Origin of the sequence: Micromonospora sp. DT231, assembly GCF_049847025.1 — a bacterium.
GTDB lineage: Bacteria > Actinomycetota > Actinomycetes > Mycobacteriales > Micromonosporaceae > Micromonospora.
The window spans coordinates 467558-515469 of the sequence record NZ_JBNCNO010000003.1; the positions used below are offsets into that span (position 1 = coordinate 467558).

General features: G+C 73.4%; 51 protein-coding genes and 1 pseudogene (1 of these 52 cut by a window edge). 27 read left to right on the forward strand and 25 right to left on the reverse strand.

Going from position 1 to position 47912, the window contains the following annotated elements; all coding sequences use genetic code 11:
* Positions 1–914 carry the 3' portion of an NAD(P)/FAD-dependent oxidoreductase gene (locus ACPXBU_RS10305; RefSeq protein ID WP_425758009.1) on the forward strand. Its footprint begins 25 nt before the window's first position, so 914 of the gene's 939 nt are visible here — the last part of the coding sequence; its start codon lies off the left edge, out of view; the stop codon is at positions 912–914.
* Between the two features lie 85 nt (positions 915–999).
* On the opposite strand, the gene ACPXBU_RS10310 is transcribed toward ACPXBU_RS10305, so the two are convergent.
* The 3 genes from ACPXBU_RS10310 to ACPXBU_RS10320 form a co-directional block, all read right to left on the reverse strand.
* Complete coding sequence (locus tag ACPXBU_RS10310) at positions 1000–2295, reverse strand: cation:proton antiporter (protein WP_425757871.1); 1296 nt, start codon at positions 2293–2295, stop codon at positions 1000–1002.
* A gap of 106 nt (positions 2296–2401) precedes the next feature.
* Complete coding sequence (locus tag ACPXBU_RS10315) at positions 2402–3079, reverse strand: HAD family hydrolase (protein WP_393367611.1); 678 nt, start codon at positions 3077–3079, stop codon at positions 2402–2404.
* A 26-nt stretch (positions 3080–3105) separates the two neighbouring features.
* Positions 3106–5244 (reverse strand): SpoIIE family protein phosphatase, encoded by a 2139-nt coding sequence (locus tag ACPXBU_RS10320; RefSeq protein ID WP_425757872.1) that lies wholly within the window; start codon positions 5242–5244, stop codon positions 3106–3108.
* Positions 5245–5442: 198 nt separating this feature from the next.
* Between ACPXBU_RS10320 and ACPXBU_RS10325 the strand changes: the two genes are divergently transcribed.
* Positions 5443–6252: a mechanosensitive ion channel family protein gene (locus ACPXBU_RS10325; protein ID WP_393367975.1), complete on the forward strand. Its 810-nt coding sequence runs from the start codon at positions 5443–5445 to the stop codon at positions 6250–6252.
* Positions 6253–6317: 65 nt separating this feature from the next.
* Here the strand turns inward: ACPXBU_RS10325 and ACPXBU_RS10330 are convergent, their stop codons facing one another.
* Complete coding sequence (locus tag ACPXBU_RS10330) at positions 6318–6671, reverse strand: DUF6401 family natural product biosynthesis protein (RefSeq protein ID WP_425757873.1); 354 nt, start codon at positions 6669–6671, stop codon at positions 6318–6320.
* 156 nt (positions 6672–6827) lie between these two features.
* Here ACPXBU_RS10330 and ACPXBU_RS10335 point away from each other — a divergent pair, with 156 nt between their 5' ends.
* On the forward strand, positions 6828–7277 hold the full coding sequence (locus tag ACPXBU_RS10335; RefSeq protein WP_393367617.1) for a hypothetical protein: 450 nt from the start codon (positions 6828–6830) through the stop codon (positions 7275–7277).
* On the opposite strand, the gene ACPXBU_RS10340 is transcribed toward ACPXBU_RS10335, so the two are convergent.
* Positions 7274–7483, reverse strand: a complete 210-nt coding sequence (locus ACPXBU_RS10340) for a hypothetical protein (RefSeq protein ID WP_393367619.1) — start codon at positions 7481–7483, stop codon at positions 7274–7276. The genes ACPXBU_RS10335 and ACPXBU_RS10340 overlap by 4 nt on opposite strands.
* 158 nt (positions 7484–7641) lie before the next feature.
* On the opposite strand from ACPXBU_RS10340, the gene ACPXBU_RS10345 reads away from it, so the two are divergent.
* Positions 7642–8910, forward strand: coding sequence for an MFS transporter (locus ACPXBU_RS10345; protein WP_425757874.1), 1269 nt, complete (start codon positions 7642–7644; stop codon positions 8908–8910).
* Here the strand turns inward: ACPXBU_RS10345 and ACPXBU_RS10350 are convergent.
* From ACPXBU_RS10350 to ACPXBU_RS10365, 4 genes are all read right to left on the reverse strand, one after another.
* Positions 8868–9128, reverse strand: a complete 261-nt coding sequence (locus tag ACPXBU_RS10350) for a hypothetical protein (RefSeq protein WP_425757875.1) — start codon at positions 9126–9128, stop codon at positions 8868–8870. The genes ACPXBU_RS10345 and ACPXBU_RS10350 overlap by 43 nt on opposite strands.
* A 130-nt stretch (positions 9129–9258) precedes the next feature.
* A complete protein-coding gene (locus ACPXBU_RS10355; protein WP_357411772.1) occupies positions 9259–9720 on the reverse strand; it encodes an SRPBCC family protein in 462 nt (153 codons plus the stop codon).
* A gap of 51 nt (positions 9721–9771) precedes the next feature.
* Positions 9772–10188, reverse strand: coding sequence for a DUF2795 domain-containing protein (locus ACPXBU_RS10360; RefSeq protein WP_393367624.1), 417 nt, complete (start codon positions 10186–10188; stop codon positions 9772–9774).
* A 118-nt stretch (positions 10189–10306) separates the two neighbouring features.
* Positions 10307–11314 (reverse strand): YihY/virulence factor BrkB family protein, encoded by a 1008-nt coding sequence (locus ACPXBU_RS10365; RefSeq protein ID WP_393367626.1) that lies wholly within the window; start codon positions 11312–11314, stop codon positions 10307–10309.
* Positions 11315–11490: 176 nt separating this feature from the next.
* Here ACPXBU_RS10365 and ACPXBU_RS10370 point away from each other — a divergent pair, with 176 nt between their 5' ends.
* Positions 11491–11892: a ChaB family protein gene (locus ACPXBU_RS10370; protein ID WP_393367627.1), complete on the forward strand. Its 402-nt coding sequence runs from the start codon at positions 11491–11493 to the stop codon at positions 11890–11892.
* Between the two features lie 93 nt (positions 11893–11985).
* On the opposite strand, the gene ACPXBU_RS10375 is transcribed toward ACPXBU_RS10370, so the two are convergent.
* The gene (locus ACPXBU_RS10375) at positions 11986–13419 is read right to left on the reverse strand and encodes an aldehyde dehydrogenase family protein (protein WP_425757876.1); all 1434 of its coding nucleotides are present in this window, start codon (positions 13417–13419) and stop codon (positions 11986–11988) included.
* A 72-nt stretch (positions 13420–13491) separates the two neighbouring features.
* Here ACPXBU_RS10375 and ACPXBU_RS10380 point away from each other — a divergent pair, with 72 nt between their 5' ends.
* On the forward strand, positions 13492–15099 hold the full coding sequence (locus tag ACPXBU_RS10380) for a phytoene desaturase family protein (RefSeq protein WP_425757877.1): 1608 nt from the start codon (positions 13492–13494) through the stop codon (positions 15097–15099).
* A 186-nt stretch (positions 15100–15285) separates the two neighbouring features.
* Here ACPXBU_RS10380 and ACPXBU_RS10385 read toward each other — a convergent pair whose 3' ends face one another.
* The 3 genes from ACPXBU_RS10385 to ACPXBU_RS10395 form a co-directional block, all read right to left on the reverse strand.
* Complete coding sequence (locus ACPXBU_RS10385; protein ID WP_425757878.1) at positions 15286–16053, reverse strand: polyprenol monophosphomannose synthase; 768 nt, start codon at positions 16051–16053, stop codon at positions 15286–15288.
* A gap of 295 nt (positions 16054–16348) precedes the next feature.
* Entirely contained in the window at positions 16349–17350 is a 1002-nt protein-coding gene (locus ACPXBU_RS10390; protein ID WP_425757879.1) for an SDR family oxidoreductase, read from the reverse strand.
* Positions 17347–17793 carry an SRPBCC family protein gene (locus tag ACPXBU_RS10395; RefSeq protein WP_393367636.1) on the reverse strand — a complete coding sequence of 149 codons (447 nt, stop codon included), beginning with the start codon at positions 17791–17793 and terminating at the stop codon, positions 17347–17349. The genes ACPXBU_RS10390 and ACPXBU_RS10395 overlap by 4 nt, the downstream gene beginning before the upstream one ends.
* A gap of 155 nt (positions 17794–17948) precedes the next feature.
* Here ACPXBU_RS10395 and ACPXBU_RS10400 point away from each other — a divergent pair, with 155 nt between their 5' ends.
* From ACPXBU_RS10400 to ACPXBU_RS10435, 8 genes are read left to right on the forward strand one after another with little or no spacing between them, the layout of a single operon-like run.
* Positions 17949–19640 carry an HAD-IIIA family hydrolase gene (locus ACPXBU_RS10400; RefSeq protein WP_425757880.1) on the forward strand — a complete coding sequence of 564 codons (1692 nt, stop codon included), beginning with the start codon at positions 17949–17951 and terminating at the stop codon, positions 19638–19640.
* The gene (locus tag ACPXBU_RS10405; RefSeq protein WP_425757881.1) at positions 19637–20611 is read left to right on the forward strand and encodes a glycosyltransferase; all 975 of its coding nucleotides are present in this window, start codon (positions 19637–19639) and stop codon (positions 20609–20611) included. Before ACPXBU_RS10400 ends, ACPXBU_RS10405 begins: the two co-directional genes overlap by 4 nt.
* Positions 20596–21813, forward strand: coding sequence for a glycosyltransferase (locus ACPXBU_RS10410; RefSeq protein ID WP_393367641.1), 1218 nt, complete (start codon positions 20596–20598; stop codon positions 21811–21813). The genes ACPXBU_RS10405 and ACPXBU_RS10410 overlap by 16 nt, the downstream gene beginning before the upstream one ends.
* Positions 21810–22490 carry a D-sedoheptulose-7-phosphate isomerase gene (locus ACPXBU_RS10415; protein WP_425758010.1) on the forward strand — a complete coding sequence of 227 codons (681 nt, stop codon included), beginning with the start codon at positions 21810–21812 and terminating at the stop codon, positions 22488–22490. The genes ACPXBU_RS10410 and ACPXBU_RS10415 overlap by 4 nt, the downstream gene beginning before the upstream one ends.
* Positions 22491–22507: 17 nt before the next feature.
* On the forward strand, positions 22508–23932 hold the full coding sequence (locus tag ACPXBU_RS10420; protein WP_425757882.1) for a PfkB family carbohydrate kinase: 1425 nt from the start codon (positions 22508–22510) through the stop codon (positions 23930–23932).
* Positions 23929–24630 carry an SDR family oxidoreductase gene (locus ACPXBU_RS10425; protein WP_393367645.1) on the forward strand — a complete coding sequence of 234 codons (702 nt, stop codon included), beginning with the start codon at positions 23929–23931 and terminating at the stop codon, positions 24628–24630. Before ACPXBU_RS10420 ends, ACPXBU_RS10425 begins: the two co-directional genes overlap by 4 nt.
* Positions 24627–25580 (forward strand): glycosyltransferase family 9 protein, encoded by a 954-nt coding sequence (locus ACPXBU_RS10430; protein WP_425757883.1) that lies wholly within the window; start codon positions 24627–24629, stop codon positions 25578–25580. The genes ACPXBU_RS10425 and ACPXBU_RS10430 overlap by 4 nt, the downstream gene beginning before the upstream one ends.
* Positions 25564–26547, forward strand: a complete 984-nt coding sequence (locus ACPXBU_RS10435) for a DNA topoisomerase IB (protein WP_425757884.1) — start codon at positions 25564–25566, stop codon at positions 26545–26547. The genes ACPXBU_RS10430 and ACPXBU_RS10435 overlap by 17 nt, the downstream gene beginning before the upstream one ends.
* A gap of 155 nt (positions 26548–26702) precedes the next feature.
* Here the strand turns inward: ACPXBU_RS10435 and ACPXBU_RS10440 are convergent, their stop codons facing one another.
* Both ACPXBU_RS10440 and ACPXBU_RS10445 read right to left on the reverse strand, forming a co-directional pair.
* Entirely contained in the window at positions 26703–27110 is a 408-nt protein-coding gene (locus tag ACPXBU_RS10440; RefSeq protein WP_425757885.1) for a helix-turn-helix transcriptional regulator, read from the reverse strand.
* Between the two features lie 358 nt (positions 27111–27468).
* On the reverse strand, positions 27469–28230 hold the full coding sequence (locus ACPXBU_RS10445; protein ID WP_425757886.1) for a TetR/AcrR family transcriptional regulator: 762 nt from the start codon (positions 28228–28230) through the stop codon (positions 27469–27471).
* Between the two features lie 82 nt (positions 28231–28312).
* Between ACPXBU_RS10445 and ACPXBU_RS10450 the strand changes: the two genes are divergently transcribed.
* Positions 28313–29905 (forward strand): MFS transporter, encoded by a 1593-nt coding sequence (locus tag ACPXBU_RS10450; RefSeq protein WP_425757887.1) that lies wholly within the window; start codon positions 28313–28315, stop codon positions 29903–29905.
* Here the strand turns inward: ACPXBU_RS10450 and ACPXBU_RS10455 are convergent.
* The 4 genes from ACPXBU_RS10455 to ACPXBU_RS10470 all read right to left on the reverse strand — a co-directional run bounded on the left by ACPXBU_RS10455 (position 29895) and on the right by ACPXBU_RS10470 (position 33398).
* Positions 29895–30398, reverse strand: coding sequence for a hypothetical protein (locus tag ACPXBU_RS10455; RefSeq protein ID WP_387175506.1), 504 nt, complete (start codon positions 30396–30398; stop codon positions 29895–29897). The two genes, ACPXBU_RS10450 and ACPXBU_RS10455, sit on opposite strands and share 11 nt — an antisense overlap.
* Positions 30399–30485: 87 nt before the next feature.
* The gene (locus ACPXBU_RS10460) at positions 30486–32117 is read right to left on the reverse strand and encodes a RecQ family ATP-dependent DNA helicase (protein WP_425757888.1); all 1632 of its coding nucleotides are present in this window, start codon (positions 32115–32117) and stop codon (positions 30486–30488) included.
* 105 nt (positions 32118–32222) lie between these two features.
* The gene (locus ACPXBU_RS10465) at positions 32223–33173 is read right to left on the reverse strand and encodes a TIGR03557 family F420-dependent LLM class oxidoreductase (protein ID WP_425757889.1); all 951 of its coding nucleotides are present in this window, start codon (positions 33171–33173) and stop codon (positions 32223–32225) included.
* 99 nt (positions 33174–33272) lie between these two features.
* Entirely contained in the window at positions 33273–33398 is a 126-nt protein-coding gene (locus ACPXBU_RS10470; protein ID WP_334628212.1) for a hypothetical protein, read from the reverse strand.
* A 79-nt stretch (positions 33399–33477) separates the two neighbouring features.
* Here ACPXBU_RS10470 and ACPXBU_RS10475 point away from each other — a divergent pair, with 79 nt between their 5' ends.
* Together ACPXBU_RS10475 and ACPXBU_RS10480 are read left to right on the forward strand one after the other, a co-directional pair.
* A complete protein-coding gene (locus ACPXBU_RS10475; RefSeq protein ID WP_393367660.1) occupies positions 33478–33618 on the forward strand; it encodes a hypothetical protein in 141 nt (46 codons plus the stop codon).
* Positions 33615–35105 (forward strand): glycoside hydrolase family 3 protein, encoded by a 1491-nt coding sequence (locus ACPXBU_RS10480; RefSeq protein WP_425757890.1) that lies wholly within the window; start codon positions 33615–33617, stop codon positions 35103–35105. The genes ACPXBU_RS10475 and ACPXBU_RS10480 overlap by 4 nt, the downstream gene beginning before the upstream one ends.
* Before the next feature lie 9 nt (positions 35106–35114).
* Here ACPXBU_RS10480 and ACPXBU_RS10485 read toward each other — a convergent pair whose 3' ends face one another.
* Together ACPXBU_RS10485 and ACPXBU_RS10490 are read right to left on the reverse strand one after the other, a co-directional pair.
* The gene (locus tag ACPXBU_RS10485; protein ID WP_425757891.1) at positions 35115–35402 is read right to left on the reverse strand and encodes a GNAT family N-acetyltransferase; all 288 of its coding nucleotides are present in this window, start codon (positions 35400–35402) and stop codon (positions 35115–35117) included.
* Complete coding sequence (locus ACPXBU_RS10490; protein WP_425757892.1) at positions 35399–36625, reverse strand: cysteine desulfurase-like protein; 1227 nt, start codon at positions 36623–36625, stop codon at positions 35399–35401. Before ACPXBU_RS10490 ends, ACPXBU_RS10485 begins: the two co-directional genes overlap by 4 nt.
* A 97-nt stretch (positions 36626–36722) precedes the next feature.
* Here ACPXBU_RS10490 and ACPXBU_RS10495 point away from each other — a divergent pair, with 97 nt between their 5' ends.
* The 7 genes from ACPXBU_RS10495 to ACPXBU_RS10525 all read left to right on the forward strand — a co-directional run bounded on the left by ACPXBU_RS10495 (position 36723) and on the right by ACPXBU_RS10525 (position 41120).
* On the forward strand, positions 36723–37088 hold the full coding sequence (locus ACPXBU_RS10495; protein WP_425757893.1) for a hypothetical protein: 366 nt from the start codon (positions 36723–36725) through the stop codon (positions 37086–37088).
* A gap of 59 nt (positions 37089–37147) precedes the next feature.
* Positions 37148–37969, forward strand: coding sequence for a DUF1206 domain-containing protein (locus ACPXBU_RS10500; RefSeq protein WP_425757894.1), 822 nt, complete (start codon positions 37148–37150; stop codon positions 37967–37969).
* 83 nt (positions 37970–38052) lie between these two features.
* Positions 38053–39240, forward strand: coding sequence for a mechanosensitive ion channel family protein (locus ACPXBU_RS10505; RefSeq protein ID WP_425757895.1), 1188 nt, complete (start codon positions 38053–38055; stop codon positions 39238–39240).
* A 314-nt stretch (positions 39241–39554) separates the two neighbouring features.
* Entirely contained in the window at positions 39555–39989 is a 435-nt protein-coding gene (locus tag ACPXBU_RS10510; RefSeq protein ID WP_393367672.1) for a phage holin family protein, read from the forward strand.
* A complete protein-coding gene (locus ACPXBU_RS10515; protein ID WP_393367674.1) occupies positions 39986–40360 on the forward strand; it encodes a DUF3618 domain-containing protein in 375 nt (124 codons plus the stop codon). The genes ACPXBU_RS10510 and ACPXBU_RS10515 overlap by 4 nt, the downstream gene beginning before the upstream one ends.
* Complete coding sequence (locus ACPXBU_RS10520; protein WP_357202603.1) at positions 40357–40629, forward strand: DUF4235 domain-containing protein; 273 nt, start codon at positions 40357–40359, stop codon at positions 40627–40629. Before ACPXBU_RS10515 ends, ACPXBU_RS10520 begins: the two co-directional genes overlap by 4 nt.
* 287 nt (positions 40630–40916) lie before the next feature.
* Entirely contained in the window at positions 40917–41120 is a 204-nt protein-coding gene (locus ACPXBU_RS10525; protein ID WP_030338233.1) for a cold-shock protein, read from the forward strand.
* Positions 41121–41244: 124 nt separating this feature from the next.
* Here the strand turns inward: ACPXBU_RS10525 and ACPXBU_RS10530 are convergent, their stop codons facing one another.
* Together ACPXBU_RS10530 and ACPXBU_RS10535 are read right to left on the reverse strand one after the other, a co-directional pair.
* Positions 41245–41439 carry a hypothetical protein gene (locus ACPXBU_RS10530; RefSeq protein WP_387194818.1) on the reverse strand — a complete coding sequence of 65 codons (195 nt, stop codon included), beginning with the start codon at positions 41437–41439 and terminating at the stop codon, positions 41245–41247.
* 150 nt (positions 41440–41589) lie between these two features.
* Positions 41590–42573 carry an aldo/keto reductase gene (locus ACPXBU_RS10535; protein ID WP_425757896.1) on the reverse strand — a complete coding sequence of 328 codons (984 nt, stop codon included), beginning with the start codon at positions 42571–42573 and terminating at the stop codon, positions 41590–41592.
* Between the two features lie 82 nt (positions 42574–42655).
* Here ACPXBU_RS10535 and ACPXBU_RS10540 point away from each other — a divergent pair, with 82 nt between their 5' ends.
* Positions 42656–43450 (forward strand): trans-aconitate 2-methyltransferase, encoded by a 795-nt coding sequence (locus ACPXBU_RS10540; RefSeq protein WP_425757897.1) that lies wholly within the window; start codon positions 42656–42658, stop codon positions 43448–43450.
* On the forward strand, positions 43447–44469 hold the full coding sequence (locus tag ACPXBU_RS10545; protein ID WP_425757898.1) for an adenosine deaminase: 1023 nt from the start codon (positions 43447–43449) through the stop codon (positions 44467–44469). The genes ACPXBU_RS10540 and ACPXBU_RS10545 overlap by 4 nt, the downstream gene beginning before the upstream one ends.
* 223 nt (positions 44470–44692) lie before the next feature.
* Here ACPXBU_RS10545 and ACPXBU_RS10550 read toward each other — a convergent pair whose 3' ends face one another.
* Together ACPXBU_RS10550 and ACPXBU_RS10555 are read right to left on the reverse strand one after the other, a co-directional pair.
* A complete protein-coding gene (locus tag ACPXBU_RS10550; RefSeq protein ID WP_393367681.1) occupies positions 44693–46096 on the reverse strand; it encodes a HAMP domain-containing sensor histidine kinase in 1404 nt (467 codons plus the stop codon).
* A gap of 29 nt (positions 46097–46125) precedes the next feature.
* The gene (locus tag ACPXBU_RS10555) at positions 46126–46815 is read right to left on the reverse strand and encodes a response regulator transcription factor (protein WP_355028791.1); all 690 of its coding nucleotides are present in this window, start codon (positions 46813–46815) and stop codon (positions 46126–46128) included.
* 73 nt (positions 46816–46888) lie between these two features.
* Between ACPXBU_RS10555 and ACPXBU_RS10560 the strand changes: the two are divergent.
* Positions 46889–47810, forward strand: a pseudogene (locus ACPXBU_RS10560) (ADP-ribosylglycohydrolase family protein).
* Positions 47811–47912 lie beyond the last annotated feature (102 nt).

A 47912-nucleotide genomic window follows, 5' to 3' on the forward strand; every position in this document is an offset into this window, starting at 1 on the left:
CCGGGGTGGCCTGTGCGGTGGAGTTGACCCGGGCCGGGGTGCCGGTGCAGGTCCGCGAGCGGGGGCACGTCCGCGGTGGCCGGATGGCCAGCAAACGGTTCGAGGGTCGGCCCGCGGACATCGGCGCCGCGTACTTCACCGCCACCGACCCGGACTTCGTCGCCGTCGTCGACACGTGGCGCGCCGCCGGCCTGGTCCGGGAATGGACCGACACCTTCCAGGCGTACGACCGGAGCGGGAGCCACGAGGTGCCCGGGCCGATGCGCTTCGCCGCCCCCCGTGGACTGCGCTCGGTGGTCGAGCACCTGGCCGGTGAGGTGCCGGTGACCGTCGACCGGCTGGTGCTCACCGTGGAGCCGGGCCCGGTCGTGGACGGGGAGTCGTGCGCGGCGGTCGCCCTGGCCATGCCCGGCCCGCAGGCCGCCCTGCTGCTCGACCCGGCCCTGGCCGACGCCACCCGGGTCGTGCAGGCGCAACGCTGGTCGCCGTCGCTGGCCGTGGTGCTGCGCTTCCCGACCCGGCGCTGGCCCGACTTCCGGGGCGCGTTCGTCAACGAGCATGCGGTCCTCAACCTCGTTTGCGACGACGGCGACCGGCGCGGTGACGGCGCGCCGGTGCTTGTCGCGCACACCGTGCCGGAGTTCGCGGCCGGGCACCTGGCCCAACCCACCGGGGCCGGCCCGGCGGTCGAGCAGGCCGTCCGGGATCTGCTCGGGCTGCCCGAGCAGGCCGTCGACGTGCACGTGCACCGCTGGACGTACGCGAAGCCGACGAGCGACGCCGGCGGCGTCACCCACCACCTCGACGCCGACGGGATCGGCCTGGCCGGCGACGCGTTCGGCAAGCCCCGGGTGCAGAGCGCCTGGCGCTCCGGCCGGGACCTGGGCCGTGCGCTGGTCGCCCGCCTGGCCTGAGCTGCCTGCTCAGGGGTGGCCTGCTCGCTGCTCGGGCGTGGCCGGCCGCCTGCTCGGGCGTTGCCGGCTGGGCTGCGGCACGCGCTCAGGGGTGCCCGGCCGCGGCTACCGGCCGGGCGTCGGCGTCCCGCTCGGCCGGGTCGGAGGTCCGCTCGCCCTCCCGGTCGAGTAGCTGCATGACCGGGGTCGCCGTGATGCCGTGCACCACGACGGAGACGAGCACCACCAGCCCGACGGTCGCCCAGAGCAGCTCGGCCTGCGGGAAGTCCGCCTTCGTGGTGGCGTACGCGAGGTAGTAGAACGAGCCGACCCCGCGGATGCCGAACAACGAGATCACCCAGTGCTCGGCCGTTCGCCCCGGCGCGCCGCGCAGCGACAACCAGCCGACCACCGGCCGGACCAGGAACACCAACGCCAACCCGACGGCCGCCGCCGGCCAGGTCAGCGGCGTCAGCAGACCACCCACGATCGCGCCGCCGAGCAGCAGCAACAGCACCAGGGTGAGCAGCCGTTCCACCTGCTCGGCGAAGTCGTGCAACACCGAGTGGAACTCGTGGGTCCGCTCGGCGGCCCGGATGGCCCGCGCGGCGACGAACACCGCCAGGAAGCCGTACCCGCCGACCACCTCCACCAGCCCGTACGCCAGGAACGTGGCGGCCAGCGCCAGGAAGCCCTCGGCGTGCCGGGCCAGTCGCAGCTCACTTGGCGCGCGGAAGAACAGCTTGCCGAGCAACCAGCCGATCAGCAGCCCACCGCCGACCCCGATGCCCACCTTCCAGAGCACGTCCACGGCGAACCATTCGGCCATCCAGTCGCGCGGGGCGAGACTTGTCGAGGCGATGGCGATGGCGGCGTAGACGAACGGGAACGCCAGCCCGTCGTTGAGGCCGGCCTCCGAGGTCAACGCGAAGCGGACCTCGTCCTCGGAGTCCTCCACGTCCGTCGGCTCGCCGACCTGCACGTCGGCGGCGAGCACCGGATCGGTCGGGGCCAGCGCGGCGCCCAACAACAGGGCGGCGGCCGGCACCAGGCCCGCCCACCACCAGCCGAGCAGGGCCACCGCGGCGATGCACAGGGGCATGGCGATCGCCAGCAGCCGCCAGGTGGACGACCACCGCTGCCAACTCAACGGCCTGTCGATCTTGAGCCCGGCGCCCATCAGCGCGACGATCACACCGATCTCGGTGAGGTGGGTGGTCAGCTCCGGGTGGGCCAGCGGGTCGGGTGTCGGCAGCCCGACCGGCAGCAGGAACACCAGCATGCCGAGGGCGAGGAAGGCGATCGGCATGGACAGCGGACGCTGCTCCAGCACCCGGGGGAGGATGCCCGCGAGCAGAGCGCCCAGGCCCACAAGCGCGAACGCCACGTCTACCGGCTCCACGGCACCACCCTTCGACCGCACCCGCGGGGCGCGGGCAGGTGGTGACAGACCTTGCCCCACGAGGGGGCCGGCTATGCGCGTACGAGTGGGTGAACCCGAGTGAGCCTCACCTCGGTCGGGTCAGCGGAGAGTCCGCCAGTGCGTCGAGCAGCGCGGCGGGGTCGTCGTACACCGCCACCGCGCCGGCGCCGGCGAGCTCGCCGCGACTGGTGCCGCCGCAGGTCAACCCGACGCACGGAATGCTCAGCTTGCCGGCCGCGATGACATCCCACACCGAGTCGCCGACGAAGACCACCCGCTCGGCGGCCAACCCGGACCGCTCCAGCGCGACCACCAGGATGTCCGGGGCCGGCTTGCTCTGCTCGGCGTCCGCCGAGGAGGTGACCGTGTCGATCACGTCGTCGGCGGCCAGCGCCCGGCGCAGCGCCGCCACCTCGGGTTCCGAGGCGGAGGTGGCGAGCACCACCCGCAGGCCGCGCTCGGCGCAGGCGCGCAGCAGGTCGGCGGCCCGGGGCAGCGGGGTGAGGCGTTCCCAGTACTCGGCGTACAGGGTGTCGTGCGCGTCGCGCAGCTTCTCGTCGGCGTCCCGGTCCCGCTCGGGGCCGAGCAGGTGGTCGAGGAGCTTGTCCGAACCCATTCCGATCGAGCGGTGCACCACGGCCATCGGCACCGGCTGGTCGGTCTGGCGCAACGCCTCCCACCAACTCACCGTGTGTAGGTAGGTGGTGTCCACCAGGGTCCCGTCGACGTCGAAGAGGACTCCACTGGGCCGGTCGGTAGCCATGGACGTCCTCCTACCCGTCGGGCGTCTCAGGGATGCGTGGTCGGCGGCGTCAGAATCTCGAACCAGACCGTGGAGCCGCGGACCGACGGGTCGGTGCCCCAGGCGTCGCTGAGCTCCTCGATCAGGCCGAGGCCACGCCCACGACTGCTCAACGTGTCAGTGCGGGTCCGGGTCACGGTGCCCCGGGTGCCGGAGTCGGCGACCGAGACCAGGAGACGCTCGGGGCTGAGGTCGATCTCCACCCGGGCGGCGGTGCCGGCGTGCAGCAACGCGTTCGTGGTCAGCTCGCTCGTGCACAGGACCGCCGCCCCGATCACCGACTCGGCCACCTGCCACTCGGTGAGCTGGCCGGTCATCCAGTGTCGGACCCGGCTGGGCGCGGTCGGCTCCGCCGGCACCTCCATGCTCGCCGAACGGCTCGGCTTGAGCGCGTGCTCGACCGCCAGCACGGCCACGTCGTCCTCGGTGCCGCCGGGCACCGCCGCGGTGGCCACCGCGCACAGGGCGCGGGGGTCGCCGCTGCCGGCCTTGGCGACGGCGTCGCCGAGGGTGGCCAGCCCGGCGGTGAGGCTCTGCCGACGACGCTCCACCACCCCGTCGCTGAACAGCAACAGGGTGTCACCGGGACGGAACGCGACGGTGGTGGTGCCCGGCCGGCTGCCCAGACCCAGCGGGGGACCGGCCGGCACGTCGACGTACTCCGCGTGGCAGCGGCCCTCCGGGTCGCTGCGGCGGATCAGCGGTGCGGGGTGACCAGCGCTGGCCACGGTCAGCTCCCGCCGCTCCGCGTCGATGACCCCGAACGCCACGGTGACGAAGAGCTCGTGGGTGCTGGCCTCCGCGCCCAGGCTGGTGACCAGCCGGTCCAACCCGGCCAGCACCGCGTCCGGCGCCGGGTCGGCCAGGGCCAGCGCGCGCAGCGCGGCCCGGACCTGTCCCATCCGCGCGGCGGCCTGCACGTCGTGACCAGCGACGTCGCCAAGCACCACGCCGAGCGCGCCACCGGGCAGGAGGAACGCGTCGTAGAAGTCACCGCCGGCGGCGTTGCCGTCCACCCCCGGGTCGTAGCGGGCCGCCACCCGCAACCGGGGCAGGTCCGGCAGGTGCTCCGGCAGCATGCTGCGTTGCAGCAACTGGGCCGTGCCGTGCTGGGTCTCGAACCGGCGGGCCCGCTCCGCGGCCTGGCCGATCAGCTCGACCGAGGCGGCCAGCAGCGCCCGCTCGGCGGGTGACCAGGTGTGCGGCACCTGGTAGCCGACCGCCAGCCCGCCGCGCACCACAGAGGTCCCCAGGGGCAGGGCCGCCATCGAGCGGATCTTCTGGTCGTGGCGGTCCGCCGCGATCTCCCGCAGCGGTTGCCCGTCGCGGACGAAGAACGGGCCGGCGGAGCGGGCCGCCTCCACCACCGGGGCCGACCAGCCCGCCGGAGCGCGCCGCCAGAGCGGAGGAAGTCGCTCGTCGGCCTCGTCCAGCAGTTCGCCGCGCACCCGGCGCACCATGCGCCAACCGCCGCCGCCCTCGTCGACCGCGAACGAGGCCTGGTCGGGGTCGAACGTGGTGATCGCGTACCGCAGCGCCACCCGGGCCACGTCGTCGAGGGTGAGCGTGCCCGCGAGCGCGGCGGCCACCTCGCTGAGGCTCTGCAACTGCTCGGTGACGTGGGTCGTCTCGGCCGCGACGGTCAACGTGCCGACGATCGTGCCGGTGCTGTCCCGCACCGGGGAGTAGCCCCGGGTGAAGACTGCCTGCTCGACGGTCGCGGAGTGCCCCCGTACCAGCGGCAGGGTGGACTCCTTCTCCAGGAACGGCACGCCCTGCCGGTAGGTGCGCTCGAACACCTGGCCGACGCCGGGCAGCGCCCAGATCTCGGCGAACACCTCGGCGGCCGGGCGGCCGAGGGCGCTCGGGTGTTTGGTGCCCAGCAGTTCGGCGTAGCCGGCGTTGTAGAGCAGGACGTGGTCGTCGCCGTACGCCAGGGCCATCGGCATCGGCGAGGCGAGGATCAGCTCGACCACGGCCCGGACCGCCACGTCCCAGCTCTCGGGTGGGCCCAGCGGGGTGCCGGCCCAGTCGTGGGCGAGCACGGCAGCGGCCGCACCGGTGCCGGTGGACGCATCCGGGACCGGAGTTGCTGGCGTGGGGACTCGCCCGACCGTTCCTGGCATGTTCGCAGCCTAGTCGGCTTGTCGGAAAAGGCATCCGATCATGGCGGCGGGGCGTCGCCGCCAGCGTCGCAGTGCCCGTTTGGGCAGTTCAGGGCCCCTGATCATCGGCCGGCGGGGAAAAACGCGGCGCGTTGTGCGGACTGCTGGACCGGTAGCCGGGTATGCGCCCGGCGCAGTCCATGCGACAGGAGGGACATCATGCTGAAAACCCTCGCGGTCCGGCAGGCCGACATCGGCGATGCCATCGCCGACACCTGGAGGTCGGTGCTGCTCTTCATCCCGAAGGCAGTGGCCTTCATCGTCATCCTGGTGGTCGGCTGGCTCATCGCCAGAGCCGTCCTCAAGATCGTGGATACGGTGCTGGAACGGGTGCACTTCGACCAGGCGGTCGAACGTGGCGGTATCAAACGGGCCCTGGAGAGAACGAAGTACGACGCCTCCGACATTCTGGCCAGACTGGCCTACTACGCCGTACTGCTGTTCACGCTGCAGTTCGCGTTCGGAGTCTGGGGGCCGAACGCGATCAGTGACCTGATCAGCGGCGTGGTGTCCTGGCTGCCGCGGGCGTTCGTCGCGATCGTCATCGTGGTGGTGGCGGCTGCGATCGCCAACGCCGCCCGGGATCTGGTCACCGGCGCGCTGGGCGGGCTGTCGTACGGCAAGGTCCTGGCCGACCTCACGGCGATCTTCATCATCGCGCTCGGTGTGATCGCCGCACTGAACCAGGTGGGTATCGCCACCACGGTGACGACCCCGGTGCTGATCGCGGTGCTCGCCACGGTGGCCGGCATCCTGATCGTCGGTGTCGGTGGTGGTCTCGTGAAGCCGATGCAGAACCGCTGGGACGGCTGGCTGGATCGGGCCGCCCGGGAGGCTCGGGCGGTGCAGCAGCAGCGTCAGGCCAACGCGGCCGGACGCAGCGACGTGGAGCGGCAGATGGCCGACCGCGGGGGTGATCGCACCCAGGCGATGCCGCGGGTGGACGAGGCTCCGCAGTACCGCTCGTAGCGAGGCGGTACGGCACGGTGGGGAGGGTGTTCCGCGTACGGCGCGGGGTGCCCTCCCCCTGTCCGTCAGACCCCGTCGAGCGAGCGGGCCAGCGCGCAGACCGCGAGCAGCCGGGTGAGCAGCCACTCGGGGTGGCTCCAGTCCACCGGCCCGTCCGGCGGCGCCAACCCGTGCTCCAGCGCGGCGGCGCGTACCCCCTCGACGTAGCCGGCGAGGGCCGCGGCGGTCAGCGGCTGGCGGTCACCGTCGAGGCTGTCCCGCACGGCGGCCGCGTGCTGGTCGACGAGGGCCAGCAGCCCCGGTCGCGCGGCGGCGGCCGCGAGCCCGACGGTGCCGAGGGAGACGGTGAGGGCGGCCAGGGTGGACCGCGCCGAGTCGACGGCGGTACGGGTGGCGACCCGGTTGAACGGCACACGCATGGTGACCGAGGCTAACCGACAGGTGACGGCGTTGCCGTCGGCCACTCGGCGGATGTCGGCCGCGCCACGTGCCGTTCGGTGCTGACCGCGGGGGTTGATCCGGCGCAGACGGGGCAGCAGGAGAGGCACAGGCGTTTCACGGCACGGAGGCAGGCAATGGGACAGCAGCCGGACGGACCGGACGAGCGACACCGGCGACCACCCGGGGTGAGCGACGCGACGGTCGCCGCGCTCGGCAGGCTCAGCGAGGCGCTGGAGTGCGTGGAGCGGGCCCGGGGGCACCTGTACTCGTTGCACCAGTTGATCGGGCACGCCGATCTCATCCTCGGCGACGCGGTGGAGCAGTTTCGCGACGCCGGTCACCAGCAGCTCGCCGACCGGATCGACACGGAGTTGCTGGGCCGCAACGTCATCGCCGGGCGGTGGACGTTCCAGATCGTCGAGGACTTCGACGACGGCTACCACGCGCTGTTTCGGGAGTTGGACCGGCAGGCCCGGGACGAGTTGGTGGGCGGACGACGCCACCTCTACGAGGCGGAGATGAAGGAACGCCGTCGCAGCCACGGCCGACCGGGCCACGAGGCCCGGCCGGGCAGCGGACCCTAGTCGGTTGTCGCGTCGGCCGGGCGTCGGCGTGCCGCGTCATCGGCGATGATCACGGTCGCCACCATCAGCGCGACGCAGAGGCTGAACAGCCACGAGTCGTCGGCGACCAGTCGGGCGGACACGGGCGCCTGCAGGGCGGCGAGCAGGAAGCCGAGCCAGGCCAGCCGGCGCTGACGCGTCGAGAGGATTCCGGAGCCTTGATGCATCCCGAAATTCTTACGCGAGTCAGCCCGTTTGCCGTCCCCCGATCGGCCGATTCTGGATGAGCTGTCCGTTTTCTCGACCGTCCGGACACGACTTCTTTGCGCGGCGCGCAAACGGGCGCCGACGGCACTAGGGTGCCCCTGCGGCAGGATGGTGCCCCGTGTCGACCACGCCCGTACGCCCCCGCGCCTCCCTGCTCCTGCTGGCCTACCTCGCGTTCGTCAGCCTCGGTCTGCCCGACTCCCTGCTCGGTGTCGGCTGGCCCTCGATCCGGGGCGACTTCGACGTGCCGACCGACGCGGTCGGTCTGGTGCTCACCGCGGGCACCGTCGGCTATCTGACCTCAAGCGTGCTGGCCGGTTTCACGCTGGCCCGCATCGGCGTGGGCGCGCTGCTCGCCGGCAGCACCCTGCTGGCCAGCCTGGCACTGACCGGCTATGCCCTGAGCCCGGTGCTGGCCGTGCTGGTGGGCTGCGCGCTGCTGGTCGGGCTCGGGTCCGGCGCGGTCGACTCCGGGCTCAACGCGTACGCCGCCGGGGCCTTCGGGCCGCGCCACATGAACTGGTTGCACGCCTTCTTCGGCCTGGGCGTGGCGATCGGTCCGCTGATCATGACCGGGGTGCTGAGCGCCGGACTGTCCTGGCGTTGGGGGTACGGCATCGTGGCCGCCGCCCAACTCGCCCTCGCCACCGCGTTCGCGCTCACCGTGCGGGCCTGGCAACGGGGCCCGGACGCCACCGAGGCCGCAACCGCAGGGGCCGCGAGCGCTTCGGCCGTCCGGATTCCGATCGGGGCGACCCTGCGGCTGCCGGCGGTGTGGTCCGGGACGCTCGCCTTCGCGCTGTACGTCGCCATCGAGGTGTCCGCCGGCCTGTGGGCGTTCCTGCTGCTGACCGAGGGTCGCGGCCTGAGCGCGGCGGTGGGCGGCGTCTGCGTCTCGGCGTACTGGGGGAGCCTCTTCGTCGGCCGGGTCGTGCAGGGCGTGGTGGCCGAGCGGCTGGGCGCCCGGCTCGTGCTGCGGGTCAGCCTCGTCGGAATGGCCGTGGGCGCGGTGCTGATCGCCGTACCCGGGCCGGCCGCGCTGGCGGTGCTCGGCCTGGTCGTGGTGGGGTTCGCCGCCGCGCCGGTGTTCCCGCTGCTCACCCTCACCACCGCCGACCGTGTCGGCGCCGCCCACGCGGACCGGGCCATCGGGTTGCAGGTGGGCGCCTCCGGCATCGGCGCGGCGCTCGTCCCGGCCGGGCTCGGTGTGTTGATCAGCAACACGTCGGTGCAGGTGCTGGGCTCGACCCTGGTGGTGCTCGCGCTGGCGTTGATCGCGCTCTACGAGTGGGGCGCCCGGCGCTCGACCGGGCGGCCGGTGTCCGCCGCAGCCGGCGGGGAGGGTCAGACGTCCGGCCCGGTCCGGCCGGTGGTGGAGGGACGGTAGGGGCGTTCCGGGTCGGTCGCCTCGCGACTGTTGCCCCGGGCCTGCCCGTCGCGGTCCGAGGCGGCCGGCCCGTGCCCGAACGCGGCTTCCTCGCCGGCGTCGTTGCCGGTCACGTCGTCGGCCTGCCCGTCGAGGCTGGAGCCCGACACGGCCTTCTCCAACTCCTCGAGCGGAAGCCGCTCCTCGTCTCGCCACACCCTGATGTTGTCGTCGGTCATGTCTTGAGCGGTACCCGGGCGCGATGATCGCAAACGGCGCCACGCGACCGGGCTCGTGGCCGGCCGGGGGCGTCGACACGGCGATGGCCGCCGGGACTCCGGCGGCCATCGGGTGTCGTGCGGGCGGGGATCAGGGCTGCGGGCGGTCCACCGCGCCGCGCCACGCGCCGGTCTCCTGACCGCGCCGCTCGATGTAGGTCTTGAACCGCTCCAGGTCGCCCTTGGCGCGCCTGTCGACGATGCCGAGCTTGTCGCCGGCCTGCTCGACCACACCGTGCGGCTCGAACTCGAGCTGGAGGGTGACCCGCGTCTTGTCCGCGTCGAGCCGGTGGAAGGTCACCACGCCGGCCTGCTGGGTGCCGTCGGTGGAGCGCCAGGCCACCCGCTCGTCGGGAAGCTGTTCGGTGATCTCGGCGTCGAACTCACGCTTCACCCCGGCGATGTCCACGGTCCAGTGGGTCATCGTGTCGGAGAGCTGCCGGACCTCCGACACGCCCTCCATGAACTCGGGGAACTGCTCGAACTGCGTCCACTGGTCGTACGCGGTGCGTACGGGCACGGAAACGTCCACATGTTCGGTAACGCCACTCATCTGAAGAACCTCCTTCGGCCGCTGGTGGTCATCGAGTCGGGGGACGACCCGTCACCAGCGAGTTGTCTCGTTCTTGTTGCCGAGAGCGGCCCACACCTCGGAGACCGTCTGGTAGAGGGTGCCCTCGGGCAGTCGCTCCAGCGCCGCCACGATGTCGTCCGGCGCCGCGTTCTCGCGGGCGCTGGCGATGAGCACCAGGCGGTCGCCCGGCAGCGCGCTCATCGAGATGAACCGGCCCAGCCGGCTGCGCTGCTCGACGTCCGTGGAACTCATCCCCTGCGGGGTGCCGGTACGCAGGTCGCCCGCCGGCGCGGTGGTCGTCTCCGGCTGGTCCTCGCCAGCCGGCTCCGGCACCCGCGACTCGTCGACCCGAGAGCCACCGGTCCCCGGCCCCTGCACGAGGCCGCTGACCTCCTGACTCATCTGTTCGTCGATCCTCGGTCCGTGCTTGCTGTTGCCACGCTCCATGCCTTCTGCGCTACCCGGCACCCTGCCCGGTAAACCGGCACCGGGCCACGAATGGGCCCATGGCCCGACCCGGAACCGGACGACCGGCGCGAGAGACGACCGGCGCGAGACCGGTGGCTCAGTCGTCGCCGCGCTTGCGGGGCGGCAGCACCGGGTCCTCCGGGTCGGGGTCGCCGGCCTGCAACTGCCGCCCGCGCTGCACCTCGGCGTTGATCTGCACCCCCAGCATCAGCGCCGAGTTGGACAGGTAGAGCCAGACCAGGAACGCGATGGCCGCGCCCAGGCTGCCGTAGGTCGTCCGGTACGAGGCGAAGGTGGCCACGTAGAAGCCGAAGCCGAAGGAGACCGCCGCCCAGGAGACCAGTGCCACCGCGCCGCCGGGGGTGAGCCAGCGGAAGCGGGGCTGGCGCACGTTCGGTGCGATCCAGAACAGCAGCGACAACAGCACCATCATGACCATGGCGAGGACCGGCCACTTCGCCACGCTCCACACCGTCCGGGCCAGGCCACCGGCGTTGATCAGATCGCCGACCGCGTCGGTGACCGGGCCGCTGACGATGAGCGCGAGGGCGACCACCGCGAGCAGCACGAGCGTCACCGCGGCCAGGCCGATCTGGATCGGCCGCAACTTCCAGACCGGCCGGCCCTCGGTCACCCCGTAGATGGCGTTGGAGGCCCGGGTGAACGCGCCGATGAACCCCGACGCGGACCACAACGCACCGAGCAGGCCGAAGCTCAGCAGCACCTTGGCGTTGTGCTCCTGGACCACCACGGACCGGAGCACTCCGACAACCCCGCCGTCGTCGCCGGTCACCACCGACCCGGCGCCCACCTGTTTGGCCAGGTCGACCACCGTGTCCAGGGTCCGCTCGCCGTCGGAGACCAGACCGACCAGGGCGACCACCACGATGGCGGACGGGAAGAGCGCCAGGACCCCGTAGTAGGTGAGCGCGGCGGCCCAGTCGGAGCAGTTGTCGTTGACGAAGTTCTGCACGCTGCGGACCAGCACCCCACGCCAGGTCCGCCAGCTCAGCTGCCGCATCCGGCGGGGGACACGCGTGTCAGGCGCGCCGTCGCGCGTGCCGGGTGCGCCGTCGCGCGTCGTACCGGGCTCCGTGGTCGTCATGCCCGCTCCCTGCGCCCCGGCCGCCGGATGACCGGTCGTCCGGTCGGGCCTGGCCACCGATACCCGGATCGGGAAATCGAGAAACGTGGCCGGCGTCGTGCGCGCCGCGCGTATGGTTTGCCGCCGCGTCAGCGGGGAACGGTCACGGTGACCCTGTCGGCACGGAGGAGGACGAGATGCCCGGGCGCGAAGACCTGCCCAGCACGCTGCGACGCTCCCCGGAGAAGGCGCAGCGCACCTGGGAGAAGACGCACGACTCGGCCGTGGAGACCTACGGCGAGGGGGAGCGGTCGCACCGCACCGCCTTCGCCGCGGTGAAGCACCAGTTCGAGAAGGTGGGCGACCACTGGGAGCCGAAGGGCCACAAGGGCCCGAGCGACGAGCAGGCCGCCGGCGGTGGGCCGGAACGGCGGGCGCCCACCGCCGGTGGAGTGGACGCCAACGCCACCAAGGACCACCTCATGTCGGTGGCCCGCAGGCTCGACGTTCCCGGTCGGTCCAGCATGACCAAACCGGAACTGGTCACGGCGATCGAGAAGGCCAACGACCGGGCCACCCGCAAGGCCCGCGGCGACTGACCACCACCGCGGGTGGAAAACACCGACACGGTACGGGCGGACGCGCCACCCCTGCGTCCGCCCGTACCGTTCACTGGTGCCCGCGGCCTGGCTTCACCACTGCCCGCCGCCCGGCGCCTCGATGTGCACCGCCTTCGTGGCGGTGAACTCGTCCAGCAGCTCCGGGCCGTAACCGAAGCCGTGCCCACTGCCCCGCCGTGGGTGCGCGGCCCCGCCCGGCGCGCCCCCGAACACCGCGTTGACCTTCACGGTGCCCACCGGCAGCTCCCGCCAGGCGCGCTGCGCGTGACTCATCGACCTGGTCAGCACGGTGGCGGCCAGCCCGTACGGGGAGTCCGCGGCGCAGCGCAGCGCCTCGTCGAACGAGTCGACGACCACGACCGGGGCGACCGGCCCGAACGTCTCCTCCCGTACCAACGGCATGTCGTGCCGGCAGTCGGTGACCACGGTGGCCGGGTAGAACGCCCCCGGCCCGTCCGGCGCCTCGCCGCCGGTCCGCACCCGGGCGCCGGCCGCCACCGCCGCCGCAACCTGCCCGTGGACGTGATCCCGGTGCCGCCTGTCGACGAGCGGGCCCAGCTCGGTGTCCGGGTCCCGGCCCGGCCCGACCCGCAGTGCTCCGGCGCGACGGACCAGCGCGGCCACGAAGTCCTCGGCCACCTCCCGGTGCACATAGATCCGCTCCACCGCCACGCAGAGCTGCCCGGCGTTGGCGAACGCGCCCAGGGCGGCCTGCTCCGCCGCCCACTCCGGGTCCACGCCCGCGTCCACGATCAACGGATCACTGCCGCCGTTCTCCAGCAGCACCTTCGCGCCGGTGCGAGCCGCCGCGGCGGCGATCGCCCGCCCGGTCGCCGAGGATCCCACGTGCGCCACCACGTCGACCTCCTGGGCGGCCAGCGCCGCACCGACCTCGGGGCCGCCGGTGAGCAGCGACAACACGCCGGCCGGCAACGCCCGGTCAAGTGCCCGGGCCAGCAGCCAGCCCGTCGCGGGCGTCCGTTCGCTGGGCTTGTAGAGCACCACGTTGCCGGTCACCAGGGCGGCGCCGAGCAGCCCGCAGGAGACCGCCACCGGGTCGTTCCAGGGCGTGAGCACAGCCACCACACCGCGGGGCTGCGGGGTCATGAAGTCCAGCGCGTCCGGTACGCCGTTGAGCGTCCGCCCGCCGCGCAGCGGAGCCAGTTCCGCGTACTGTCGCAGGGTGCCGATGCCCGCCTCGACGCCGCCGCGGGCGTCCGCCAACGGCTTGCCCATTTCGGCGGTGACCGCCGCGGACAGCTCCTCGACGACCTCCGCCACCGCGTCCGCGGCCCGGTGCAGCGCCGCGGCCCGCTCGGCCGGCGCGGTCGCCGCCCACTGCGCGGCCGCGTTGCGGGCCGCCTGCGTCGCCTTGCCGACCTCGTCGGCGGTGGCCACCGGCACCGTGCTCACCGGCGAGTCGTCCGCCGGGTCGCGCACCACCAGTTCACCGCCGTCGCCGCCGGCCCCCCACACCCCACCCACCAACTGCGCAACCGTGTACATGCGGCGCTGCATGCCCCGGCCCCGGCAGGGCAAACGCGTTTCGCCCGGTTGCGTGCCGGGTAGGCGGATCGGATGACAACCACCGCCGCGCAGAGCGTGGACGCCGTCGTCGTCGGGGCCGGCCACAACGGCCTGGTGGCGGCCAACCTGCTGGCGGACGCCGGCTGGGAGGTGGTGGTGCTGGAGGCCACGGCGGTGCCCGGCGGCGCGATCCGCTCCGCCGAGGTGACCGCGCCCGGCTACCTGAGCGACCTCTACAGCTCCTTCTACCCTCTGGGGTACGCCTCGCCGGTGCTGCGCGGCCTCGACCTGGGTCGGCACGGCCTGTCCTGGCGGCACGCGCCGGACGTGCTGGCGCACCTGCTGCCGGACGGTCGGGCCGCGGTGATCAACCGGGACCCGGACGTCACGGCCGCCTCGCTTGAGCAGTTCGCCCCCGGCGACGGCAAGCGCTGGCTCAACGCCTACACCGACTGGGTCGAGGTGGCCGAGCCCATGCTGACGGCGATCACCACGCCGTTCCCACCCGTACGCGGAGGGCTGGGCCTGCTGCGTCGACTGCGCGTCGCCGGCGCGCTGCGACTGGCACGACGCCTGGTCCTGCCGGTCCGGAAGCTCGGCGACGAACTCTTCGATGGCGACGGCGGGCCGGCCCTGCTGGCCGGCTGCGCCCTGCACACCGACCTGTCCCCGGAGGAGGCCGGCTCCGGGGTGTACGGCTGGCTGCTGGCCATGCTCGGCCAACAGATCGGCTGGCCGGTGCCCGAGGGCGGCGCCCAGCAGATCACCAACGCGCTCGTGGCCCGGCTACAGGAGCGTGGGGGGACGATCCTCTACGGCGCCCGCGTCGACCGGGTGCTCACCGCCCGGGGCCGGGCGATGGGGGTGCGTACCGAGGGCGGCACGTTGTGGCGGGCCCGCCGGGCCGTGCTCGCCGACGTGCCCGCGCCGGCGTTGTTCCTCGACCTGGTCGGCGCGGCAGCCCTGCCGTCGCGGCTGGTCGAGGACCTGGCGCACTTCCGGTGGGACGGGTCGACGCTGAAGGTGGACTGGGCCCTCTCCGCGCCGGTGCCCTGGACCAACCGGGAGCTGGCCGGCGCCGGCACCGTGCACCTGGGCGCGGACCTCGACGGGTTGACCCACTACGCGGGCGAGTTGGCCCGAGGTGAACTACCCCGCGACCCGTTCCTGCTGGTCGGGCAGATGTCGGTGGCCGAGCCCAGCCACTCCCCGCCGGGCACCGAGTCGCTCTGGGCGTACACCCACCTGCCGTTCCGCCGGGACTGGCGGGCCGAGGACATCGCTGCGCATGTGCAGCGGATGGAGGACGTGCTGGAGGCGGCGGCCCCCGGTTTCCGGCAGCTCGTCGTCGGCCGACACGTCGCCGGGCCCGCCGAGCTGGAGCGGGACAACCCGAGCCTGGTCGGAGGCGCGCTGGGCGGCGGCACCGCTGCCGCGTACCAGCAGCTGTTCCTGCGCCCGATCCCCGGCCTGGGCCGAGCGGACACCCCGGTGGACCGGCTCTTCCTGGCCAGCGCGTCGGCGCACCCCGGCGGCGGTGTCCACGGCGCACCGGGTGCGAACGCGGCCCGCGCGGCGTTGGCCCGCGACCGCGCCCTCACCGGCCGCGCCTACGCCGCAGCCATCACCAAAGCCCACCAAGCCATCTACCCCACCTAACCCAAACCCGCACCCCGCCGCCCCCCACCCCCGCACCCCTCCCGCGCACCGCCCACCCCCGCCGCCGCCCGTTGATCATGAGGTTATAGCCACTCGCGTCGGCGTGTCGCCGCTATAACCTCATGATCAACCGGCGGGGCCGGGTGGGGTGGGGCCGGCCGGGGCCGGGGCCGGGGGTGGGGTGGGTTAGCGGGTTATGTTGCGGTGTTTGCTGCGGAGGCGGAACGGCATCAGAGCGCTCTCCACCTTTGTCGCGGTGGTCATCTTGGAGATGCCGTCGCGCCGCTCCTCGAAGCGGATCGGCACCTCCAGGATGGTGTGGCCCAACTTGGTGGCCAGGTAGTGCATCTCCACCTGGAAGCTGTAGCCGTTGGACTGCACCCGGTGCAGACCGATGTCGCGCAACGCGTCCGCCCGCCAGATCTTGAAACCGGCGGTCAGGTCCCGGATGCGCACCCGCAACAGGGTGTGCACGTAGAGGTTCGCCCAGCCGCTGAGGGCCCGGCGGTACAGCGGCCAGTTCTCGTCCAGCTCCCCACCGGGCACGTAGCGGGAACCGATCACCACGCTCGCCTGGGTGGACAGCAGCGCGCCCAGCATCCCCGGCAGCGCCTCCGGCGGGTGCGACAGGTCCGCGTCCATCTGCGCCACGTACTCGGCGCCGCCATCGAGCGCCCGAGTCATCCCGTCGACGTACGCCCGGCCGAGGCCCTCCTTGCCGGCCCGGTGCACGACCTCGATCCGGTCCGGATGCTCGATGGCCAGTTTGTCGGCCACGTCGCCGGTGCCGTCGGGGGAGTTGTCGTCGGCGACGAGGATGCGCAGACCGGGCAGTGGCAGGGCGAGCAGGCGCTCCACCAGCGTGGGCAGGTTGCCCGCCTCGTTGTAGGTGGGCACGACGACGGTCAGGCGTGCGTCCCGCCACGGCGACGGTAGCGGCACAGGCTCGATCATGCGGACATCCTCGGTTTGCGGACAGGGGCTCCCGGAAAGGGTATCCAGTTGTCACATTCGGGTTGAAGAGGCACCCCTTCCGGGCGTTGCGGACGCCGCTGCCACGCCGGGCGCGCGTATCGATCCCGCTGGTCGCGAACGGTGCGTGCCAGGTGGCCGCGACGACCGCTCAACGCCGGCGACTCGCTGCCGCCGACCGCTCAACGCCGGCGACTCGCCGCCGCCGAGCCGGCGGTGACCCGCGGCCGCCGACCGACCGGTCAACCTCGGTGACTCGCTGGCGCCGGCAGAGCCGTCAGCGTCGTCGACGGGCCGCCGCGGTCAGGGCGAGCGCCGCGACGGCGAGCGCGGCACCTGACAACGCCGGCTTGTGGGTGCCGACCCAGAGCGCCGCCGACCGGTTGCGGGCCTGTTCGCGGAACACGCCCGCCGTGCCCCGGTCCGTCTCGGCGTCGCCGGGGTGGTCGAGATTGTCCCGCCAGGCGCGCGGATCGATCTCGTCGCCGGTCTGCTGGCTGTCGTAGCCGTCGCGGGCCAGCTTCCGGTCGAGCAGGCCGGGGAACAGGATGTCGGCCAACCGGGCCTGCCACGTCGGGCCGCCCACGTTCAGCTCCCGGGTGCCCCGGTCGGCGGCCCACACGATCGCCCGCGCGGCCAGCTCCGGTGTGAAGATCGGCGGCACCGGCTGCGGATGCCGGGGCAGCCGGGTGCGAACCCAGGAGAACTGTGGCGTGTTGACCGCGGGCAACTGCACCATCGACAGCTTCACCGCCGGGCAGTCGTGCAGCAGCTCGGCGCGCAGCGAGTCGTTGAATCCCTGGATGGCGTGCTTGCTCGCGCAGTACGCCGACTGCAACGGGATGCCCCGGTAGGCCAACGCGGAACCCACCTGCACGATCGTGCCCCGCGCGTGTGCCCGCATGTGCCGCAGCGCCGCCAGGGTGCCGTGCACCGTGCCCAGGTAGGTGACCTCGGTGACCCGGCGGAACTCCCGCGCCGGGATCTCCCAGGCCGGCGCGAACACCGACACCATGGCGTTGTTGATCCACACGTCGATGCCGCCCCAGCGGTGCACCACGTCGTCGGCGGCCTGCTGCACCGCGCCCGCGTCGGCCACGTCGACCCGGTACGCGCGTACGTCGGCGGCGCCGCGCTGTCGGCACTCCCGTTCGGCGGCGGCCAGGCCCGCTTCGCCCCGGGCCAGCAGCGCGAGCCGGGCGCCTCGGGCCGCGTACGCGTGGGCGACGGCCCGACCGACGCCGGCGCTCGCTCCGGTCACCACCACCGTCAACGTCACTGCTGCCCTTTCTGTCGGGTGGCGATGTCGGCGAGCCGGTCCAGCGTCTCCCGGTTGCGCAGGTGCAGCACCAGGTCGTTGACCTTGTTGCGGACCCAGCGCAGCGGGCCGGCGGCGAAGTCCTCCCCGAGGCGGACCCGGGTGGCGCCCCCGTCGACGGGTTGCAGCGTGAAGACCACGATCGCCTCACCGGCCGGCCAGAGGCCCGCCTTCAGCACGAGCCGGTGCGGCGGCTCGCAGACCAGCACCGTCGACGCGTCCTGCAGGGAGAACGGCCACGGCCCGGCCCGGTGGTGCAGTTGGCTGCCCACCCGGGGCCAGGCGTCGTCCACGGCACGTACGTGTGCCGTGCCCACCACCCAGTCGCTGTACGTCCACCCGTCGGCGAGCACGTCGAACACCTGCTGCGGGGGCGCGTCGATCACTTTCTCCACAATCGCCACTGGGCTTCCATACCCCCGGTCGGGCGCGGGCTAACGACCGGCGGGTTAGCTTCTCCCGGACGGCGGGTAAGGCCGACTCTGGGCACCGCTGGCGGCGCTGGCCCACCCCTGGACCGACGACGTTTACTCCTTCGGGCGCAGGGAACCCGCCGGCTGTGCGACAGGACCAGGGGGATCCGTATCAGCGCAGGTCAGCCACGGTTTACGCCGCTGCTGACCGCGCCGGTTCCGCCGGGTCCGGGCGCACCTCCGGCCAGAGCACCCGACCCGTCCTGTACGACGCGGTGCTGCTGGACCGCGACGGCACCCTGATCGAGGACGTGCCGTACAACGGCGACCCGGAGAAGGTGCGACCGGTGCCGGGGGCGCGGGCGGCGCTGGACCGGTTGCGGGCGGCCGGGCTGCGCCTGGCGGTCGTGACGAACCAGTCGGGCCTGGCCCGGGGCTATTTCAGCGAGGAGCAGATGCGGGCCGTGCACGCCCGCGTCGAGGAGCTGCTGGGCCGGTTCGACGCGTGGCTCGTCTGTCCGCACGACGACGCCGACGGCTGTGACTGCCGCAAGCCGGCGCCCGGCCTGGTGTACGCCGCCGCCCGGGAGCTGGGCACGACCGCGTCCCGGTGTGTGCTGGTGGGCGACATCGGGCGGGACGTCGCCGCCGCGCTGGCCGCCGGGGCGGCGGGAGTGCTGGTGCCCACCCCGGTGACGCGACCGGAGGAGATCGCCGCCGCCGGCTGGTTGGCCACCGATCTGCCGGCGGCGGTGGACGAGATCCTGCGCCGCCAACAGGCCGTGCGACCCGCGACCCCGCCGGACGACCCGGTGCGGACGGCGTTGGTGGTCCGGTCGGATTCGGCGGGGGACGTGCTGGTGACCGGGCCGGCGATCCGCGCCGTCGCGGCCGGGGCGCAGCGGGTGGTGCTGCTGTGTGGGCCGCGTGGCCGGGCCGCCGCCGACCTGTTGCCCGGCGTCGACGAGATCATCGAGCACCCGCTGCCGTGGATCGACCCCACGCCGGGGCCGGTCGACCCGGAGGCGGTGCGGAGTCTGACCGCGCGGCTGGGCGCGGTCGGTGCGGATCAGGCGGTGGTGTTCACCTCGTTCCACCAGTCCGCGCTGCCGCTGGCGCTGCTGCTGCGGATGGCGGGGGTCGGCCGGATCGCGGCGATCAGCGACGACTATCCGGGTTCGCTGCTGGACGTCCGGCACCGGGTGCCGGTGGGCGTCCCCGAACCCGAACGTGCCCTCTCCCTCGCCGCCGCCGCCGGCCACCGGCTGCCCGACGGCGACGAACCCGTGCTCCGGCTGCGCCGCGACGTCGTGCCGCCGCGCCCGGCCGATCTCGGCGACCCGGGGTACGTGGTGCTGCACCCCGGTTCGGCCGCGTCCAGCCGGGCCTGCCCGCCGGAGGTGGCGACCCGGATCGCCGGGGCGCTGACCGCGGCCGGGCACCGGGTGCTCGTCACCGGCGGCCCGGACGAGCGGGAGGTAACGGCCCGGGTGGCGGCGGCCGGCGGCACCGACCTGGGCGGCCGGACCGACCTGGCCGGGCTGGCCGGGATCATGGCGGACGCCAGCGCGGTCGTGGTCGGCAACACGGGCCCCGCACACCTGGCCGCCGCGGCCGGCGTGCCCGTGGTGAGTCTCTTCGCGCCGACCGTCCCGTTCGGCCAGTGGGGGCCCTACCGGGTGCCCACTGTCCGGCTCGGCGACGCCGCCGCACCCTGCCGGGACACCCGCGCGACACACTGTCCGGTCCCCGGGCACCCCTGCCTGAGCGGCATCGACCCGGACGAGGTGGTCGACGCGCTGCGGACGCTCACCGTCACCGGTGGTGGCCGGCGATGAACATCCTGCTCTGGCACGTGCACGGTTCCTGGACCACGTCGTTCGTGCACGGCAGCCACCGCTACCTGATCCCCACCACACCCGACCGCGGCCCGTACGGTCTCGGCCGGGCCCGCACCTACCCGTGGCCGGACAGCGCGGTCGAGGTCACCCCGGAGGATCTGCCGGGCGCCGACGTGGACGTGGTCATCCTGCAACGGCCGGAGGAGATCGAGCGGGCCGAGGCGTGGCTGCGCCGCCGCCCGGGTCGCGACATCCCGGCCATCTACGTCGAGCACAACACCCCGAAGGGCGACGTGCCGAACACCCGGCACCCGATGGCCGACAGCGACGACCTGCTCATCGCCCACGTCACCGGGTTCAACCAGATCTTCTGGGACACCGGGACCGCCCGCACCACGGTGGTGGACCACGGCATCGTCGCCCCCGCCGTCTCCTACACCGGCGAACTCGACCGGCTCGCCGTGGTGATCAACGAGCCGGTCCGGCGGGGTCGGGTCACCGGCACCGACCTGCTGCCCCGGTTCGCCGAGATCGCGCCGCTCGACGTGTTCGGGATGGGTGTGGCCGGCCTGGCCGACCACCTCGGGCTGCCCGCCGACCGGCTCGTCAGCCACGACGACGTGCCCCAGGACCGGATGCACGCCGAACTGGCCCGGCGGCGCGCGTACCTGCACCTGTGCCGGTGGACCTCGCTCGGGCTCAGCCTCATCGAGGCGATGGCGATCGGCATGCCTGTCGTCGCGCTCGCCACCACCGAGGCGGTGACGGCGGTGCCGCCGGAGGCGGGCGCCCTCGCCACCCGGACCGACACCCTGCTCGATGCCGCCCGCCGGTTCATCGCCGAACCGGCGACCGCGCGCCAGGCCGGCGCGGCGGCGCGGACCGCCGCGCGGGACAGGTACGGCCTCGACCGTTTCCTCGCTGACTGGGACCGGCTGCTGGAGGAGGAAGTATGCGGATCGCGATGATCTCGGAGCACGCCAGCCCGCTCGCCGTCCTCGGAGGGGAGGACGCCGGCGGCCAGAACACGCACGTCGCGGAGCTGTCCGCCGCGCTCGCCGCCGCCGGGCACGAGGTGCGGGTGTACACCCGCCGGGACGCGCTCGACCTGCCGGTGACCGTCCGCAGCCCGGACGGGTACGACGTGGTGCACGTGCCGGCCGGCCCGGCCGAGCCGGTGGCCAAGGACGCCCTGCTGCCGCACATGCGCGAGTTCAGCGCGTGGCTGATCGAGCGCTGGCGGGGCGGGGACTGGGTGCCCGAGGTGATCCACGCGCACTTCTGGATGAGTGGCCTGGCAGCGCTGACCGCCGGCCGGCAGACCGGGGTGCCGGTGGTGCAGACGTACCACGCGCTGGGCACCGTGAAGCGCCGCTACCAGGGCGTACAGGACACCAGCCCGGCCCGTCGGGTCTCCTACGAGCGCGAGTTGGGCCGCTCGGTGGACCGGATCGTCGCGCAGTGCCGCGACGAGGTGGGCGAGCTGGTGCGGATGGGCGTGCCCCGGTCCCGGATGACTGTGGTGCCCTCCGGAGTCAACCTCGCCACGTTCGCCCCGCTCGGGCCGGCCGCCGACCGTGCGCCGGGACGGGCCCGGATCCTGACCGTGGGTCGGCTCGTCGAACGCAAGGGCTTCCAGACCGTGATCCGCGCGATGGCCCTGGTCGGTGACGCCGAGTGCGTGGTGGTCGGCGGCCCGCCCGAGGGGCTGCTGGAGACCGACCCGTACGCCCGGCGGCTGCGGGCCCTGGCGGAGACCTGCGGGGTGGCCGACCGGGTGCACCTGGTCGGCGCGGTACCCCGGGAGGAGATGGGCCGCTGGTACCGCTCGGCGGACCTGCTTGTCGCCGCACCCTGGTACGAGCCGTTCGGGTTGACCCCGCTGGAGGCGATGGCGTGTGGGGTGCCGGTGGTCGGCACCGCCGTCGGCGGCATCCGGGACACCGTGGTCGACGGGACGACGGGTGACCTGGTGCCGGCCCGGGACCCGCAGGCGTTGGCCAGCGCGATCCAGGGTCTGCTCGACGATCGGATCAGGCGGTTCGCGTACGCCACGGCGGCCCGCGAGCGGGCCCGCGCGCGGTACTCGTGGGCGGCCACCGCCGAGCGGCTGGTCGAGGTCTACAGCGAGGTCGCCGCCGTTCGCCGCCCGGCCCGGGTGGTGGCCTGATGCCGGCCGGCAGCCTGTTCGACACCCACCTGACGAACCTCGCCGCGGCGCTGGTGCCGTACCGGCGGTGTGAGTCGCAGTTGGCCCGCTGGGGCGCCGACCTGGCCCACCGGCTGGGCGCCGGGGGTCGCCTGTTGGTGGCCGGCAACGGCGGCAGCGCCGCCGAGGCCCAGCACCTCACGGCCGAGCTGGTCGGCAAGCTCCACCACGACCGGCAGCCGCTGTCGGCGATCGCGCTGCACGCCGAGACGAGCGCGCTCACCGCCATCGCGAACGACTACGGCTACACCGACGTGTACGCCCGGCAGGTGCGCGCGCACGGCCGCCCCGGCGACGTCCTGCTGCTGCTGAGCACCAGTGGCAGCAGCCCCAATCTGGTCCGCGCCGCGCAGGCCGCCCGCGCGGCCGGCCTGACCACCTGGGCTCTCACCGGCGTCGCCCCGAATCCCCTCGCCGACGCCTGCGACGAGGTGCTGGCCGTCGCGTCGCCGGACACCCAGGTCGTGCAGGAGTTGCACCTCGTGACCAGTCACCTGCTCTGCGAGTACCTCGAGCAGGAGCTGGCGGCAGTCGCCGATCCGGTGGTCGTCCCTTCCGCGACGGGGGAGCCGGCACCGGTGCGCAGCGGGGTCGAAGTGGTGCTCGACGGTGGGTCCGGACAGCAGGTCGACGCGTGAGCGATGGGGAGGCAAGCGTGAGGGGACCGGTGGTGGTGCTCGGCGACACCCTGCTCGACCGGGACGTGGAAGGGGTGGTGAACCGGCTCTGCCCGGACTCCCCGGTGCCGGTCCTGGACGAGACCGCCGCCAGCGACCGACCGGGTGGCGCCGGTCTGGCGGCGGTGTTCGCCGCCGCGCAGGGCGCCGAGGTGGTGCTGGTGACCGCGCTCGCCGACGACGCCGGCGGGGCCCGCCTGAGCGCGCTGCTCGCCGCGGCCGGCGTGCGGGTGTATCCGCTGGCCCTGTCCGGTGCGACACCGGAGAAGATCCGGCTGCGGGCCCGGGGTCGGGTGCTGCTGCGCCACGACCGGGGCGGCACGTCCGGGGAGCCGGGGCAGCCCTCCGACGAGGTGCTCCGGGTGATCGGGGCGGCGTCCGCGGTGCTGGTCAGCGACTACGGCCGGGGGGTGGCCCGGCAGCCGGCGCTGCGCCAGGCGTTGGCCGCCACCCGCGCGCCGGTGGTGTGGGACCCGCACCCGCGCGGCCCGGCGGCCGTCCCCGGTGTGCACCTGGCCACTCCGAACGAGTCGGAGATGCGTGAACTGGTCCCCGCCCTGCCCGGCGCCTCCCGGCTGGCCGCCGCGTCGCGTGGCGCACAGGGGCTACGGCGACGCTGGCGCGCCGGCGCGGTCGCGGTGACGCTCGGCGGCGACGGCGCGCTGCTCTGCCACGCCGGGTCGACGCCGCTTGTGGTGCCGACCCCGGGCAGCGCCGAGGGCGACACGTGCGGGGCCGGTGACCGGTTCGCGGCCGCCGCCAGCCTCGCGTTGGCCGAGGGCGCGCTGGTCTCCGAGGCGGTGCAGGCGGCGGTCGCCGAGGCGTCCGCGTACGTCGCCGGTGGGGGAGTGGCGGCGGCGCTGCCACCGCCGGTGCGTCCCACGCCGACGAGCGTCGCCGGTCCGGGCGGTGACCGGGTGGGCGTCGCGGCGGTCGCGACGCTCCTCGGCGAGGTACGGGCCGCGGGCGGCACGGTGGTGGCCACCGGCGGTTGCTTCGACCTGCTGCACGCCGGGCACGTGGCCACCCTCCAGGCGGCCCGGCAGCTCGGTGACTGCCTGATCGTGTGCGTGAACTCGGACGCCAGCGTGGCCGGGCTGAAGGGGCCGGACCGACCGGTGATGTCCGAGGGTGACCGCAGTCGGCTGCTGGCCGCCCTGAGCTGCGTCGACGCGGTGCTCATCTTCGACGAGCCGACCCCGGACGCGGCGTTGTCCTGGGTCCGACCGGACATCTGGGTCAAGGGTGGTGACTACGCCACCGGCGGTGGCGACGCCGCCGCCACCCTGCCGGAGGCGGAGGTCCTGCGCCGGTGGGGTGGGAACACGGTGGTGGTGCCGTATCTCGACGGTCGTTCCACCACCGATCTGATCGTTCGCTCCATCGGGGAGCGCACCCGATGACCGGCGCGCGGCCCGGCGCCGGGCCCACAGTCCTGGTCACCGGCGGCGCGAGCGGGCTCGGCGCGGCGGTGGTCGCCGCGGTGGCCGCCTCCGGCGGTCGACCCATCGTGCTGGACCGGCAGCCGCCGGCCGACGGGGTGTCCTGGACCGAGTGCGACCTGGCCGACACCCGGGCCGCCGAGGTGGCCACCCAGCACCTCGCCGAGCAGGCCGGCGGCCTGGACGCGGTGGTCACCGCCGCCGGCACGGACGTGCCGGGTCGACTCGCCGACGTGCCGGGGGAGACCTGGGACCGGATCATCGCCGTGGATCTGCTCGCCACCGCGGCGGTGATCCGGGCCGCCCTGCCGTTCCTGCTCACGTCGCGGGGCCGCATCGTCACTGTCGCCTCCACGCTCGGCGTCAAGGCGGTCAGCGACGCCACCGCCTACTGCGCGGCGAAGTTCGGCGTGGTGGGCTTCACCCGCGCCCTCGCCGCCGAGCTCGCCGGGCAGGTAGGCGTCACGCTGCTCATCCCGGGCGGGATGCGTACGTCGTTCTTCGACGAGCGCGACCCGCAGTACAAGCCGGGGCCCGACGCGATCCTCAACGATCCCGCCGACACGGCCGCCGCGGTCATGTTCGCGCTCCACCAGCCGCCCGGCTGCGCGGTGCGGGAACTGGTGGTCTGCGCCGAGCAGGAGACCTCGTACCCGTGATCCTCGTGCTGCGGGCGCTCGGCGTCGGCGACCTGCTCACCGCGGTGCCCGCGCTGCGGGCGCTGCGGGCCGCGTACCCCGGTGGGGAGTTGGCGCTCGCCGCGCCCGCCTGGCTGGCGCCGCTTGTCGACCTGGTCGGCGGCGTCGACCGGCTGGTCGACACCGCCGGTCTGGATCGGCCCCCGCGGCCCGGGTCGGCGGTGTCGGTGGCGGTCAACCTGCACGGCCGCGGCCCGCGGTCGCACCTGGTGCTGGCGACCACCCGGCCGGGCCGGCTGCTGGCCTTCGCCAACGCCGAGGCCGGCTTTGTCGACGGCCCGCCGTGGTCCGTCGACGAGCACGAGGTGGACAGGTGGTGCCGGCTGCTGTCCTGGTACGACATCGCGGCCGATCGCACCGACCTCGGTCTGCGCCGGCCCGGGTCGGCCGGGCTGCCTACCGGCGTCACAGTGCTGCATCCCGGCAGCAAGGTCCCCGCGAAGCGGTGGCCCGCCGAGCGGTTCGCCGCGCTGGCCCGGACGCTCACCGACCAGGGGCACCGGGTCCTGCTCACCGGCTCGGCCGACGAACGGGCGCTGGCGACCCGGGTGGCCGACGCGGCCGGCCTGCCGCCCGACGCCGTGCTGGCCGGCCGGACCGACCTCGGAGGGCTCGCCGCGGTGGTGGCCAACGCCCGGTTGGTGGTCAGCGGGGACACCGGGGTGGCTCACCTGGCCACCGGGTTCGGCACCGCGTCGGTGGTCCTCTTCGGGCCGGTGCCGCCGGCGCGCTGGGGGCCGCCGGTGGACCGACCCCGGCACCGGGTGCTCTGGGCCGGCGAGGGCGATTGGCCGGGGTGGGACGGGGTAGGAAGCCACCCGACGATGGTGGCTCTGCGCCTCGACGAGGTGTTGGCCGCCGTGGCCGAGGTGGACAAGGTGGTGCGGGTCTCCGGTGCGGTTGCGGCGTAGCGACCCGGGTCGATCGGGGTACGGGCGGCGTCGGCGCGGTCGGGGCTGGCTCTTCGTCGACCCGACCGGTGCTCCGGTCCGGGATCCGGAGACGCTGGCCCGGCTGCGGGAGCTGGTCATCCCTCCGGCCTGGCAGAACGTGTGGATCGCGCCGCACGCGAACGGCCACATCCAGGCGATCGGGATCGACGCGGCCGGGCGCAAGCAGTACGTCTACCACCCGCAGTGGCGGGAGCAGCAGGACGAGGCGAAGTTCGACCGCATGCTGGAGGTGGCCCGGCGGCTGCCGGTGCTGCGCGAGCGGGTGGGCCGTGACCTGGACGGCCGTGGGCTGGGCCGGGACCGGGTGCTGGCCACGGTGGCCCGACTGTTGGACATGGGCATGTTCCGGGTCGGCAGCGACCAGTACGCGGCCGGCGACGACCCGACGTACGGGGTGTCCACGTTGCGCCCCGAGCACGCCCGGTCCCGGCGCGGCTGCGTGGTCCTGGTGTTTCCGGCCAAGGGTGGCATCGAACAGGTACGCCGGATCGAGGACCCGGAGCTGTGCCAGGTGTTGGCCAATCTGCGCCGTCGTCGGCGACGGGCGGATCGGCTGTTCGGCTACTGGGACGGCCGGGATTGGCGCGACGTGCGCAGCGACGAGGTCAACGGCTACCTGCGGGACGCCAGCGGCGGGGAGATGACCGCCAAGGACTTCCGCACCTGGCACGCCACGGTGCTCGCCGCCACCGAGTTGGCCACCGCCGGCCCGGGCCGCTCGGTGACGGCCCGGCGCAAGGCGGTGGTCGCCGTGATGCGCGAGGTCGCCGAGCTGCTGGGCAACACCCCGACGGTGGCTCGGGCGTCGTACGTGGACCCGCGGGTGGTCGACCTGTACCACGACGGGGTGGTGGCCTCGGTGGACCCGGGGGCGCCCCGTGAGGAGGCCGAGCGGGTGGTCCTGGAGCTGCTGGAGAAGGCCTGACCGACCCCGTCGGCGATTTGGGGGGATGCGCGCGACGGGGCCGGAGCCTCGGCACCACCGGGGCGCCACCGGGCGGCCGCCCGCCGCTCGCGCGGCGGGCGCCTCGCCACGGCCCCCGTTGGCGGCCCACCTGGCGATGGCCGGCCGCGTTGGTGTCAGTCTGCCGGCAGCGAGTTGACCGTGGATGCCTTGCGGTTGAGGATCCGCGCCAAATCCGAGCCACCGTCGCGGTGTTCCTGTGGGGTGATGCCGTACGCGGCCCGGAACGCCCGGCTGAAGTGGGCCTTGTCGGGAAACCCCCACCGCGCCGCGACGGCCTGCGCGGGCAGACTGCGCAGCGCCGGGTCGGTCAGGTCGCGCCGGCACCGGGCCAGCCGCAGATCCCGGATGTACGACGCCACAGTGGTGTCCTCGGCCTCGAACAACCGGTGCAGGGACCGCACCGAGATGTGGTGGGCGTCGGCGACGAGGTGCCGGCCGAGCATCGTGGTGGCCAGGTCGAGCCCCACCGCGCCGAGCCGGCTGGCGTCGGCGGCGTGGTACTGCTCGGGGTGCCCGGTCACCTGGAGCAGAAAACTGCGCCAGCAGCGCCCCGATGCCCTCGCTGCCGGACATCCGGCCGCCGTAGAGGGCGGCCATCCGCTGTGGTGGCAGCGGCAGCGCGGTGTGCGGGATCATCGTGATGATCGAGGTGGCCTGGTCCCGCTCCGGCTCGGTCGCGTGGTGGCGCACGTCGTGCGGCCGGGACGCGTCGTAGAAGGTGAACTCGCCGGCCAGGATCTCGCTGCGGTCGCCGCTGTGCGCGGACCGGATGCGCAGCGGTGCCGAGGTGCGCGCCACCAGGTCCAGCCACATGCCGAACCGTTCACCCGGTGGCAGGACCGTGGTGTCGATGGTGTCTCTCGGTAGCATCGGACTCTCTCAGCCCGCTCGACGCTGGATCAGCGCCTCGACGCCGTCGAGGATCCGATCCAGGCCGAAGACGAACTCGTCGTCGGGGTCGTCGTCCTGGTTGAGCACGCCGGCGGCCAGCACCCGGTGCAGGGCCGGGAAGCGGGTCGAGTCGATGAGTCGGGCCACCAGCCGGCCGTACGCCGGCATCATCTCGCTCGGGTCGGCGCCTGTCGCCCGACTGCCCTCGGCGATCTGGGACGCGAGGGTGGCCTCGTTGCGGACGTACCCGGTGAGCAACAGCAGCGTCGACATCTTCTCGCCCTCGGTGAGCGCGGTGCCGTCGAGGCAGCGCAGCCCGTCCTCCATCCAGCCGAGCTGCTGCGGGGTGATCGGCGGGCCGGTGATGGGCACGTGCAGCAGCCAGAATCGTTGCCGCAGCACGTCGTGTTCGGCCCAGGCCCACCGGGTCAGCCCGGCGCGCCAGTCGGTCTCCGGCGGGGGCGGGCCGGGCGACGGGCCGTAACCGGCGTCGACCATGAGGAGCAGCAGCTCGTCCTTCGAGCCGATGTACCGGTAGAGGGCCATGGTCGCGGCGCCCAGCTCCTTCGCCACCCGGCTCATCGAGACGGCAGCCAGGCCGTCGGCGTCGGCCACCCGGACGGCGGCGTCCACGATGGCGGGCACGCTCATTCCCGGCCGAGGGCCCTTGGGTGGTCGTTCCCGCAGCCCCCACGCGCTCTCGATGGCCGGTGGGAGCACCGGATCGCTGTCGTCTGTCGTCGCCGCCACATTTTCCTCCTTGCCCGGCCATCCTAGTTCTGCGTATGGTCTACGCATAACAGCGTACGCCATACGCAGAGGGGAATCGATCATGACGACGACGACCACCACACCGGCACCACGGGCGGGCCGACGCGAGTGGATCGGGCTCACGGTGTTGATGTTGCCGCTGCTCCTGGTCTCGATGGACGTGTCGGTGCTCTACTTCGCCGTCCCGTTCATCAGCGCGGAGTTGAGCCCGACCGGCACCCAGCAGCTCTGGATCTTCGACATCTACGGCTTCGTGCTGGCCGGGCTGCTCATCACCATGGGCGCTCTCGGTGACCGCATCGGCCGCCGCCGGCTCCTGCTCATCGGCGCCACCGCGTTCGGGGCGGCGTCGCTGCTCGCCGCGTACGCCGACAGCGCCGCCACGCTCATCGCCGCGCGCGCCGTGCTCGGCGTCGGCGGGGCCACCCTGATGCCCTCCACCCTCGCCCTGGTGCGCAACATGTTCCACGACGTCAAGCAGCGCGGCACCGCGATCGGCATCTGGACCGCCACCCTGACCGGCGGCATCGCGATCGGGCCGGTGCTCAGCGGCATCCTGCTGGAGCACTTCTGGTGGGGCTCGATCTTCCTGATCAACATCCCGGCGATGCTGATGCTGCTCCTGCTCGTCCCGCTCCTGGTGCCCGAGTTCCGCCACCCGAGCACCGGGCGGTTCGACCTGCTGAGCGCCGCGCTGTCGCTCGGCGCGCTACTGCCGGTGATCTACGGCATCAAGGAGATGGCTCGCGACGGCGTCACCGCGCCGCGGGTGCTCGTCATCGTGGCCGGCCTGCTGGTGGGCGCGCTGTTCCTGCACCGGCAGCGGACCCGGGCGTACCCGATGATCGACCTTGGGTTGTTCCGCCGCCCTGGCTTCGCCGGGTCGCTCGCGGTCAACCTGCTGGCGATGTTCGCCATCGTCGGCTTCGCCATCTTCACCACCCAGCACCTCCAGTTGGTGCTCGGCCTGAGCCCGCTGCGCGCGGCACTGTGGAGCCTGGTGCCGTCGCTCGCCGTGGGTGGGGTCGCGCCGGCCGCCGCCGTGCTCGCCCGGCGGGTCGAGCGGGCGTACCTGATCGGCGCGGGGTTCGCGATCGCCGTGCTCGGTTTCGTGCTGCTGACCCAGGTCACGCCGGAGTCGGCGCTGTGGGTGCTGCTCGTCGGCGCGAGCGTCTACGCGGGTGGCCTGGTGATGGTGATGTCGCTCGTCACCGAGCTGGTCCTCGGCGCGGCGCCGCCCGAGCAGGCGGGTGTCGCGTCGGCGCTCACCGAGTCCAGCAGCGAACTGGGCGGCGCGCTGGGCATGGCGATCCTCGGCAGCGTGGGCGCGGCGGTCTACCGGCGTGAGGTCCTGGACGGGCTGCCCGCCGAGCTGCCGGCGGACGCCCGCGACACGGCGCGGGAGACGTTGGGCGGTGCGCTGGCGGTGGCCGAGGGGCTCCCCGCCGACCTGCGCGACGTGGTGTTGCACGCGGCCCGGTTCGCGTTCACCGACGGGATGCACCTGGCCGCGATGGCCGCGATGGTGGCGATGGTGGCGGGCGCGGTCGCCGCCCTGGTCACGCTGCGCGGCGTCCAGCCGGCCGACCCCACGGCGCTCGCCGCCGAGCCGGCCGGTCCGGCCGATGCCTCGTTGTCGTCGGTCAGTCGGTGAGCACGTGCGCGAGTCGGTCGCGGAAGCGCCGCTCGGAGTCGCTGACCGACTCGCCGCCGATGCCCAGCAGCCCACCGCTGGACGCGGCGCCCACCACCTGCTCGGCGATCTTCACGAGCCAGTGCTTGTACGCGCCGGCCTCACCCTCGTCGACCCGCGCGGCCAGCAACGCGCCGGCCTCGCCGGCCCGCAGCAGCACGTCGTCGATGTACGCCCCCGGGTCGGCGGGCGCGATGGCCGGCAACTCCTCGCCCGTGTCCGGGTCACCGACCCGGGTGACGATCTCGCCGGCCACGGCGGCGACCAGCGGGCTGGCCGACTCCCGGCCGGCGGCGATGGTCTCCAGCCCGGCCGCGTTCTCCGCCATGGTCCGGCGGGTGCCGTCGGACTCGGCGGCGCTCGCCGCGGTCAGCACCGACTGCGGCAGGCCGACAAGCAACCCCCACTCCCCGTCGGAGAAACCGAACCCGGTGTACGCCGGCTGCTCGATCACGGCAACGCCCCTTCCGCCCTGCTCTGCTTGGTCAATCGATGCTCTGCTTGTCGATCCACCGGGCCCGGAACCGGTGCCCGGGTCAGGCTAGTCCAGGGTCAGCAGGCCCTGTTCGGACACCACGCGCACCGACAACGTCTTGTACCCGACCTCCTCGAAGAGGACCGTCATCTTGTCCTCCTCGTAGGAGAGCACCATGCCGGGCCCCCACTCCGGGTGACGCACGTGGCTGTGCACCGGGAACGGCCCGACCGCGCCCTGGTCGGCGACGCTGGTGCCGGCGTGGCAGTTGTCGCAGTGCCCGCAGACCTCGGTCATCTGCTCACCGAAGTAGGCCAGCAGGGTCTGCATCCGACAGGAGTTGGTCTCGGCGAAGGCCCGCATCATGTCGGTGCGGGAGCGGGTCACCGTCTGCTGGCGCTCCGCCTCGGCCAGCGCCGCCGCGGCGGCCTCGGTCGGGGCGGGGGAGTAGCGCGGTGCGCCGATGCGCTGCCGGGCCCGCGGCTCGGCCGCGCCGATCTGCTCCAGCAGGGAGAGATACTGGCCCAGCTTGCGCGGCCCGAGGCCGGTGGTCTCGCGCAGCTCGGTCTTGGTGGCCGGCTTGCGGCGCAGCAGCGCGGCCAGGTCCCGCAGCTCGTCCGCGTCCGGCAGGCCGCCGCTGAAGAAGCGTTGCAGGCCGACGTCCTCGGCCCGCCAGAGCAGCAGCACCCGGGCCGGTTGCCCGTCGCGGCCGGCCCGGCCGATCTCCTGGAAGTAGCTGTCCGGCGAGTCGGGCAGTGCCATGTGCACCACCCAGGCGATGTTCGGCTTGTCGATGCCCATGCCGAACGCCGAGGTCGCCACCATGATGGGGACCTGGTCGGCGAGGAACGCCTCGTGCAGGTCCGCGCGCGCGCCGGCCGGCATCCCACCGTGGTAGAACTGCGCCGGGAAGCCGGCGTCGGTCAGCCGGGTGGCCAACTCCTCGGCCGCGCGGCGGGTCGGCACGTAGATGATCCCCGGCCGTCCCTCGTCGCGCAGCAGCGTCATCAGCCGCCGCCACCGGTAGTCCTCGGCGGGGCAGTGCGCCACCTCGATGAACAGGTTGGGCCGGTCCAGCCCGGAGACCACCACCTCCGGGTCGCGCAGCCGCAGCCGGGCGATGATGTCGTCGCGTACCGGCGGGGACGCGGTGGCGGTCAGCGCGACCACCGGCGGCCGGCCGATGCCGTCGATCAGGTGTCCGAGCGCCAGGTAGTCGGGCCGGAAGTCGTGCCCCCAGGCCGAGATGCAGTGCGCCTCGTCGATCGCCACGAGCGCCGGTTTCAGCGCCGCGACCTCCGCCATCCGCTCCGGGTTGCTCAGCTGCTCAGGGGTGATGAACAGGAACTCCGCCCGGCCCTCGCGGACCTCGGTGATCGCCTGGGCCTGTTGGTTGGGCGACTCGTTCGAGCTGATCCGCACCGCCCGCAGCTCCGGGCGCTGCCGCTCGTTGAGCGAGGCGATCTGGTCCTGCTGGAGGGCCAGCAGCGGGGAGATCACCACGGTCGGGCCGGGGATCAGGCTGGCCGGGATCTGGTAGATGGCCGACTTGCCGGCGCCGGTGGGCAACACCACCAGGGCGTCACGTCGCTTCATCACCGCGCGCATGGCGGCCAGTTGGTTGGGCCGCAGCGCCTTCCAGCCGAAAAGGCTGCGGGCCGCGCGGCGCAACGTCATCGAATGCGTGGACAGTTTCATCGAGGGCCGGAGGTACCCGAGCCCATGACCGCCGAAACACATTCGGACGGTCATGGGCGGGGCATCGGCCAGGTTCCCGGGTAGCCGGTTCGGCTGATCCCGGACTCAGCGCAGCCGGGGCAGCACCTCGCGCTGGTAGAGGTCGAACAGGCCCTGGTAGTGCGGGCCGGTGTTGGCGACGTAGACCTCGTCGAAGCCGGCCTTGGCGTACTTGTCGATCATCTCCAGGTGCGCGTCGACGCCGTTGCCGCAGACGAACGCCTCCTTGACCATGTCCGGCGTGACCAGCTCGGCGGCCTGCTCGAAGTGCCGCGGCGAGGGCAGCACCTGGGACAGCTCACCGGGCACCCCGGCGTTGGGCCAGCGCTCGTACGCGATGCGGACGCCCTCGTCCTCGCTGTCGGCGTACGCCGCCTTGAAGCCGGCCTGGCACGGCTTGTCGCCGCCGCCGTTCTCGCGGAAGCGGCGGACCATGTCGCCGTCGGGCATGGTGCTGACATAGCCGTCGCCGATCCGGGCGGCCAGGTCGATGGCCTTCGGGCCGAAGCCGGAGACGTAGATCGACGGCGGGGTGTCGGGCAGCGTGTAGATCCGAGCGTTCTCCACTGTGTAGTGCGTGCCGCGGTGGCTGACGAAGCCGCCGCCCCACAGTTCCCGCAACACCCCGACGGCCTCCTCCAGCATCTCCAGCCGGACGTCGGCCGACGGCCAGGCGTCGCCGAAGATGTGCTCGTTGAGGGCCTCGCCGGTGCCGACGCCGAGCACGAAGCGCCCGCCGTGCAGCACCGCGCTCGTCGCCGCCGCCTGGGCGATCACGGCCGGGTGGATCCGTACCGTCGGGCAGGTCACAGCGGTGGTCACCGGTAGTGAACAGACCTGGCTGAGCGCGCCGATCATCGACCAGACGAACGGGCTCTGGCCCTGTGCGTCCACCCAGGGGTGGTAGTGGTCGGAGATCCACAGCGCCTCGAAGCCGGCCCGTTCGGCACCGCGCGCCTGCTCCAGCAGCTCGGCCGGCGTGAACTCCTCACTGGACAGAAAATATCCGATCTTCATGGTTTCCCCTTCGGCACGCGGACCTGCTGATGGGGAATGCCGTACCCCGGTCGCGGTCGGCCACACACGGCGCGCCGGGCCGGGATCGGTGCGGGACGCTCAGCGCTTGCCGAACATCGCCCGGATCGCGGCGAGCAGCAGCAGGGCGCCGACCACCAGGCCGAGCAGGCGTACGCCGGGGATGTCGGCCGGGCTCGTCGCGTCGGCCAGCAGGGCGGGGTCCATCCCCGCACTCTCCCGGGGATCGGGCCGCCAGGCAACTGTAAGGTTTATTGACTATTGAATCGCCCGGTGTGACCATGTCATGACCGCCTGCCGGTGGCGGTGCGCCGAGGGCGCGGGAGAGATGGGGTACGGGGGCCGCATGAGCGAGCGCAACCAGTGGGCCGACGGGGGCGCACCGACGCCGGTGATCGACGTCGAGCGCCAGGAGGCGGTGGCGTGACCACACCCACCGGGCACCTCCCGGCCCTCGCCGCCGCCGTCCTCCAACCCGGGTTCGTCGGCACCACCCCGCCACCCTGGGTGTGCCGCTGGCTCGGCGATGGCCTCGGCTCGGTGGTGCTCTTCGCCCGCAACGTCGTCGACCCCGAGCAGGTGGCGGCACTCACCGCGACGCTGCGCGCCGAACGTCCGGACGTCATCGTGGCGATCGACGAGGAGGCCGGCGACGTCACCCGACTCGAGTCGGCCCACGGCAGCTCCCGGCCCGGCAACTTCGCCCTCGGGGTGGTCGACGACCCCGAGCTGACCGAGGCGGTCGCCCGGGACCTCGGCGTCGAGCTGGCCGCGGCGGGGGTCACCCTCAACTACGCCCCGGACGCCGACGTCAACTCCAACCCCGCCAACCCGGTGATCGGCGTCCGCTCGTTCGGCGCCGACCCGGCGTTGGTCGCGCGGCACACCGCCGCCTGGGTTCGCGGGCTCCAGGCCGGCGGCGTGGCGGCCTGCGCCAAGCACTTCCCCGGGCACGGCGACACCCGCGTCGACTCCCACCACGACCTGCCCCGGATCACCGCCGACCGGGCCCGGCTGGACGCCTGCGAACTGGCCCCGTTCCGCGCCGCCGTGGCCGCCGGGGTGCAGGCGGTGATGACCGGCCACCTGCTGGTGCCGGCGCTCGACCCGCACCTGCCGGCCACCCTGAGCCAGCGCATCCTGGGTGGGCTGCTCCGCGACGAGCTGGGCTTCTCTGGCGTGGTGGTCACCGACGCGATGGAGATGCGCGCGGTCGCCGACCGGTACGGCTTCGCCGGGGCGACCGTCCGCGCCCTCGCCGCCGGGGCCGACGCGATCTGTATCGGCGGCGAACGGGCCGACGAGCAGGCGGCCCTCGAACTGCGCGACGCCATCGTGGCAGCCGTCGTGTCCGGTGCGCTGCCCGAGGAGCGCCTCGCCGAGGCGGCCAAGCGCGTCGGCCAACTCGCCGCCTGGACGACGGCCGCACGCACCACCGGTCCGGCCGGCGCACGCGGCGCCGCCGACGTCGGGCTCGTCGCCGCCCGTCGGGCCGTCCGGGTCACCGCCACCGGCACCGCGCCGGACGCGCTGCCGTTGACCCGCGCGGCGCACGTCGTCGAGTTCGAGCCGCTGCGCAACATCGCCATCGGCGCGGAGACCCCGTGGGGCATCGGCGCGCCGCTGGGCGAGCTGTTGCCCGGCACCAGCACGGTCCGCTACGCCGAACCCGACGTGCCGGCCGACCCGGGTGCCGGAGCGGAGGCCCGCCCACTGGTCCTGGTGGTCCGGGATCTGCACCGCCACGACTGGATGCGCGCCGCCGTGCGACGGGCTCTCGCGACCCGGCCCGACGCGGTCGTGGTCGAGCTGGGCGTGCCCGAGGTGGTCACCGGTGCGGTGCACCTGGCCACCCACGGCGCGACCCGGGCCAGTGGCCGGGCCGCCGCCGAGGTGTTGACCGGGGCCCGCTGAGCCGAGCGCCTACGGCAGGTCGGCCACCAGGTCGGCGTACTCGGGGTGCTTGTCGATGAACGCGGCCATGAACGGGCACTGCGGCACCACCGTGGCGCCCTGGGCGCGGACCTGGTCCAGCGTGCCCCGCATCAGCGTGCTGCCCACGCCCCTGCCCTGGAAGCTCCGGTCCACCTCGGTGTGCGTGAAGACCAGGACCTCCCCGCGCATCAGGTACGCGGTGAAGCCGGCCAGCGCGTCGTCCACCAGGATCTCGAAGCGGTGCTTCGCCGGGTTGTCCTCGACCAGGGTGCTCATCCGGCCATTCTCCCCGCACCGTCGACCACCGCGTCCAGTTCGGCGAGCAACAGGTCCACCTCGTCGGCGGTGTTGTAGTGGTAGATGCTGGCCCGCACCGCGCCGCCGCTGTCGCGCAGACCCATCACCTGGAAGTACTCGTAGGCGTAGTAGTCGCCGACGGAGAGGCAGAACCCGGCGTCGCCAAGCGCCTGCTGGGTGGCCGCCGGCGACATCCCGGCGACCCGGAAGGACACGGTGGGGCAGCGCCGCGCCGGCGAGCCGTACACGGTGATCGCGGGCCGCCGCGCCAGCCCGGCGAGCAGCCGGTCCAGCAGCGCCTCCTCGTGCGCCTGCGCGGCGGCCAGCCCGGCGCGCACCCGCGCCCGCCGGTCCCCGACCGCGTCCGGGTCCAGCCCCGCCAGGTGGTTTACGGCGGCGGTCACGCCGGCCAGCAGCGCAAAGCTCGGGGTGCCGTACTCGAACCGGTCCGGCACGGCGTCGGAGGACGGCACCAGCTTCGCCGGGCGCAACGCCGCCCACCGGGCCGGGTCGGCCACCATCGCCGCCAGGTGCGGCCCGGACCACTTGTACGCGCTGGTGACCAGCACGTCGGCGCCGAGCGAGGCCAGGTCGGTCGGACCGTGCGGCACCGAGTGCACCCCGTCGACGCAGACCAGCGCGCCGACCGCGTGCGCGGTCTTGGCGATCGCCGGCACGTCCGGAACGGTGCCGATGGCGTTGCTGCCGGCGGTCACCGCGACCAGGCGGGTCCGCTCGCCGACCAGGTCCGCGTACTGGGCCGCGGGCAGCTCGCCGGTGTGCCTGTCGACCTCGGCCCAGCGCACCGTCGCGCCGGCCGCCTCGGCGGCCTGCACCCACGGCCGGATGTTCGCGTCGTGGTCGAGCCGGGACACCACCACCTCGTCACCCGGGCGCCAGGTCGCGCCGAGCGTGCGGGCCAGGGTGTACGTCAGCGCGGTGGCGCTCGGGCCCAGCACCACCCCGGCCGGGTCGGCGTCGAGCAGGTCGGCCACCGCCGCGCGGGCTCCGGCCACCAGCTCCAACGACCGGCGACCCGGTACGAACGCGGCGCTGCGGTTGCCGACGGCCGTCCGCATGGCATCGGTGACCGCGTCGATCACACCGATCGCGGTCTGGGTGCCCCCGGCCCCGTCGAAGTGCACGAATCCCTCGGTCAGGGCGGGGTAGGCGGCCCGGGTGCGGGCGATGTCGAACGGCATGTCCCGGACCCTAGCCGGTGCTCCGGCCACCCCGGCCGGCCGGCGGGTGGATCACCAACGGGCGGGGGCGTCGCGACCGTCTCGTACTCTTGGCGAGGTGACGAACCGATCCGCCACCATGCCCATTCCCCCTGTCCGCCGCGCCGCCGGTCTGTTCGCCGGTCTGGCGCTCGGCCTCGCCGTGCTCGCCGGGTGCAGCTCCCAGGGCGCCTCCACCGACTGCGCGGTGGACGCCTGTACCGTCACCTTCGAGCGGGGTGTCGACGCGAGGACCACCATCCTGGGCGTCGAGGCCAAGCTGGTCGGGGCCGAGGGTGACCAGGTGACCGTCGAGGTCGCCGGCGAGCAGCTCAGCCTCACCATGGGGCAGCAGGCCGCCGAGGCCGGCGGCTTCGCGGTCACCCTGGACAGCGTGACCGACCAGCAGGTCAAGATCCGCGTATCCCGCAACCCGGGCAGCTGACCTGGGCGGGTGGCGGTGGCCGACGTTTGGGAATCTCCGAAATCGGAGATTGTGACGCCATGTCACTCACCCGTAGCGCCGAAGCCACCGCCTCCCGTACGGCGGACAGCCGGTGGCTGGAACTTCTCGCCCGGGCCGGCTTCATCGGCTACGGCATCGTCCACCTGCTCTTCGCCTGGTTGGCGTTGCAGATCGCGTTCGGCACGTCGTCCGACGACGGCGACCAGTCCGGCGCGCTGCGTACCCTCTCCGCACAGCCCCTCGGCAAGTTCCTGGTGATCGCCGTCGCGGTCGGCCTGCTCGCCATGGCGATCTGGCAGGCGCTGGAGGCGGCGGTCGGGCACCGCGCCGAGCGCGGCAAGGAGCGGGTCACCGAACGGCTCGCCTCGGCAGGCCGGACCATCGTCTACCTCTACTTCGCCTGGACCGCCTTCAAGGTGTTCAAGGACGCCGGCTCCAACAGCGCCGACCAGCAGGAGGCCCTGACCGGCAAGCTGATGACCTCCAGCGGTGGTCGCTGGCTTGTCGGCCTGGCCGGGCTGGTGCTCGCCGCGATCGGTGTCGGCCTGGTCATCTACGGGGCGGTCAAGCGGTTCGAGAAGCACCTGAAGAAGGGCGAGATGAGCCCGAAGACCCGCCAGCTCGCCCGCCGGCTGGGCATGGCCGGCTACATCGCCAAGGGTGTCGCGTACGGCATCTCCGGTCTGCTGGTCATCGTGGCGGCGGTGAACTACGACCCGGAGAAGGCCCGTGGTCTGGACGCCGCCCTGCACGCGCTGCGCGAGCAGTCGTACGGCGTGTTCCTGCTGACCCTTGTCGCCCTGGGCATCGCTTGCTTCGGCGTCTACTGCTTCCTCCAGTCCCGGTACCGCAAGGTCTGAGCTGGTCGATACGCGGGCCGTCGGGCACTCTTGGGCTTTTGCCCGGAGTGCCCGACGCCTTGTCGAAGGGGAGCATCGAAGCCGTGCGGAACTACCTCGAAACGGCCGTCGCCGCGTTCGTCGCGGCGGCGGTCGCCCTGTTCCTGGTGGAGATCGTCCACCGACTCACCCGGCGGTTCGGCCGCCGGTCACTGCTGTTGACCGAATTGACCGACCACGCGCACCGCCCGTTCCAGGTCGCCGGCGTGGTCGTCGCCGTGCAGTTCGCCGTCCGCTTCAGCACCGGGTACGCGGTCGGCGAGAGCTGGCGGCGGCTGCTGCTGCACCTGCTCGTCCTCGGCGTCATCGCCACCACCGCCTGGTTGGTCGCCTCCCTGCTGGTCGTCGTGGAGGACACCGCGCTGGCCCGGTTCCGGGTCGACGTACCGGACAACCGGCACGCCCGCCGGGTCCGGACCCAGGTGGTGATGCTGCGCCGACTGACCATCGCGGTGATCGTCATCCTCACCGTCGGTGTGATGCTGATGACGTTCCCCAGCGTGCGTGGTATCGGCGCCGCTGTGCTGACCTCGGCCGGTGTGGTCGGTGTGGTGGCCGCGCTCGCCGCGCAGAGCCTGCTCGGCAACGTCTTCGCCGGCCTCCAACTCGCCTTCAGCGACGCCGTTCGGCTCGACGACGTGGTCGTCGTGGAGGGGGAGTGGGGTCGGATCGAGGAGCTGACCCTCAGCTACGTCGTGGTCCAGATCTGGGACGACCGCCGGTTGATCCTGCCCACCTCGTACTTCACCAGCAAGCCCTTCCAGAACTGGACCCGTACCGAGGCGGCGGTGCTCGGCACCGCCGAGTTCGACGTGGACTGGGCGGTGCCGGTGCAGACCATGCGCGAGGAGTTGCGCCGCCTGGTCGAGGGCACCGAGCTGTGGGACGGGCGGGTCTGCGTCCTGCAGGTCACCGACGCCACCGGCGGGACGGTCCGGTTGCGGGCTCTGGTCAGCGCCGCCGACGCGGGCAGCCTGTGGGACCTGCGCTGTCTCGTCCGGGAGCACCTGGTCGCCTGGATCCGGGACAACCGCCCGACGGCGATGCCCCGACTGCGTACCGAGCTGGGCGACGCCAACAGCAACCTGCCCTGGCAGTGGGTGCAGCCGCGGCGGCCGGCACGCCGTCCGTCCGAGACCGAGGCGCCCGACGACGCCCGCGTCTTCGGCGGCAGCGACGACGGCGACGCCCGCAGCGAAGCCTTCGTAGGCCCCGAAGAAGCCCGCACCTAACCCACCCACCCCACCCCCCACCCCCCTCCCCACCCCCCGGGGTAACCCGCGTTGATCATGAGGTTATTGCCGCCGCCATCGGCGTGTCGTGCCGCTAACCTCATGATCAACGCGGGTGTCGGGTGGGCTCGGGCGGGTTGAGAGGTTTGTTCGGGCTTGGGTGGGGGATGTGCTGCCGGACATCTCTGATGCCTGCGGAGTGGTCTGTCGGCGCGGCGTTCGGACAACGGGAACGGTGGGCCGCTCGTCGCGTTTTAGGATTGACGGGCGGCAACTCCGGGCATACAGCGCGGTGATAGGGAAAGGAGGACAGCATGGCTGACGTGGCGAACGCCCGCACATCCCACAACGGGAGCGAGCCCTCCACCGCAGAGTTGGTACAGCGGGCCACCGAGCAGGTCTCTCGCCTGATCCGGGACGAACTGACGCTGGCCCGGGCGGAGTTGACCCAGAAGGGCAAGCACGCGGGCATCGGGATCGGTCTGTTCGGCGGCGGCGGCGCGCTGGCGTTCTTCGGCCTGGGCGCGCTCGTCGCCACGGCGATCCTGCTGCTCGACCTGGTGCTGCCCGCCTGGGCCGCCGCGCTGATCGTGGCGGTGGCCTGCTTCCTGGTGGCCGGCGTTCTCGCCCTGGTGGGCAAGAAACAGGTCAGTCGGGCCGTCCCGCCGGTGCCGGCGGCCACGGTCCGCAGCCTCCGGGCCGACATGGACACCGTCACCGCCGCGGTGAAGGACAGGGGGCGGCAATGACGGGCAACGGGACCGGCGACACGGAGGCCCTCCGCGAGGAGATCCGTCGCACCCGTGTCGAGTTGGGCGAGACGATGGAGGCGTTGGCCGCCAAGGCCGACGTCAAGGCCCGTCTCAGGGAGTCCGCCGAGCAGGCGAAGGAGCGGATGCGCGAGCAGGCGGCGCAGACCGTCGCCCGGGTTCGCGGGCAGGCCGTGCGGGGCGCCGGGATGGCGCGGGCGCAGGCCTACGAGAAGGGCGGGTTGGTGCGCGCGCAGGCGCACGACAAGGGCGAGTTGGTACGCCGCAACCCGGTACCGTGGGCGGTTGTCGCCGCCGGTGCGGTGGCGACAGTGGTGGTGTTGATGATCGTGCGGGGGAGGCGTAGGTGAGCAAGAAAATCGGCAGGGTCGCGTACCGGCCCGTCGGCGTGTTGTTGGGTATCGCCGCGGGGACGGTGGCCGGGGCGATCTTCCGGCAGGTCTGGAAGGTCACCGCGGGCGACGGTGAGGCGCCCAACGCCACCGACGAGGATCGCGGCTGGGGCGAGATCCTGGCCGCCGCGGCGTTGCAGGGGGCCATCTTCGCGGTCGTCCGGGCCGCTGTGGACCGGGGCGGGGCGGTCGGCGTCCGCCGGATGACCGGCAGCTGGCCGGACTGACCACCCGACGACGTCAGCCCTCTTCCCGCATCCATGGGAAGGGGGCTTTCGCATGGCTTCCGACGCCGCCCAGCGGAACTGAGGCATCCGTCAGGTCACATGTCGGAGAAATTCGTCGCAGAGGTCGTGACAGACTTTTTGCCTCCGTGATTTGCTGTTCCACGCTGTTGCGAGATGGCGTGGGTTGAGAGAAGTCTCCTTCGTGGGGCCGCCTCAGACGCCGCTGCTCGAAAACGGCCAATTGGCCGCACGGCGTGCACGGCCACCAGTTTTAGAAGGAGATACACATGGCTCAGGGAACCGTGAAGTGGTTCAACGCTGACAAGGGCTTCGGCTTCATCACCGTCGATGGTGGGGGTGCTGACGTGTTCGTCCACTTCTCGGCCATCCAGACCAGCGGCTACCGCTCGCTGGAGGAGAACCAGCGGGTGGAGTTCGAGATTGCACAGGGTCAGAAGGGCCCGCAGGCCGAGCAGGTCCGTCCCATCTGAGTGAGACGGTCGGCTCCGGCCGGCCGGCGGGACGATTCGGTCCGGGTCGTTGCGAAGCCCCGTATCCCTTTCGGGATACGGGGCTTTGCCCGTGGTGGGGCCGGTGCCAGTGTGGACCGGCGGGTCAGTTCCGGCGGCGCGAGCGCAGGCCGAGCCAGAGCACCACGAGCCCGGCCAACGCCACGAGCGGGCCGATCACCGCCCAGATCTTCTCGTCGGTCATGACGCTGCCGCTGACGTAGCCGAGGCCCTGCACCGTCCACACCGCACCGATCACCACGGCCAACAGGCCGAGGGTGAGCGAAAGCCAGCCCCTCATCGCATCCCCTCTCCGCCGCCCGGAGCGGCACGCCGTCGTCTAGGGCGCGTGTCAAAGCCCCTGGCCGGCCTGCGCCGGACCGAAGGCTTCGACACACGCCCTAGCATCGCTGCTCGGGGCGGCGCGGCGCGAGCGCCCCGGGCGTGCCGGTCACCACCTGTCGTGCACCTGCGGGCGGATCAGCTCGTCGTAGATCTCGCGTACGGCGGCCAGTTGGCCGTCGGTGAGCGGCGACAGGGCCGCCGCCTGGGCGTTGCGCCGGGCCTGCTCCGCGTCGCGGGCGCCGGGGATGACGACTGTGACGCCCGACTGGTCCAGCACCCAGCGCAGGGCGAACTGCGCCATCGTGCGGTCCGCGTCGACAAGCGGCGCCAGCCGGCGTACGGCGGCCAGGCCCCGCTCGTAGTCGACCCCGGAGAACGTCTCCCCGACGTCGAAGGCCGCGCCGTGCCTGTTGTAGTTGCGGTGGTCGTCGGCGGGGAACTCGGTGTGCTCGTCGTAGCGGCCGGAGAGCAGGCCGCTGGCCAGCGGCACCCGGGCGATGATGCCCACCCCCGCGGCGGCGGCCGCCGGAAGGACACGCTCCAGGGGCTTGTGGCGGACCGCGTTGAGGATGATCTGTACGCTCGCCACCCCCGGCCGGGCGATCGCGGTGAGCGCCTGGTCGCAGGTCTCGACGCTGACCCCGTACCCGGCGATGGCCTTCTCGGCGACGAGGGTGTCCAGGCCGTCGAAGACCTCGTCGGAGGAGAAGACGGCGGTGGGTGGGCAGTGCAGCTGGACCAGGTCCAGGGTGTCCATGCCCAGGTTGGCCCGGGACCTGTCGGTCCACTGCCGGAAGTTGTCCAGGGTGTACGCCTCCGGCCGCTGCTCGACGCGACGGCCCATCTTGGTGGCGACGGTCAGCCCGGCGTCGGGTCGGGTACGCAGGAAGCGGCCGATCAGCTGCTCGCTGCGGCCGTCGCCGTACACGTCGGCGGTGTCGAGGAAGGTGACCCCGTCCTCCACGGCGGCGGCGAGCACCGCCATCGCGTCGGCCTCGCTGACGGTGCCCCAGTCTGCGCCGAGTTGCCAGGCGCCCAGGCCGACCGCCCCGACGGTCCGGCCGAGCCGGTTGAAGCTGCGCTGTTCCATGCCCCGAGCCTAGTGATCGGGTTGCCAGCCTGCCACGCGAGCCGTACGGTAGCAAGACGGACGTACGGTTTGGGAGGCAGAGATGTGGGATCCGACGACCTACCTGCGCTACGGCGACGAGCGAGCCCGGCCGTTCCACGACCTGGTCGCGCGGATCCCCGCCGACCGGCCCCGCGCGGTGGTCGACCTCGGCTGCGGCCCCGGCCAGCTCACCGCCACCCTCGCCGAACGCTGGCCGACGAGCCGGGTGCGCGGCCTGGACTCCTCGCCCGACATGATCGACCGGGCCACCGCCCTCGGTGCTCCTGTCGACTTCGCCGTCGCCGACCTGCGCGACTGGCATCCCACCGGCGACGAGGACGTGGTGGTCAGCAACGCCGCGCTCCAGTGGGTGCCCGGCCACCAGGAGCTGCTCCGTCGCTGGGCCACCGAACTGCCCGCCGCCGCGTGGCTCGCCCTGCAGGTCCCCGGCAACTTCGCCGCACCCTCCCACCGCGCGTTGCGCGAGGTCGCCGGCCTGCCGGCCTGGCGGGCCGTGGTCGCCCCGCTGCTGCGCGCCGACCCGGTCGACGATCCGGCCGACTACGCGGCACTGCTGACCGCCGCCGGCTGCGCGGTGGACGCCTGGGAGACTACCTACGTGCACCTGCTGCCCGCCCGGCCCACCGGCGACCACCCGGTGCTGGCCTGGATGGAAGGCACCGCGCTGCGTCCGGTCCGGGCCGCGCTGGACGCCGCCGGCTGGTCGGCCTTCCGGGCCGAGCTGGGGGTACGCCTCACCGCCGCCTACCCGGTCCGGCAGGGTCAGGTGTACTTCCCGTTCCGCCGCGTCTTCGTCGTCGCCCGCACCGGCGACCGTGCAGAGGAGAGTCCGTGACCGACCCGTCCGCCTTCATCGCCGGCCTGCCCAAGGTGGAGCTGCACGTGCACCACGTCGGCTCCGCCTCGCCCCGGATCGTCGCCGAGCTGGCCGCCCGCCACGAGGGACGCACTCCCGTGCCGGCCGACCCGGAAGCCCTCGCCGCCTACTTCGAGTTCCGCGACTTCGCGCACTTCATCGAGATCTACCTGAGCGTCGTCGACCTCATCCGCGACCCGGAGGACGTCTGGATCCTCACCCACGAGGTGGCCCGGGAGCTGGCCCGCCAACAGGTCCGGTACGCGGAACTGACGATCACCCCGTACTCGCACGTGCGACGGGGCATCCCCGCGCCGGCGTTCTGCGAGGCCATCGAGGACGCCCGCAAGCGCGCGGCGGCCGACTTCGGCATCGAGCTGCGCTGGTGCTTCGACATCCCCGGCGAGGCGGGCCTGCCCGCGGCCGAGGAGACGCTGCGCATCGCCCTGGACGAGCGCCCGGACGGGCTGGTCAGCTTCGGTCTGGGCGGCCCGGAGATCGGCGTACCCCGACCGCAGTTCCGGCCCTACTTCGACCAGGCCCGCGCCGCCGGGCTGCGCTCGGTGCCGCACGCCGGGGAGACCACCGGACCGCAGACCGTCTGGGACGCGCTGCACGAGCTGGGCGCCGAGCGGATCGGGCACGGCATCTCCGCCGCGCAGGACCCGGAGCTGCTCGCCTACCTGGCCGAGCGGCAGATCGGCATGGAGATCTGCCCGACGTCGAACGTCCGGACCCGGGCGGTGGCCACCCTCGACGAGCACCCGCTGCCCCGGCTTGTCGAGGCCGGGCTGCTGGTCACCATCAACTCCGACGACCCGCCGATGTTCGGCACCACCCTCAACGACGAGTACGCGGTGGCGGCCCGCCTGCTCGGGGTCGGCCCCGGAGGCCTGGCCGGGCTGGCCCGCAACGCGGTGACCGCGTCCTTCCTCGACGCCGACGGCAAGCAGCGGATCACGGCCGAGATCGACGCGTACCTCGCCACCACCGGCTGAGCGAGCGAGGGGCGGGTCCGGAGGAGCGGGGCGCGCGGCGGGAGCGTGGGTGTGGGGGGACCTGTGACTCCCGCCGCGCGCGCGGCTTCACCGGCCGTGGGTGCGCGAAGGCGCTCGACCGGTGAAACTGGTGGGTTCGCGTTCTGATCCTGTCAGCCCGCGGCCGGTCCAGCCCGCTCGTTAACCGCGATCTAAGGAAGACTTGCGACGGGCCACAACCCGGTCAGTCGTCGGTGGGGCGCTGGCGCGGCCAGCGACGCCCGGCGCCCTTGGTGTCCCGGGCGTCGCGTGCCATCCGGCCGACCAGACCGAAGCGGCTGACCTGCCGCGGCGTCGCCTCCGGATCGGCGAGCAGCATCACCACGCTCGCCCCGCCCAACCGGGCCCGGTCGATGCTCACCGACCCGTTGGCCTGCAACGCCACCCGCTTGGCGATGTCCAGGCCGAGCCCGGTCGAGCCCTGGTCACTGGTGCCCCGGCGCAGCGCCCGGTCCGGGTTGGCGATGCCGGGGCCTGCGTCGTCGATCCGGATCGCCACGTACCCGTCGCGCCGGGACACGGCCACCTCGAACGCGGTGCCCTGCGGCGTGTACCGGAAGACGTTGCCGATCACCGCGTCCAGCGCGGCGGCCAACTCGGCCCGTGGCACCGGCGCGGGGATGCGCAGTTGCGCGCCGTTCACCCGGTGCGGCCGGTTCTGGTCGCCGGCCAGGGCCGCCCAGAACACCATCCGGTCCCGGACCACCTCGCTGACGTCACACATCGCCGGCCCGGCCTCGAGCGCCACCGACTTACGGGTCGTCTTGATCAACACGTCGATCTCACCCTCCAGGGTGACGATCGCCTGCCGGATCCGCCGGATGCCGCGAAGCCGGTCCAGCTCCGCCGGGCTGAACGACCCCACGCTCGTGTCGTCGGACTCCAACGCCTCCGCGTCCAACCGCAGCACCGTCAACGGGGTACGCAGTCGATGCGACAGATCCGCCACCAGCTCCCGCTCGTCGGTGCGGGCCGCGTCCAGCCGGTCGGCCATCCGGTTGAAGGCGTACCCGGCCTCGGCCAACTCGCGCGGACCGGTCGGCTCGACGCGTACGCCCAGGTCGCCGTCGCCGATGGACAGCGCGGCCCGGACCAGACCCCGGGTCGAATCCACCGCGCGGGCGGCGACCCGATCGACCACCAGCACCGCCGCGCCGGCCATCGCCGCGCCGACCGCGAACAGCAGCAGCCAGGTGCCACCGGCGCCCTCGCCGAGCGTCGAGTCCGGGAGGAACACCTCGACCACTGCCGTCCGGTCACCGAGCACGACCGGGTCCAGCCGGAGCACGCCCCCGTCCACGTCGACGACCCGCGACCGCCGGTCGGCCCGGACCCGGTCCAGGTCGCCACCGGTGGCCCGGCCGGCGGACTCGTCCAGACCCAGACCGTGCACCACGGGCCGCGTCGGCGCGCCCTCGGCGCTCGCCACCACGGCCCGCTCGACGACCGCCGGATCGGTGCTCACCGCCAGCGCGCCGGTGACCAACGCGCTGCGTCGGGCCGCGTCGGCGATCGCCTCGTCCCGGCTCTGCTCCCGCAGGCTGAGCCCGAGCGGGATCAGGAACGCGAGCGCGACGAGACTGCACATGCCGGCCGTGAGCAGGGCCAGCGCCGTCCTCAGTCCGGTGCCACCAGCCGGAATCCGACCCCCCGCACGGTGCGCAGGTAGCGCGGCTTCGCCGCGGACTCGCCCATCTTTCTGCGGAGCCAGTACAGGTGAACGTCGATGGTCTGATCCTCGCCGACCGATGGCTGCCGCCATACCTCCTCCAAGAGTTCCCGGCGGGACACTACCCGCCCGGGTCGTGCGGCGAGATAGGCCAGCAGGTCGAATTCCTTACGGGTCAGCGCCAGCGGCTCCCCGTCGAGCTGGGCGCTGCGCTCACCCACGTCCACCCGGAGCCCGCCCACACTGTGCACCGCGGGCTGCACCGTCCGACTGGCCCGTCCGGCCCGTCGCAGCACCGTCGTGATCCGCGCGTCCAGGTGCGCCCCGGTGAACGGCTTGACCATGTAGTCGTCGGCGCCGGCGCGCAGCAGTTTGACCACCGACTGCTCGTCGTCCCGGGCGGTCGCGATGATGATCGGGATGTCGGTGATGCCCCGCAGCATCCGCAGCGCGTCCGAGCCGTCCAGGTCGGGCAGGCCGAGGTCCAGCACCACCAGGTCGGGTGTCTCCGCCGCGACCCGACGCAGGGCGTCCAACGCCGTACCCACGGCGTGCACGGCATGCCCCCGGTCGGTGAGGGACCGCAGCATCGCGCCGCGTACGACGTGATCGTCTTCGACCAGGAGCACGGAGGCCACGACAAGACCGTACTTGGCCTGGCAAGTTGATCGCATTGCGACGTGCCTGGCGAGCGGGCAAGCTGGTACGACGATGTCGTTCACCCTGTTCGTCGATGCCCGTCTGTCGCTCGCCCGAGACAGCCTCGCCGGTCTCTCCACCGGCGACGCGCTCGGCGCGCAGTACTTCCTGCCGCGGGCAGCGCCCTCGGATCTCGCCGCGGGCGCACTGCCGCCGGCCCCCTGGGAGTGGACCGACGACACCGAGATGGCCTGCTCGGTCCTCGCCGAGCTGGCCCACTCCGGCGGCATCGACCCCGACCGGCTGGCCCTGGCCTTCGCCGAGCGGTGTGCTCCGCACCGGGGCTACGGGGCCGGCGCGACGGCGATCCTGGAGCTGATCCGTACCGGCACCCCGTGGCCGCTGGCCGCCGCGTCCGCCTTCGACGGCCAGGGCTCCTGCGGCAACGGCGCGGCGATGCGGGTCGGCCCGCTGGGCGCGTACTTCGCCGACTCGACCGCGCGTGCCGCCGCCCAGGCCCGCGCCTCGGCCGAGGTGACCCACGCGCACCCCGAGGGGATCGCCGGCGCCGTCGCGGTGGCCGTCGCCGCCGCCCTGGCCGCCCGGGGCCGCCTCGACGGTCACCGGCCGGCCCCGGAGCGCCTGCTCGCCGGCATCGCCGCCACGCTCGACCCGGGCACCGAGGTGCACCGGAGCGTGAACCGGGCGGCCGGGCTGCTCGGCCGACCAGTGGACCGGGTGGTGGCGGAACTCGGCAACGGCTCCCGGGTGACCGCCCAGGACACCGTCGGGTTCACCCTCTGGGTGGCCGCCACCCACCTCGACGACTATCCGACAGCGATCCGGACGTGCGTACGGGCAGGTGGGGACATGGACACCACGGCCGCCATCGCCGGGGGGGGTGGTGGCGGCGTACACCGGCGTCGGCACCGCGGGCGGGGTGCGCGCGTCGTGGCTGGCCGCCCGCGAGCCGCTACCCACCTGGCTGCCCTGACCACCGCGCCTGTCCGTGCGGCCTGGCCTGTCCGTGCGGCCTGGCCTGTCCGTGCGGCCTGGCCTGTCCGTGCGGCCTGGCCTGTCCGTGCGGCCTGGCCTG

Excerpts from the sequence above, each read along its gene's own strand:
- ACPXBU_RS10350 (WP_425757875.1), bottom strand. The coding sequence starts at position 9,128 with ATGACCGACGACAACATCAGGGTGTGGCGAGACGAGGAGCGGCTTCCG.
- ACPXBU_RS10410 (WP_393367641.1), top strand. The coding sequence starts at position 20,596 with ATGCGGATCGCGATGATCTCGGAGCACGCCAGCCCGCTCGCCGTCCTC.
- ACPXBU_RS10530 (WP_387194818.1), bottom strand. The coding sequence starts at position 41,439 with ATGAGGGGCTGGCTTTCGCTCACCCTCGGCCTGTTGGCCGTGGTGATC.
- ACPXBU_RS10370 (WP_393367627.1), top strand. The coding sequence starts at position 11,491 with ATGCCCGGGCGCGAAGACCTGCCCAGCACGCTGCGACGCTCCCCGGAG.
- ACPXBU_RS10515 (WP_393367674.1), top strand. The coding sequence starts at position 39,986 with ATGACGGGCAACGGGACCGGCGACACGGAGGCCCTCCGCGAGGAGATC.
- ACPXBU_RS10510 (WP_393367672.1), top strand. The coding sequence starts at position 39,555 with ATGGCTGACGTGGCGAACGCCCGCACATCCCACAACGGGAGCGAGCCC.
- ACPXBU_RS10340 (WP_393367619.1), bottom strand. The coding sequence starts at position 7,483 with ATGCATCAAGGCTCCGGAATCCTCTCGACGCGTCAGCGCCGGCTGGCC.
- ACPXBU_RS10425 (WP_393367645.1), top strand. The coding sequence starts at position 23,929 with ATGACCGGCGCGCGGCCCGGCGCCGGGCCCACAGTCCTGGTCACCGGC.
- ACPXBU_RS10405 (WP_425757881.1), top strand. The coding sequence starts at position 19,637 with ATGAACATCCTGCTCTGGCACGTGCACGGTTCCTGGACCACGTCGTTC.
- ACPXBU_RS10360 (WP_393367624.1), bottom strand. The coding sequence starts at position 10,188 with ATGGAGCGTGGCAACAGCAAGCACGGACCGAGGATCGACGAACAGATG.
- ACPXBU_RS10470 (WP_334628212.1), bottom strand. The coding sequence starts at position 33,398 with ATGGACCCCGCCCTGCTGGCCGACGCGACGAGCCCGGCCGACATCCCC.
- ACPXBU_RS10540 (WP_425757897.1), top strand. The coding sequence starts at position 42,656 with ATGTGGGATCCGACGACCTACCTGCGCTACGGCGACGAGCGAGCCCGG.
- ACPXBU_RS10485 (WP_425757891.1), bottom strand. The coding sequence starts at position 35,402 with ATGAGCACCCTGGTCGAGGACAACCCGGCGAAGCACCGCTTCGAGATC.
- ACPXBU_RS10325 (WP_393367975.1), top strand. The coding sequence starts at position 5,443 with ATGCTGAAAACCCTCGCGGTCCGGCAGGCCGACATCGGCGATGCCATC.
- ACPXBU_RS10385 (WP_425757878.1), bottom strand. The coding sequence starts at position 16,053 with ATGATCGAGCCTGTGCCGCTACCGTCGCCGTGGCGGGACGCACGCCTG.
- ACPXBU_RS10335 (WP_393367617.1), top strand. The coding sequence starts at position 6,828 with ATGGGACAGCAGCCGGACGGACCGGACGAGCGACACCGGCGACCACCC.
- ACPXBU_RS10525 (WP_030338233.1), top strand. The coding sequence starts at position 40,917 with ATGGCTCAGGGAACCGTGAAGTGGTTCAACGCTGACAAGGGCTTCGGC.
- ACPXBU_RS10550 (WP_393367681.1), bottom strand. The coding sequence starts at position 46,096 with ATGTGCAGTCTCGTCGCGCTCGCGTTCCTGATCCCGCTCGGGCTCAGC.
- ACPXBU_RS10365 (WP_393367626.1), bottom strand. The coding sequence starts at position 11,314 with ATGACGACCACGGAGCCCGGTACGACGCGCGACGGCGCACCCGGCACG.
- ACPXBU_RS10355 (WP_357411772.1), bottom strand. The coding sequence starts at position 9,720 with ATGAGTGGCGTTACCGAACATGTGGACGTTTCCGTGCCCGTACGCACC.
- ACPXBU_RS10375 (WP_425757876.1), bottom strand. The coding sequence starts at position 13,419 with ATGTACACGGTTGCGCAGTTGGTGGGTGGGGTGTGGGGGGCCGGCGGC.
- ACPXBU_RS10465 (WP_425757889.1), bottom strand. The coding sequence starts at position 33,173 with ATGAAGATCGGATATTTTCTGTCCAGTGAGGAGTTCACGCCGGCCGAG.
- ACPXBU_RS10330 (WP_425757873.1), bottom strand. The coding sequence starts at position 6,671 with ATGCGTGTGCCGTTCAACCGGGTCGCCACCCGTACCGCCGTCGACTCG.
- ACPXBU_RS10315 (WP_393367611.1), bottom strand. The coding sequence starts at position 3,079 with ATGGCTACCGACCGGCCCAGTGGAGTCCTCTTCGACGTCGACGGGACC.
- ACPXBU_RS10460 (WP_425757888.1), bottom strand. The coding sequence starts at position 32,117 with ATGAAACTGTCCACGCATTCGATGACGTTGCGCCGCGCGGCCCGCAGC.
- ACPXBU_RS10500 (WP_425757894.1), top strand. The coding sequence starts at position 37,148 with ATGTCACTCACCCGTAGCGCCGAAGCCACCGCCTCCCGTACGGCGGAC.
- ACPXBU_RS10490 (WP_425757892.1), bottom strand. The coding sequence starts at position 36,625 with ATGCCGTTCGACATCGCCCGCACCCGGGCCGCCTACCCCGCCCTGACC.
- ACPXBU_RS10475 (WP_393367660.1), top strand. The coding sequence starts at position 33,478 with ATGACCGCCTGCCGGTGGCGGTGCGCCGAGGGCGCGGGAGAGATGGGG.
- ACPXBU_RS10320 (WP_425757872.1), bottom strand. The coding sequence starts at position 5,244 with ATGCCAGGAACGGTCGGGCGAGTCCCCACGCCAGCAACTCCGGTCCCG.
- ACPXBU_RS10380 (WP_425757877.1), top strand. The coding sequence starts at position 13,492 with ATGACAACCACCGCCGCGCAGAGCGTGGACGCCGTCGTCGTCGGGGCC.
- ACPXBU_RS10450 (WP_425757887.1), top strand. The coding sequence starts at position 28,313 with ATGACGACGACGACCACCACACCGGCACCACGGGCGGGCCGACGCGAG.
- ACPXBU_RS10535 (WP_425757896.1), bottom strand. The coding sequence starts at position 42,573 with ATGGAACAGCGCAGCTTCAACCGGCTCGGCCGGACCGTCGGGGCGGTC.